The following is a 57,671-nucleotide window of genomic DNA, read 5'->3' on the forward strand; positions in this document are numbered from 1 at the left end:
TATTCCCGAAAGTCATAAAACAAAACCCTCGCTCTGATGCAAGGGTTTTTTAGTGTCGTCCCAGCAAGAATCGAACTTGCATCTAAAATTTAGGAAATTCTTGTTTTATCCATTAAACTATGGGACGCTAGTATTATTTCAAATATACAATCCTACTGCACACATTTACTTCACACTTTCTATTTTCTCAGTTCATCAATTTTGCCAAATTCAAACTAGTCCTACATTTCCTCAATTCCAACTTCTCCAAATTGAATAATCCTTTAGGAAACGCTCGTTCCCAACCTGTCGGGATTATTTTTTTTCAAATTTACCGAATTGCAACACACTTCTGCTACACACTTTGGTATTTTTCATTACCCCAATTTTCCAAAATCCAATCCAGTTGTGACTATTGACAATCTTTTCGTCTTAACAATACTGGAACCTTTAGGAAACGCCTATTCTATCCGTTGAACTACAGCGCTAATACTCACCTCTCACTTCTTACTTCTCACCTCTCACCTCTCACCTCTCAATTCTCCGGAACCACCCCATCATTATACCCCATCAAGTGATTGGTATCCAACCAGTTAGGGAATATCTGAAAATGTTTTTCCTTAATAATTTCCATCACCATACCGCGTAATTCACCCAAATTTGAGCGTTGTTCCGCCGATATAAATACGGTTTTGGGTGTATTCGTCTGCCAATGCGATTGCTTCAAGAAGCGCGTCACACGCTCCATTTTTGTTAACTCCGGATTGCCATCTTCATCCACTGCTGCTCCTTCAAAGAAAACATCTTCGACGTTATATAGGTCAATTTTGTTGAAAACCAGGATCGTTGGCTTATCACCCGCGCCCATCTCATTCAAAATCCCTTGTACAACTTCAATTTGTTCTTCAAAATTTGGGTGCGAAATGTCAACGACATGGAGTAAGATATCCGCCTCTCGAACCTCGTCCAACGTAGATTTAAAGGATTCAATCAATAGGGTAGGGAGCTTGCGAATGAATCCTACCGTATCTGTCAATAAAAATGGAATGTTATCCCAAACCACCTTGCGAACCGTAGAGTCCACCGTGGCAAATAATTTATTTTCAGCGAAAACATCCACTTTAGCTAATTTCTGCATGAGCGTCGATTTGCCCACGTTGGTATATCCCACGAGCGAAATACGAACCATGCGGTCCCGGTTCTTCCGCTGGGTCGAAGACTGTTTGTCGATGTTTTCTAATTTATCTTTTAAAAAGGAAATGCGGTCGTTGGCAATCCGACGATCCGTCTCCAATTCTTTTTCACCTGGTCCACGCATTCCCACGCCACCGCGTTGCTTTGAAAGGTGAGACCACATGCGCGTTAACCGCGGCAACATGTATTGATATTGGGCTAGTTCAACCTGGGTTTTGGCCTGAATTGTTTTAGCACGCTGGGCAAAAATATTGAGAATTAATAAACTACGATCTAATACTTTCATCTCTCTGCCCAAGAGTGAGATTTCATATTCGATGTTACGAACCTGTGATGGACTTAAATCATCATCAAAAATGAGCATATCTACATCTTTCGCGATTAGATAAGCAATAATCTCTTCTAATTTCCCCTTACCCACGTAGGTGCGGTTATCAGGTTTAGCTAAGTTTTGTGTGAAACTTGCTAAGGTCAATACACCTGATGTTGAGGCTAAAAAGGCCAACTCCGTTAAATACTCCGACGTTTGTACCGCATTTTGTTTCTGCGTAGTTACAGCCACAAGTACTGCCGTTTCTTTTTCCTCTCCCGTACTATATCCGTTTTCTTCCTTCATAATTTTAAGCTAAAAAAAGCCTTTCCGATTAAGAAAGGCTTTCTTGCTCTGTTTAGTTCCAATTATAAGCCATCAATTAATTTTTGATTTAAGCTCACGTAATCTTCATTTTTTCCAGCTTTCGCTAATTCGATGGATTTTAGGGCAGTAGCTTTAGCGCCAACTTTATCTCCTAATTTGGCTTGAATTTTCGCTTTTAAATGCATGACCCAATAGGCTGAAGGATTAGCTTCAGACGCTTTGGTCACCCAATCCAATGCTTTTTTCAAATCACGACCAGTCTCGTAATAATAAGACGCCGATTCAAAATAAGGTTTGGTATCAACGCTCATTGCCTTCTCAATAGAAGCAGCAATTTTAGCATCAATTTCCGTGGTTACCGGAATGGATACACTTGTTTTTTCCCACATGATTTGAATTTCACATGTATTGGCAATCACTTGGCCCAACTGAATCGTAAATGATTCCACGCTAGAAGCAAGCGAAATGGTAGGTACTGATACTTTTAGCACGTCTTCCTCTGGATGGTAATTGAAAACGCCATTTGTTCCTTTATTGAAAATGATTTCCCAGCTTTTAGCTGAAGGAATGATCATTAATTGGTATGAACCCGCTTTCAGTTCTTTACCCGCAATTTTGACATCTTCGCCAAAAGTCACTTTGGTTGGGTTATTCGCCCCTGCTCTCCATAATTTTCCAAATGGAACAATGTCGCCAAAGATCGTACGTCCTTTAATGATCGGACGCGAATAGACTACTTCGATGAAGGACTGCGAAAAATCTTGTTTGATCGTTTGACCTGGACTTGGTGCTGGCATTTTAATGCCCTGTGCCATTGTTTGCAACGAGATTAAAACGAAGATAAAAACGAATAATTGCTTCATAATTTAGGCTGAAAGTGCTTCGGCTCCACCTACGATCTCAAGAATTTCCTTGGTAATCGCAGCTTGACGTGAGCGGTTATATTCTAATTTTAACGCTTTGATTAATTCACCCGCGTTTTCTGTTGCCTTGTCCATGGCAGTCATTCGAGCGCCATGTTCAGATGAATTGGACTCTAATAATGCTCTGAAAATAGACAACTTAATTGACTTTGGAATTAACTCCGAAATGATTTGCTCCTCCGAAGGTTCAAAGATGTAATCAACGGCACTTGATTTTGCGCCCGTTTCAGCCGCAACCAAGGGTAGTAATTGCTCCGTTTGAATGATTTGCGTGGCTACGTTTTTCGAGTAATTGAACAGTATTTCAACCACATCGAATTGCTTTTCCATAAATGCATTCAACATGAATTCACCGATTTCCCGCACGTTTGAGAAATTCAAACGAGAAAAGATATCCGCATGGGCATCATTGACTTTATAACCACGTCTTGAAAGATATTCACCCCCTTTTTTACCCAGGGATAAAACTTCTACTTGGCCCGCTGCATGTAAACTCGCGTATTTCTCCTGCACCAAAGCCATGGCTGCTTTACCTACGTTGGCATTGAAAGCGCCACAAAGACCACGGTCAGAAGTTACCACGATGATCATAACTCGTTTTACCTCACGCACTTCCGTGAATGGATTTTCCGCAGCAGCATCTGTCCGAGCCGATACTGTGGAAATCATTTCAGCTAATTTGCTTGCGTAAGGGCGCATTTGTTGAATGGCATCCTGTGCACGACGCAACTTAGCTGCCGAAACCATTTTCATGGCTTTCGTGATTTGCTGCGTTGAATTGACAGATACAATTCTATTTCTTACTTCTTTTAAGGAAGCCATAGTAGTCTAAATTTTATGCTTTGTACTTAGCTGCAACTTCATTACCCACACGCTTCAATGTAGCAGTTAGGGTATCATCGTATTTTCCTTGACCTAAAGCCTCTAAAGTAGCTTTTTCCGTCGCGCGCAATACTTGAATGAAATCTTGTTCGAATTCGCGAACTTTTTCTACCGGAACATTATCCAAGTTACCTGTAGTTGCTAAATAAATCATAGCTACCTGCTCTTCTACACGCTGTGGTGCAAATTGAGGTTGCTTTAACATTTCTAGGTTACGACGACCACGGTCAATCGTTAACTTCGTAGATGCATCTAAATCGGAACCAAACTTCGAGAATGCTTCTAATTCACGGAATTGTGCTTGATCCAATTTCAATGTACCCGCCACTTTCTTCATCGATTTGATCTGTGCATTACCACCCACACGTGATACCGAAATACCTACGTTGATCGCTGGACGAATACCCGCATTAAACAAGTTAGTTTCTAAGAAGATTTGACCATCCGTAATCGAAATTACGTTAGTTGGAATATATGCCGAAACGTCACCCGCCTGTGTTTCAATAATTGGAAGAGCTGTTAAGCTACCGCCACCTTTTACAATTCCTTTGATGGAATCAGGTAAATCATTCATGCTACGCGCAATCTCGTCCGAGTTGTTGATTTTCGCCGCACGCTCCAATAAGCGGGAGTGTAAGTAGAAAACGTCTCCTGGATATGCCTCACGTCCTGGTGGACGACGTAATAATAAAGATACTTCACGGTATGCTACCGCTTGCTTCGATAAATCATCGTAAACAACTAAGGCAGGCCGACCGGTATCCCGGAAGAATTCTCCGATCGCAGCTCCTGTAAATGGTGCGTAAAATTGCATCGGTGCAGGATCACCCGCAGATGCAGAAACGATAACTGTATAATCCATCGCGCCAGCTTTACGAAGCGTTTGCTCGATTTGCTTAACAGTGGATGCTTTTTGACCAATGGCTACATAGATACAAAATACCGGCTCGCCTTTGTCGTAAAATTCTCTTTGATTGATGATCGTATCGATACAAACAGCTGTTTTACCAGTTTGACGGTCACCGATTACCAACTCACGCTGGCCACGACCTACTGGAATCATCGCATCGATTGCCTTGATACCTGATTGTAATGGTTCTGTTACCGGTTGACGGAAGATTACACCTGGTGCTTTACGCTCCAATGGCATCTCATATAACTTTCCAGTGATAGGACCATTTCCATCGATAGGCTCACCTAATGTATTCACAACGCGACCTAAAATTCCGTCTCCTACTTGTACAGACGCAATTAAGTTCGTACGCTTTACCGTATCACCCTCTTTAATCTGGCTAGAATCGCCCAAAAGTACAGCTCCTACATTGTCCTCCTCTAAGTTCAAGGCTAAGGCTTTTAAACCGTTTTCAAAAACGATCAATTCACCCGCTTGTACATTGGAAAGGCCATAAATACGAGCCACACCATCACCCACTTGGAGTACAGTGCCTATTTCTTCTAATTCTGTTTGAGTTTTCGCCTGAGATAACTGCTCTCTTAAAATTGCCGAAACCTCATCTGGTCTTACTGATGCCATACTAAAGTTTTATGTTTTTTATTATAAAATTTCGAGTGCAAAATTAGCTAGGAAATTTCAATATTCCCATAACTTTGGTAAAAAATCAGCCTATTTATAAGACTTTTTTTAGATTGTTTTTTTAGCGCAAAAATGACGCCTGTTAAATGCCGTTAATTTTATTGAGCGAGCCGCAATTTTCGTGTATCTTAGGAACTTTATTTTTGAATCAAATCAGATTTTCATGAACTTTTTAAAACCATTGGCATACCTAACAGCCGCCTCTTTACTTACTTTTTCTTCGTTTGCACAAACCAAGCCTAAGGCTCCACTTAAAACCAAACCTAAATTGACCGTTTCCGTAACAAAAGTTCCGGTTAAGCCATTTAACTCCGCTATTGATTCGGTTTCCTATGCCGTAGGTGTTTTGGTTGCTCAAAATTTTAAATCTCAAAAAGTAACCTTGAATCCAGAAATGGTTGCCAAAGGCTTTGCTTCTGTGACATCAGGTGGGAAACTATTAATCAGCGAGCAAGAATGTCAGAGTGTCATGAATAATTTCATGATGAAGAACCAACAAGCCCAAGCGGCTGAGCAAGCAAAACAATATGAGCCAAATCGCGTTGAAGGAGAGAAGTTCTTGGCAGCGAATAAATTGAAAGATTCTGTGATCACGACGGCTTCTGGTTTACAATATAAAGTACTTAAAATGGGGGATGGCCCCAAGCCCTCTGCAGCCGATAAGGTGAAAGTACATTATCATGGAACATTAATCAATGGAGAAATTTTTGATTCTTCAGTGAATCGCGGCGAACCGATTTCTTTCCCTGTGTCAGGCGTGATTCCTGGCTGGGTTGAAGCGCTGCAATTAATGCCCGTTGGGTCTAAATTTAAATTATACATTCCTCAAGAATTAGCTTACGGCATTCGAGGAGGTGGTCAAACGATCAAGCCTTACGCAGCCCTTATTTTTGATGTGGAACTATTAGCGATCGAAAAAGAATAACATGAAAAGGATACTTCCGATTTTAATTCCTTTGTCTTTATTGGTAGTTGTTTTCCTGCACGGGAAAACGCAGGATACCCAGGTAAAGGCAACATATGAGCAAGGTGATTTACAGCCAACGGAAACGCAAAAGAAGGTAGAGCGTTTGGTGTTTGGTATTTTAAGCAATTACCATTATCGGAAGATTCCTGTGAATGATTCCTTATCATCCAAGATTTTTGATGCCTATATCAAAAACCTAGATCCCAATAAAGTCTTCTTTTTAGCAGCTGATGTCGCGGAAATGGAGAAATATAGGCTCACAATCGATGAGCAATTGAATATGGGGGATTTGACATCTGCTTTTCAGATGTATAACCGGTATCAAAAGCGCATGTTAGAGCGCTATGCTTACATCGACCAACTAATGAAGCAACCGGTTGAATTTACCTCGGATGAGACTTATCAGCCTGATCGTGAAAAAGCGCAATGGGCCGAAACGGCTGAGGAGCTAAATAATTATTGGCGCAAAGACTTAAAGCGTCAATTGCTAGATTGGAAAATTGGGGGCAAAGCAGACACAACTGCCATCCGGGAATTGAAAGAGCGGTATGCGCGTTCTGCCAAATACATGGCTCGTACCCGGTCGGAAGATGTTTTTCAAGTATTTATGAACGCCTACACGGAAAGTATCGACCCACACACGTCGTATATGATTCCGAAAGCGGCGCAAGAATTTAACAAGGACATGTCCCAAAGTTTTGAGGGAATCGGAGCCACACTTCGTCTAGAAGGTGATTATGTAACCATTCAGGATTTAATACCTGGTGGTCCAGCGTTCCGTAGTAAATTGATCAATCCCAAAGACCGCATTGTAGGTGTAGCTCAAGGTGACGAAGGCGCGTTTGTTGATGTGATCGGTTGGTTTACCGACGATGCCGTCAAGTTAATTCGGGGTACCAAGGGTACCGTTGTCCGGTTGAAAATTTTAGCAGCGAATGGAGTAACGGGTTCCCCTACTTCGGAGGTACGCATTGTACGTGAGAAAATTAAAATTGAAGAGCAAAAAGCGAAACAAGAGGTATTGAATTTCAAACAGGGAGATAAAAATGTGAAGATTGGTTTGATTACCATTCCCATGTTCTACCGGGATTTCGAGGGAGCGCGTAAGCGTGAGGCTGATTTTAATTCAACAACCTCGGATGTCCGTAAGTTTTTAACGGCTTTTAAGCAATCGGGCGTCGACGGCGTAGTGATTGATTTGCGAAATAATGGGGGAGGCTCCTTAATTGAAGCCGTCGATTTGACGGGTTTATTTATTACGAAAGGACCGGTTGTACAGCGCAAGCAGGCCGACGGTAAGATTTCGCAAGAAGTAGATCGCGATATCGAACAAGTTTATGCCGGTCCATTAGTTATTATGATTAATCGCTTTTCAGCTTCTGCCTCCGAGATTTTTGCCGCTGCCATACAAGATTACAAACGTGGAATCATTGTCGGGGAGCAGTCTTATGGAAAAGGTACGGTTCAATCCGTGGTGGACTTAGATAATTATTTAGGGGATGGGAAGGAGCCGGCGGGCCAACTGAAAATTACGTTGGAGAAGTTTTACCGTGTAAATGGTAGTTCGACGCAGCATAAAGGAGTTAGTCCGGATTTTGCGTTACCATCAGCTTTCTCTGCGGAGGAGTTTGGCGAAAGTTCGCAGCCTAGTGCGTTGCCTTGGGATATGATTGCATCAACGAGCTATCAGCCTACGAACAATGTTGTGCCTGCGGTACTAAGTAAAATGCAAGCGGCGTATGCGACACGTTTAAAAACGAAGCCGGACTTGATCAAGTTGCGGGCCGATTTTGAGCGTTGGAAAAAAATCAAAGAGACCAATTCCATTTCATTGAACATGGAAAAGCGGAAGAAGGAATTGGATGAGCAAAAGAAAAAACCGGATGAGTCTCAGGCGGTGATGGATGCGCTGGGTGGAGCGGATGAGTCGACTGCCGACAAAGACAAGAAGGAGAACGCGGCAGATAAACATGCCAAAGACGCATATTTAAAAGAAACCCAACAAATCCTTGCGGATTGGTTGGCCTTACAACCTAAGTAGATATGTTGGATCTGGCCAACTTGCTAAACTTATCGAAGCCGGTAGTCTTGGAAACGGGGCGCTGGATTCAGTCGGTGGTGAATGACATCGGGCAGGAGGATATTCAATATAAGGGAACGAATGATTTGGTTTCCTATGTGGACCAGACGGCTGAAAAACGGCTAAAAGAGGGCTTGGGAATGGTTTTTCCGGAAGCAGGATTTGTGGCAGAGGAGTCGGCCTCAGATTACAGTGAGGTGGGTGATGGCTACTATTGGGTGATTGATCCGTTAGATGGTACGACAAATTTCTTGCATCGACTGCCTATTTATGCGGTATCTGTGGGCTTAATTTATCAGAAACAGCCGATATTGGGGTTGATTTATGAGCCTAATCGAGATGAATTATTTTACGCTGCGAAGGGAACTGGGGCTTTTTTGAATGATCAATCGATTCATGTTTCAGATCAAAATCAGGTAAGTCGGAGCTTGTTAGCAACAGGTTTTCCGTATTATGATTTTTCTTATCAGGATCAATATTTAGCTTTGCTAAAGGAACTTATGCAAAAAAGTCACGGTTTACGTCGGATGGGTGCTGCAGCGATCGACTTGGCGTATACGGCATGCGGTCGCTTTGAAGGCTTTTTTGAGGCAAATTTAAAACCTTGGGATGTGGCGGCAGGAAAAATTATTATCGAAGAGGCGGGTGGATATGTGACAAATTTTTCGGGTGGGGATGAGGTAATTTTTAGTGGGGAGATTATTGGGGCTGGGCCTATATTTGATGAATTTTTACGCATACTACAATCGAAATGGAAACCGTAATTATTGCGCTGATTTTTGTGGGAGCTTTGGTGTATTTAGGCCGACTGGTTTATCAACAGTTTTGGGGTAAGTCGGCTGGTCAATGTGCCAAAGGCTGTGGGACGTGTGCGGCGATGCCAACTGAAATTAAATGAACGAAAAGGAGATTGGCAAGATTGTTGACTGGCATATTATTCGCCGCATTTACGGCTTTATTCAGCCGTACAAAATTCGTTTTTGGTTTTTAGTTTTATTGATTTTAGGGACAGCTAGTGTTTCGCCGGTGATCCCGTTGATGATTCGATTTACATTAGACAACTATGTGAGTTTGGGTCACATGGCGGAGTTGTTGCAGCAATTTATGCTGATGATTCTTGTCTTATTGGTACAAACTTCCCTTCAATTTTCAACGAGTTATTTAGCGGGCTTTTTAGGCCAAACAGTCATTCGTGATATCCGTGTTCAGTTATATGCTAAAATTGTCCATTTGCGTTTAGCTTTTTTTGACGCCACTCCGATTGGTCGTTTGGTAACTCGTACGGTATCGGACATAGAAACTTTGAACGATGTGTTTTCAGAGGGTTTAGCTTCGATTGCTGGAGATTTGCTTCAATTATTTTTGATTATTGGGGTGATGTTTTATACCGACTGGCGGTTGACTTGCGTGATTTTAGCCACCTTGCCCTTCATGTTTTTCTCGACGTATGTTTTTAAGGAGTATATCAAAAAATCATTTAATGAGGTTCGTTTAGCAGTCGCTAATTTGAATTCCTTTGTACAGGAGCATATTTCTGGGATGATGGTTGTGCAGTTGTTTCATGCGGAGAAGCGTGAGCTGGCCAAATTCAATGTGATTAATCAAGCGCATCGCGATGCGAATATTAAGGGGATTTTGGCTTATTCGGTTTATTTTCCCGTGGCGGATGTGATTTCGGCGGTGGGTTCAGGGTTTGTGGTTTGGATGGCGTCAACTTATATTTTACGTGAGGAGATAACATTAGGGACGCTGACGGCGTTTGTGATGTTCATAAATTTATTTTTCCGTCCGATTCGGATGCTTGCGGATCGGTTTAATACGCTTCAGATGGGGATTGTGTCAACGGAGCGGATTTTGACTTTGTTGGACTCGACGGATTACATCCAAAATAATGGGTCTGTATTGGCCGATGAAGTACGTGGTGAAATTAAATTTAACGAGGTAAGTTTTGCGTACCAAGAGCCTGAATGGGTTGTTAAGCACGTTGATTTTACTGTTCCGGCTGGAAAGACGATGGCGATTGTGGGCGCTACTGGCGCTGGGAAATCGTCCATAATTGGGTTGTTGGCTCGTATGTATGATTGCCAACAAGGCGTCATTGAGATTGATGGGGTTGCTTTGCCGGATTATGAGATTGAAAGTTTGCGGGAGAATATTGCGGTTGTGTTGCAGGATGTGTTTTTGTTTAGTTCATCGATTGCTTATAATATTCATTTGGGTGATGACCGGATAACGCAGGAAAAGATGGAAGAGGCGGCTAGGGCAGTTGGGGTACATGATTTTATCATGAGTTTACCTGGCGGCTACGCCTATGAGGTGATGGAGCGTGGGGCTACTTTGAGTGTGGGCCAGCGTCAGTTGATTTCGTTTGTACGAGCGATGGTGCGCAATCCGAAGATTATTGTGTTGGATGAGGCGACTTCATCGGTGGATTCGGATTCGGAGTTAATGATCCAACAAGCCATAGCAACCTTGATGAAGGGGCGCACAGCGGTGGTAATTGCACATCGATTGTCGACGATTCGGAATGCGAATCAAATTTTGGTGATGGATAAAGGGGAAATTAAAGAGCGGGGAAATCATGAAGAGTTATTGAATCAGGGAGGCTTATATTCGACGCTGTATCATTTACAATTTAGTCGTAATTAATCCTTATCTTTGCGCGCTTATGAAGTTGAAAAATTATTTATTGGTTCTATTAATCGCAGTGATCGGGTTGAGTTCATGCGGTAAGTTTGAGAAATTTAGAAAAAGCGCTAGTGTTCCTTTGAAGTACAAGGCTGCGATGGATTACTACAAGAAGAAGGAATTTGATAAGGCTGGAATTTTATTTGATGAAATTCTACCTGTATTGAAGGGGGATTCGACGCAGGAGTTGGCTACATTTTATCAAGCTTATTGTGACTTCAATTTGAGTAATTATGCGGTTGCGAATTCTCATTTTAAGAAATTTGCCGAAGTTTTTTCGCGTAGTGAATTTGCGGAGGAGGCGATATATATGTCGGCATTCTCCCTCTACAAAGACTCTCCGAATTACAATTTGGACCAAACAGGGACTTTGGCAGCCATTAATGAGTTGCAGGGTTATTTGAATAATTATCCGGAGACAAAGTACAAGGATGAGTGTACGCAGATGATTAAGGATTTGCGTAAGAAGTTGGAGCGGAAAGCGTATGAGAAGGCGAAGTTGTACTATAAGACATCGCCGTTTAATATTTTGTCGTTGAAGTCTTCGGTTATTGAGATAACGAATTTCCAACGTGATTTTCCGGATTCGGATTACAGTGAAGAAATCGCGTATTTAAAGGTCGTTTCGCAATTTGATTTGGCGGAGAGTACGATTGAGTCGAGGCAGCGGGAGCGTTATGGAGATGCAGTAAAATTCTATTTAGAATTAATTGATAAATATCCTAGTAGTGCTTATTTGAAGTTATCTGAAAAGATGTACACGACTAGTTTGAAGGAAGTGGCTCGTTTGACGGCTGTGGAGGCGGAGCAGAAAGCTTTGCAGGAGAAAAAGCAGTCGAACACGTCGAAGGTGACGACGAGTCCACAATAGTTTTATTCGAAAAAATACTTTATTTTTGCAACCTTAATTTAAAATTAACGAGATGTCTAAGATCCAAACAAATCCATCCATCATTACGCGTGATGTAGATAAAATTGCTATTAAGACGGGGAATACGTATGAGTCAATTTCGATTATTGGCCAGCGTGCGCGTCAAATTTCAAGCAAAATGAAAGAGGAATTGTCTGGCAAATTGTCGGAGTTTGCTTCTTCGGTTGATAACTTGGAAGAGATTTTCGAGAACCGTGAGCAGATCGAAATTTCAAAATATTATGAGCGTATGCCTAAACCAAGCGCTTTGGCGATTGATGAGTTTTTGGCAGACAAGATTGATTATAGAGCACGCGAGGAATCTACAGACGGAAACTAATTTTTCTTCGTTTGATTTCAATATGAAATCTTTTCGCGCCCTTCTAGTAAGTATTATATGCTTGAGTTCTTGGGTGCTTAGCGCCCAAGAACTACAAGTTTCTGTTACCATCAATACCGAGCAAATTCAGCTCGACCAACAACGCGGCACATCTCAAATTTACACGGAGCTGCAGCGTACCATCCAAGAATTTTTATCGAGTAGACGCTGGTCAAATGACATTTTTTCTCCCGAGGAAAAGGTTAAGGTTAATCTTAATTTATTGTTGACCAAGGCGAGTTCACAAGGAGATTTCGAGGCAAATGCTCGTTTACAAGTGTTGCGACCTGTTTTTGGCACTTCGTATGAGACGGTGATTTTGAATGTCATCGATAAGAATTTTAATTTCAAATACCTGACAGGTACGCCAATAACCTATAACGATAATAGTTATATGGATAATTTCAGTTCGATGTTGGCCTATTACGCGAATCTATCCCTGGCCTATCATTACGATTCGATGGGTTTACGTGGCGGTGATTTTTTTGTTCAGAAGTTGACAAATTTAACCAACCTCGCCCAAAACTCAGGTTCTGGCTGGGGAACCATGAATGATATACGATCGCGGGTTGCGATTGCGGAAGGTTTGCTGAACCAACAAATGCAAGGCTTGCGTGAGGTTTATTATACGTACCATCGCATTCATTTAGATGCGTTTAAGGATAAGCCCGATGATGCGCGGAAAGGGATTTTAGAATTGTTAATGCAGATTCGTCAGATTAATCAAGTTCGGCCGGGTGCCGCTTCCATTCGCGTGTTTTTCGATTCCAAATCGGATGAGATTTTTTCTATTATGGATGAAGCGTCGCCTTCTGAGCGGCAGCAGGCCTTTGCTTATTTGAGTTTATTGGATCCGATTCGTACGGAAATGTATCGGAAACTGATTCGATAGAATATCAGTTTTTTACTCCCAAAAAATCTTTTTCCCCCTTACCTTTGGCAATCCTCCAAGGTTTGCCAAAGGTAGGTGGTAATCAGTTATTTGATCTCGAAAATCATGACCGTTTCGGTCTTATCACTTACCTTAAATCGGTTGTCAATTCGCTGCCCAACTATCCAGGCAACGGAACCTTTACTAAGTAATAAGTTTGTCGTCTTTTTCAAATTCACCGGCACCTTTTTGTCCGTTAAAAAATCCGAAATCAATTTTTTGCTATTCATACCGAGTGGGCAGAACCAATCGCCTTCCTGCGCCTTGCGGATCTCCAACGGAAAAGTCAGGCTATCTGCGTCTAAACACGCAATATTCGGATCGGTGGGCACTTTGAAATCAGGTGTTTTTTCTTCCACATAAATGTGCAGCATTTTATTCCCTACTTGAATATCTTCGTCCTCTTCTTGAATGAGAATCGGCTTAAATTCGGATTGATCTTTTGGACTGATCACCCATTGCGCCCGATCTATGTTCAAGGTAAACAAAGGTGATTCGAAAATCTTGCCTACTTTGTCGGCAGGGTGCTGAATAATTTGCTCGATTTGATCTGGATGAAAATGTAAGCCTTGCAACCAGCGTTGCTGCATAACTTTTTCTTTGGAGCTTAATTCGGCTAATTTGACGAACTGATTATTGGAGGTATCTGTGGTACAATTAGTAGATTTCCAGGCGTCAAATTCATCTGAAATCCAATCTTCGACAGCTCGAATGCGCGCACTCGTTTGGGCCAAGGTCTGATCGAATGATGGATTCATTTCCTGAAACTTGGGAACGATTTCGTGACGAATGAAATTGCGTTGGTACTTCGTGGATTCGTTGGACGAATCCTCCCGCCAAGCCATCCGATTCGCAACTACCAAATCAAAAATTTGCTCTTGTGTGGCAAAGGCCAAAGGACGAATCACGTGCCCATTTTTAAGGGGTATGCCGTGAAAACCAGCTAATCCACTGCCGCGTGTCAGGTTTATGAGTACCGTTTCTGCGCTATCCATCAGGTGGTGCGCCGTAGCGATGTATGAATATCCTTCTTGTTGTCTAATTTCTTCGAACCAATTGTAACGCAATAAGCGCGCGGCCATTTGGGTCGAAATCTTTTCTTTTTCTGCGAAGGCTTTTGTATCAAAAACGATGGAATGATAGGGGACTTTCAGGGTTTTGGCAAACTTTTTGACGAACACCTCATCCGCAATTGACTCCTCGCCGCGCAAGCTGAAATTCACGTGAGCTATGCCAAAATTAAATTTGGCTTGGGCAAATAATTTAGCCAAAACCATGGAATCAATCCCGCCACTTACGGTCACAAGGATTTTATCTTCCGGTTTAAATAAATTCTCTTTTTGGATAAATTGGATGAAATCTTCCAGCATAAAATTGGTAAATTGCGCGTTCAAACTTTACTATGCGGCAAAGATACCGAATATTCCTGCTTTTCTTGTTGGTGTTCCCTGCAATCCTGCAGGCGCAAAGTCAATTGGAAGTCATTCGGGCGGATAGTTTGAATGGGGTCCAACAAGAATTAATTATGCGCAAAACCTTAATTGGTCGTGTGCAATTGCGTCAAGGAACGACCTTGTTAAGTTGCGATCAAGCGGTTTTAAATAGCACAACCAATAATGTTGAGGCGTATGGTCACGTTAAAATTGTGCAAGCGGATACCGTGACGATACTTGGCGATACGGCGATTTATAATGGCGATAGCCGACAAGCCTTTATCACTGGGCGCGTGAAGTTGGATGATCATACCATTATTTTAACGACCAACAAACTGGATTATGATATGAATTCGCGTATGGCGATTTATCATACGGGGGCGAAGATTATTGACAAGAAATCTACGTTGACAAGTCGCGAAGGCTTCTATAATACGGTGACGAAAAACTTCTTATTTAAGGAAAAGGTCCGTGTCGTTGACAAAGAAGGCGGGCTCGTACGAGCTGATTCTTTGCGCTATAACACCACTTCCAAAGAGGCCTATTTCATTTGTCCTACGGAGATAATTACCCAAAAAGATACGGTTTTGACGACAGCTGGTTTTTATAATACGCAAACTAAAGTCTCCAATTTTACCGGTCGGTCTACCGCGCGTACTGCCGAATATATTTTATCGGCTGATACACTTTTCTATGATAGTCCCACGCAGATTGGGGTGGCACGCGGAAATGTGGAGTTTTTGAGTCAAAAAGAAAAGGTGATTTTGACGGGGGATCATGGGCGTTATGCGGGGAAGTCGGGTGTGACCCGTGTGTTTGGCCATGCGCTAATGAAGAATATTTTGGAGAAAGACACCTTGTTTTTGACGGCGGACACCTTGGTGTCCATCAACATACAGAAAGATTCGATCCGGAAATTATTTGCCTATAAAAACGTCTTGATTTATAAATCGGATCTCTCCGGGAAGTGCGATTCTCTGGGTTACGATGTGAAGGATTCAACCATTCATTTTTACCAAAAGCCGATTCTTTGGGCCAATGGCTCGCAGATGCAAGCGGATTCCATGTCATTATTTATGACGAACCAAAAGCTGCGCGAGATGCGCTTGCGCGGACATTCCTTTATCATTACCAAAGACTCTGTGGCTCATTATAATCAAATTAAAGGCCGAAAAGTCTGGGTGCATTTTGCTGATGATTCTAAATTGAAGCGCGTGCAAGTGGATGGAAATGGAGAAAGTGTTTATTATGTGATGGACGACAAACAAGTCACCACTGGACTAAATCGCGTTGAATGCAGCCGAATGAACATTTTTTTCGATGATAATAAAGTGAAACGGATTGCCTTTATTACGAAGCCTGAAGCCAAATTTGCGCCTCCTAAAGAGTGGAAAGAGGAACTCGAATATTTAGATGGGTTCAACTGGCGTGCGAAAGAAATTATTACCTTGCCGATGGTCTTGGATCGGGTTCGTACTGTTAAAAAACCTTAAAATTTGGCCTTTTATCCTGTAAATGGCCTGTTTGGCCTTTTCCTTGTTTGCATTGCAATAAAGTATCCCTATTTTCGTTTTAGAAATTCTACGATGAACAAACGCTTTTTACTTTTAGGGTTATTGGTGCTAGGTCTTTTGACCGCAGCTAAGCCTGCACAGGCGCAAGTAGCTAAGTCAGGTGAGAATTATTTATTTGTCAATGATCGTGTTCAAGTTTCTCATTTATATCCCAACCCGGCCGTTGATTATGCGGAAATTGATTTTCAGATCAATGCGGGTGTGCAAGATGTTAAGCTTACCTTCTACAATATTTTAGGTCAAGAAATAAAAGAAATTACCTTAGAACGTGATCAGCGTTCCGCACGAATTCCGATGCGTGATTTTAATAACGGTATGTATATGTACCAATTGACGATCGATGGTCGATCCGTCGCCACCAAGAAATTAATTGTTCGTAAGGGTATGTAAATAAAAAATCCCTGGTCTTTCGGCCAGGGATTTTTTATTGTAGAGACGCAATACTTTGCGTCTTTTTATTGTAGACGCGAGGTATCGCGTCTCTACTTTTTTAGACGCGAGGTATCGCGTCTCTACATTTTATTGCTTGGCGATTGTGCGCTTAATAAACGCTGTCAAATCAGCACCTGTCAATAAATTCTGCGACAAGAGCGCCAAATCCGAGATTTGCTTCGCTAACGCTTTTTGCTCATCCTCCGAAGTAAGCTCAGCTAATTTGCTGATCAACGGGTGATTCGCATTCACCGTGATGTTGTAAGTCGTAGGCATCGCACCAAACATGCTCATACCGCCACCGCCATTCTTCGACATTTCACTCATGCGGCGCATGAATTCATTTTGCGTTACAATTGCAGGCAATTCGTCTGGTGACATCGCTTCCACCGCCACGACTTTTTGTTTGTCATTTAAGGTTTCTTCGAAAACCTTTTTTACGGATTCTTTTTGCGCATCACTCAGAATTGCTTCCAGATTGATACCGGTGTCGATCAACTTTTCAATGCGGTCAGCGTCCACACGTTTCCACTGTGTTTTTTCCAATTTGGCCTCCATCCCTTGAATAAAATGGCTGTCAATCAAGGAATCTAAACGGATTATAGAATAGCCTTTTTGAGTGGCGGATTGAATAAAGGCATCTTGTTGCTGAACATCTGTCGTATATAAATACACTTTATTGCCGTCTTTGTCGGTCTGCGCCGCTTGAACCTCCTCCGCATATTCATCCAGCGTGAAATATTTTCCAGCCATATCTTGCACCAAACAGAAATCTTTGGCTTTCTCCATGAATTTCTCGTCGGAAATCATACCGTATTTGATAAATAGGCCAATATTGGCAAATTTCTCCTCAAACGCCGTACGATCCGACTTGAATAATTCGGCCAATTTATCTGCTACTTTCTTCGTGATGTACGAGTTGATTTTCTTCACATTCGAATCCGCCTGTAAGAATGAACGCGATACGTTCAACGGAATATCGGGTGAGTCGATGACCCCATGCAACAACATTAAGAATTCAGGAACGATGTCTTTGACTTCGTCGGTGATGAATACTTGCCGACTGTACAACTGGATCTTCTCCCGCTGCAATTGCATCTCGTTCTTCACTTTCGGGAAGTACAAAATACCCGTTAAATTAAAGGGATAATCAACGTTCAAATGGATCCAGAATAACGGTTTTTCTTGCATTGGGTACAATTCATCATAGAATTGTAAGTAATCTTCATCCGTTAAATCAGCGGGTGATTTGGTCCAAATCGGACTTGGGTTGTTGATGATTTTCTCTTGAAACTCAATCGGCATAGGCAAAAACTTGCCGTACTTATCTAAAATTGATTTCAATCGGTACTCCTCTAAAAACTCTTCTGAATCTTCCGCAATGTGCAAGATGATGTCCGTTCCGCGCGTCTTCTTTTTCGCAGATGCGATGGAATATTCGGTGGAACCGTCGCAAATCCAACGCGCCGCCTCGGCACCATCTTGATACGATTTTGATATAATTTCAACTTCTTTTGAAACCATAAATGCGGAATAGAAGCCTAAGCCAAAATGACCGATGATTCCTTTGTCATCACCCTGGTCCTTGTATTTTTCCACAAATTCTGTGGCGCCAGAGAACGCAATTTGATTGATGTATTTTTTAATTTCTTCGGCCGTCATTCCGATTCCATTATCTGAAATCGTGATTGTCTTCTTGTCTTTATCGAAGCTTACCTTAACTTTTAACTCACCCAATTCACCATTGAATTCACCAATAGAACTCAAGCGTTTGATTTTTTGGGTGGCGTCTACTGCGTTGGAAACCAACTCACGAAGGAAAATCTCGTGGTCCGAATAGAGAAATTTTTTGATGATGGGAAAAATATTCTCGGTGTGAATGGAGATGTTACCTGTTTCTTTCATGTTTAATTGAGATTAAAAATCATAAATTTGAATATCGTTGGTATCAAATGCCACTCCATATCTAATTGAAGTGTCATATTGTCAGATTTTATGAAAAAATTACTTCTGTTGCTTTTGATTGGGCAGGTGGCATTAGGCCAACAAGAGTCCCTTCGGATGGTCTACCCTTTCATTCCACTTGGGATTAATCCGGCGGAAGCTGGGCATAAAGGAGTAGCGTCAATCACTGGAATTTATCGTAAGAAGCCCTTGTTCCAGCAAAATTTTGGTGGTTCCTCTCAGCAATTTTTTAGTTTTGATATGCCCATCGCCGATGGAAAAGGAGGTTTTGGATTTTTAGCATATAACATCGATCAATCCTATCGATTACCCCAGGGTGGGCTGGCGGCTAATTTAGGTTTGTCCGCCGTAGGATCTTACGCCAAGGAATGGGGAAGGGGCCATAGCTTGCGTTTTGGAGCGCAGGTAGGTGTTGATCAATATCCGATTTTGGATAGAACGGGTACCGCGGTTTTACGTGGCAGTTTCGGTTTGGGGGTCATTTATGCACACGATCAATTGATGGTAGGATTAAGTAAACCTACACTTGAGGCGCCAACTTATCTTCGAGCTACTTATCTTTTGCATTTGGATGATTCATTTGTCACCAAATTCGGTTCATTAGTGCGAGTTTCCGGAAACGATACTAAAATCGATGGACATGCCACAGTATGGTGGCATGAAAAAGTAGGTTTGGGCCTTTGGTATCAAGGAACTGGGTCAGAATTTGGAGATGCTGCCCTATTAGTAAGTTCGGAAGTTGCTTTGGGAAGAAATTTTCGCGTAGGATATGCATATGATTTATTAGGTAAAAATATAGCCATAAGTGCACAAACCAGTTCTGGTGTTGCGTCTGGATTTCATCAAATTTTTCTGCGTTATGAAGTTGATTTAGGTAATGGTAGGATTGCTGAATTTCGACCTTAAGGGAATAGGTGTTTTTTTTGACTTTGGAAGGATATTGTTGGAATAAATAAAGATTTATTTAACTCACACATAAATAGGATTTTTTCCAAAGAAATTTGTGCACTTGTGTAACATAAAAACCTATGGATTGTTGGGTTTTATTGCCGAGAGTGTATTAAATTGCGTGGATTTTTTTCGCGAGAATTAAATTTACCTAAACCAAAACAATAACGTTTGAAACTTTTTCTAGTCAACGGCTAGAATTTTACATTATGGATCCATTTTCCTACGTAGCAAATGCAGATACGCAAGTCATTGCCGACTTGTATGAAGCCTATAAACAAGACCCTAATTCCGTAGATAGCTCCTGGAGAGATTTCTTCAAGGGTTTCGATTTTTCACAAACCTGGTTAGGGGAAGGTTCGCCAGTAGGTGCCGTTTCAGCTGATTCAGGTCACGTGCAAAAAGAGATGGCCGTGATTTCATTAATCAAGGCTTTTCGTTCGCGCGGACACTTGCTGTCAAAAACCAATCCCGTGCGTGAGCGAAAGGATCGTCAGCCGCGTTTGGGATTAACCGATTATGCGCTATCTGATGCGGATTTAGATACTGTTTTCCAAGCGGGAACCTTTTTAGGCATTGGTCCAGCCACGTTGCGTCAAATCCAAGATGCCTTGTACAAAATTTATGCGGGAACCATCGGTTTTGAATATTCATACATCCGTGAGGTAGCAACGAAAGAATGGTTACGCAACAAGATTGAAAAGGAAGCGTTGGCATTCAATCCTTCTATTGAAAAGAAAAAACATATCCTGGAGAAATTAAACGAAGCAGTCGTTTTCGAAAATTTCTTGGGTACCAAATATTTAGGCCAAAAGCGCTTCGGACTTGAAGGTGGTGAATCTACTATCCCAGGTTTGGATGCGATTATTAATACTTCTGCCGATCTAGGTGTGAAAGAAGCCATGATCGGTATGGCGCACCGCGGTCGTTTGAATGTACTGGCCAACATCATGCACAAATCGTACGAATCAATCTTTGATGGTTTCGAAGGAAATGTGCCTGACGAGATTCATGGTGATGGTGACGTAAAATACCATTTAGGGTATTCATCTAAGCATATTTCACCAAACGGTAGCGAAATTTCATTGAAATTAGCGCCCAATCCATCCCATTTAGAGGCTGTAAATCCTCTAGTAGAAGGCTTCTGCCGCGCAACGGCCGATGCACATTACGCCGGGGATACCTCAAAAGTGTTGCCGATTTTGATTCACGGAGATGCCGCGGTAGCCGGACAAGGTATCGTGTATGAAGTGACCCAAATGGCGAAATTGAAAGGTTATTCAACGGGTGGAACAATCCACTTTGTGATTAACAACCAAGTAGGATTTACGACCGATTTTGAAGATGCACGTTCTGCTATCTACTGCACAGATGTGGCGAAGATTATTGACGCACCGGTATTCCACGTAAATGGAGATGATCCAGAAGCGGTGGTTTTTGTATCGCGTATCGCTGCTGAATTCCGTCAGGAATTTGGTCGTGACGTATTCGTCGATATGGTTTGTTACCGTCGGAATGGACACAACGAGTCAGATGAGCCGCGTTTCACGCAGCCTACGTTGTATGCCAACATAACCAATCACCCAAATCCGCGTGAGATTTATACACAGAAATTAATCAAGCAAGGTGAAATTGCTGCGAAATTAGCTGAGCAAATGGATGCTGAATTCAAGGCAGAGTTACAAGCGCGTTTGGATTTGGTGAAACAAAAAGTTCGCCCTCCATACATTCCGTTGAAATTAGATAATGCCTGGTCGGCATTGCGCTACTCAACCGAAAAAGACTTCGATAAATCTCCTAAAACGGCCATTTCTCAAGCGGTAGTGGATCAGGTAGCCAAAGCAATTACGACGTTGCCCAAAGGTTTTGTCGCCTTGAAGCAAATTGAAAAAGTAATTGCCGACCGCAAAGTATACTTCGAAAAAGGTGAATTAAACTGGGCTACGGCTGAGTTATTAGCATACGGTTCATTGTTAGTAGAAGGGAAAGCGGTTCGTTTATCAGGTCAAGATGTTCAAAGAGGGACGTTTTCTCACCGCCATGCGGTATTGCACGATGCCAACACCAATGAAAATTATAGTTCGTTAAATCATATTTCCGACAAGCAGGAAGAAGCACAAATCCATAATTCATTACTGTCAGAATATGGCGTCTTAGGATATGAATTCGGCTATGCTTTAGCGAATCCCAATGCCCTCGTTATTTGGGAGGCGCAGTTTGGTGATTTTGCCAATGGTGCGCAGACGATGATAGATCAGTTTGTTTCTTCACACGAATCGAAGTGGGGGACACAAAATGGCTTAGTGATGTTGTTGCCACACGGTTACGAGGGTCAAGGACCGGAGCACTCGAATGCCCGTCCAGAGCGTTTCTTGCAATTAGCTGCGGAGAATAATATGGTGATTGCGAATTTGACAACGCCGGCGAATATATTCCATGCGTTGCGCCGTCAATTAACGTGGGAGTTCCGCAAGCCGCTTGTGGTGATGTCACCTAAGTCAATTTTCCGTCATCCGAAGGTCGTTTCGAAATTGGATGCCTTTACCAAAGGTTCCTTCCAAGAAGTGATTGGCGATGATTACGCAGATAAAGCGAAGGTAAAACGTGTGTTGATCTGTTCAGGAAAAGTATATTTTGACTTATTAGATCGTCAAGAAAAAGATAAGCGTAAGGATGTGGCGATTATCCGTTTGGAGCAATTACACCCATTCCCAACGAAGCAAGTGGAAGCGGAATTGGCAAAATACAAATCGGCAGAAATTTTCTACGTGCAAGAAGAACCGGAAAACATGGGCTATTGGTCGTATGTGATTCGTGAGTTTGGTTGGTCACGTTTTGCCAAATTAGTTGCACGTAAGAAATCGGCCTCACCGGCGACTGGATTCTTGAAGGTGCATGGAGAGGAGCAGGCAGCATTGATAAATAGAGCATTTGAATAATCGAATATTATGGCTATAGAAATGAAAGTGCCCGCGGTGGGCGAGTCAATCACGGAAGTAACGGTTGCCACTTGGAACAAAAAAGAAGGCGATCACGTGAAATTGGATGAGGTGTTGTGCGAACTAGAGTCGGACAAAGCCACATTTGAATTGCCAGCTGAGGCTGAAGGTATTTTGCACATTGTGGCAAAAGAAGGCGATGTTTTGCCGATCGGAGCAGTTATTTGCACGATTGAGGCAGGCGGTGCGACCGCATCGGTTACGGTAGCAGACGCCGCTCCAGCAGCAGTTGCAGCTCCTGCACCCGCAGCAGCGCCGGCTCCTGCAGCAGGTCCATCGACCGTGTTGGAAGTTAAAGTTCCCGCAGTAGGAGAGTCAATTTCAGAAGTAACCGTTTCGGTTTGGAATAAGAAAACAGGTGATGTTGTTTCCTTGGACGAAGTTCTTTGCGAACTAGAGTCGGATAAAGCGACTTTCGAATTACCAGCTGAATCAGCAGGTGTATTAGAAATTATTGCCCAACCAGGTTCTGTGGTACCTATCGGAGGCTTGTTGGCCAAAATCACCGTAGGTGGTTCCGTGGCAGCAGCACCAGCGGCGGCCCCAGCACCAGCAGCAGCGGCCCCAGCAGCGGCAGCTTCTTCCGATGCAACGTATGCAGCTGGTCATCCATCTCCAGCGGCAGCCAAAATATTAGATGAAAAAGGAATTGCGGCAGCTTCGGTTGCGGGTTCAGGTGTAGGCGGACGTATCACGAAAGAAGATGCGATGGCAGCTTCGAAGCCAGCGGCGGCTGCACCAACAGCGGCTTCGGCTTCTGCACCAGCAGTAGCACAAGGCGGAACGCGTCGTGAGAAAATGAGTTCATTGCGTAAAACAGTTGCCCGTCGTTTGGTAGCTGTGAAAAATGAGACGGCGATGTTGACAACCTTCAACGAGGTAGACATGAAGCCGGTCATGGATTTACGTGGCAAATACAAAGATAAATTCAAGGAGAAACATGGCGTGGGCTTAGGCTTTATGTCCTTCTTCACGAAAGCGGTTTGCGTTGCTTTGAAGGAATATCCTTCGGTGAATGCGAAGATCGATGGAGATGAAATCGTGTTCCATGATTATTGCGATATTTCGATTGCGGTTTCTGCACCAAAAGGTTTAGTGGTACCTGTGATTCGTTCGGCAGAGAACTTGTCATTAGCGGGCATTGAATCTGAAGTGGTTCGTTTGGCAGGAAAAGCACGTGAGAATAAATTGAGTTTGGAAGAAATGAGTGGCGGAACCTTTACGATCACGAATGGTGGGGTATTTGGTTCGATGCTTTCTACGCCAATCATCAATGCACCACAAGTAGCGATCTTAGGTATGCACAATATTGTGGAGCGCCCAGTGGTTGTTGACGGTCAAATCGTTATTCGTCCGATCATGTATTTGGCATTATCGTATGATCACCGCATCATCGATGGCCGGGAGTCGGTGAGTTTCTTAGTTCGCCTAAAGCAACTATTAGAGGATCCAGCTCGTTTATTATTAGATATTTAATGACTAGAATAGGCCTTGCGGGGCCTATTCGCTTTCAATCGCCTTATGCAAGAATTTGACGTTGTCGTAATTGGTTCGGGTCCTGGTGGATATGTTTCGGCTATCCGTTCGGCCCAATTGGGTTTCAAAGTGGCTATCGTGGAGAAATATGCCGTGATGGGTGGAACGTGTTTGAACGTAGGATGTATTCCTTCGAAAGCATTGTTGGACTCTTCGGAGCATTACCACAATGCGGTCCATACCTTCCAAGATCATGGAATCGATATTTCAAAGCCAAAGGTCAATATGGACCAAATGATCAAGCGCAAAGCGGGTGTGGTTTCGAATTTGAACGCTGGTATTGCGTATTTGATGAAGAAAAACAAGATCACTACCTTCCACGGTTTGGGATCATTTGATTCAGCGAAAACAGTTAAAGTGACCAAAGAAGATGGTTCTTCGGAGGTGATTTCGGGAAAGAATATTGTGATTGCGACGGGATCTAAGCCAACGGTCCTTCCATTCATTCCAGTAGATAAGGATCGTATTATTACGTCGACGGAAGCCTTGAAAATGAAGGAAGTTCCTAAGCACTTAATCGTGATCGGAGCGGGGGTAATCGGCGCTGAATTAGGTTCTGTTTATGCACGTTTAGGTTCGAAAGTGTCGTTTGTTGAGTTTGCAGATAGCATGATCGCAACAATGGATAAGACAATGGGCAAGGAATTGCAAAAGTCGATTGCCAAATTAGGCGCTGATTTTTACTTGTCACATAAAGTAACGGGTGCATCGGTGAAGGGGAAAGAGGTTACCGTGAAAGCACAAGATGCATCGGGTAAGGAAGTAGAGATTAAAGGAGATTATTGTTTGGTGTGTATCGGTCGCCGACCGTATACGGATGGATTGAACTTGGCAGCGGCGGGATTAACTGCCGATGAGCGTGGCCGGATCGCGGTAGATGAACATACGCTTCAAACATCAGTTCCAGGAATTTATGCAATTGGTGACGTGGTTCGTGGAGCGATGCTTGCACATAAAGCTGAGGAAGAAGGAACTTTAGTAGCAGAAGTTATTGCGGGCCAAAAGCCGCATATCAATTATAATTTAATTCCAGGCGTTGTTTACACCTGGCCAGAAGTGGCTTCGGTAGGGAAGACGGAACAAGAATTAAAAGCGGCTGGTATCGCTTACAAAGAAGGTTCATTCCCGTTCAAGGCTTTGGGTCGTTCGATTGCATCGGGAGATGTGGATGGTTTGGCGAAGGTGTTGGCAGATGCAACGACCGATGAGATTTTAGGTGTTCACATCATCGGTGCTCGTGCGGCGGATATTATCGCGGAAGCGGTTGTTGCGATGGAATACCGTGCATCAGCGGAAGATGTGGCGCGTATGTCACACGCTCACCCGACGTACACGGAAGCGTTGAAAGAGGCTTGCTTGGCCGCTACGGCTAAAAGGTCAATACATTCTTAGACGTCAGCCACTGGACGTTAGACTTTAGATATAACAAAAAAGACGCGAATGATGCGTCTTTTTTGTTATTGTAGAGACGAGATACTTCGCGTCTTTTTCGTTTGTGATTTAAGACGCGAGGTATCGCGTCTCTACAGATTTCGTCCAACGTCTAGCGTCCAACGTCTAACGTCTAATTTTTATTCCACCGTAAGTGTTTCTAAATCAATCGTTTTCGCCCGGGCATAAAAACGCCAGGAAAGCAAGACCGAGGAGCATAGCAAACTAGCCGTTAATCCCATCCAGATGCCCACGGCACCTACGCCCTGATAAATACCGACGTAGTAGGAGAGTGGAATGCCGATTCCCCAGTAAGAGAAAATTGTGATACCCGTGGGGATATTCACATCCTGAAGACCACGAAGTAAACCTAGAGAAACGGCTTGAATGCCGTCAAATAGCTGAAAAATTGCGCCCCAAACGACCAGTGTCACTGCGATTGCGATCACCGATGGTTCTTGGGTATAGCCTCGCACTAAAATATCCTTTCCGAAGAAAAAGACCAACGCACAAACACCCATGAATACAATGGATAATACCAGCGCCGCATTACCTGAGGTAAATATACCAGGTCGATTTCGCTCGCCTATGTCTGCGCCAACTAATATTCCTCCCGCCGCTGCGATGCCGGTAGCCATCATGTAAGTTAAAGAGGCCATATTGATGGCCACAATATGTGCCGCCTGCGCTGTCACTGAAATCCAGCCCATCATGACCACGGCCATACCGAAGGTTGCAATCTCAAAAAATCCCTGCATTCCGGATGGAATACCGATTTTCAAAATAGTTTTTTCGAGGACATTGGCCTCAGCATGTACATGCTTTTTAGCCAGATACTTGCTGAAATCAGCGATTTTAAAAATATAAATAGCCAAAGAGCTAGTCATTAAAATACGCGCAAGTAAGGTGGCAATCCCAGCCCCAAACAATCCCATGGCAGGAATTGGGCCAAGGCCATTGATGAAAATATGATTGAAGATAACATTGAAAATCAATGCACCCAATGTGATGTACATCGCCACCGAGGTTTTTTGTAAACCATCCGTAAAACTTTTTAAGGCTGAAAATAAAAAGATGGGTAAAACCGAAATGGCAATTAATGCTAAATAGGGAAGAGTCAAGGCTTTATTGGCCGCCGTCTGTTGGAACAAGTCGTAATTCATGCCAGCCACGCCAATCAACAAGATGGTAATCACCGCTAATAAAATAGCCACACGGATATTGGCACGCAATAAATTCCCACATTCCGTGAAATCACCTTCCGCCTCAGCTTTGGAAATCATCGGCGCTACAATCTGCATGCAGATTAGACCCACAATCGCTATGGTAAAGAAGATACTTCCCGCCATGCCGGAAGCACCTAAACTTTCGGCAGCTCCTGTCGACATTTGGCCTACCTGAATCGTGTCGGCTAAACCCATGAGCATGACGCCGAGTTGGCCTACCACAATCGGCATGGCCAATTTAACCGTCTGCTTAATCTTCGCCTGAAACGCCATCTTAAATACGGACTATTTCTGCGCCAATTGCATTTAAGCGTGTGTCGATGTTTTGGTATCCTCGGTCTATCTGTTCGATATTGTCGATGATGGATGTGCCGTTTGCCGACATCGCTGCGATCAACAAGGAAACACCTGCACGAATATCTGGAGATGACATGCGAATGCCTTTCAACGTTTGCTTGCGATCAAAGCCAACAACCGTTGCACGGTGTGGATCACATAAAATGATTTGGGCGCCCATCTCGATCAAACGATCCACAAAGAATAAACGGGATTCAAACATTTTTTGGTGAATCAATACCGTTCCTTTCGCTTGGATCGCTGTCACTAAGATGATGGATAACAAGTCAGGCGTGAAACCTGGCCAAGGGTGATCGGAAATGGTCAACATCGATCCATCGATGAAGTTTTCCAATTCGTAATGTTCCTGTGATGGGATGAAAATATCATCACCACGGAATTCCATTTGAATACCTAATTTCTTAAATACCTCAGGAATGATGCCTAGTTCAGGAATTTGGCAGTTTTTTATCGTGATTTCAGATTGCGTCATCACGGCCATGCCGATGAACGAACCGATCTCAATCATATCGGGTAGCATGGTGTGCTCTGTGCCATGAAGTACATCAACACCTTCGATTACTAATAAATTTGAACCAATGCCTGAGATTTTAGCTCCCATTCGGTTCAACATTTTCGATAATTGTTGCAAATAAGGTTCACATGCAGCGTTATAGATTGTTGTTTTCCCTTTTGCCAAAACAGCAGCCATCAAAATATTCGCTGTTCCCGTAACAGAAGCCTCATCCAACAACATATAAGCACCTTGCAATTGAGAGGCATCTACTTCGTAAATCCCGCCATCTTCAGGGCTATAATTGAATTTAGCGCCTAATTTCATGAAGCCGAAAAAGTGGGTGTCTAAGCGGCGACGGCCAATTTTATCTCCACCTGGGGAAGGAATACGTCCCTTTTTAAAGCGAGCCAAAGTCGGCCCCAATAACATCACCGAACCACGTAAAGCAGCCGCTTTTTTCTTGTAGGTTTCAGATTCCAAGTAGTCGATGTTCACTTGAGACGCATCGAATTCGATACTTGATTCAGACAAACGACGCATACTCACGCCCATATCGCCAAGTAAATCAATTAATTGATTGACGTCACGAATGTTTGGAATGTTGTGGATGGTTACAGGCTCCGCTGTTAAAACCACAGCACACAAAATTTGTAATGCTTCGTTTTTCGCTCCTTGTGGAGTAATTTCACCTTTCATCCGGCGGCCACCGGTTACTTTAAATGATGCCATAAATCTTACTTATTTTTGCGGTAGTTGTTATTTCGATTGTTGTTATTTCTGAAATTATTTTTTCGGAAATTATTATTTCGGTTATTATTACTGTTCGGGTATTCAGGTGCATTATAGGCGTTTCTTGCATTATTAGCCACCTTTGCATGCCCTAATGTCTCTTGGGACAATTCATCTACGATACTTCCCAGTAGGTTTTCTGACATCTCTTTTATATTCTGCCAAATGACAGAATCATCTACTGAATCTTTATTCCAGGTAACATAGAAGCCTTTCATTAAGCGAGCGATGTAGGCAACGAGTATTTTTTTGTCTTCTAATTTCTCTTCAGCAATGGCACGCAGAATTAATAACTCGACATTTCTGCCATAATGTTTGAATTTCAGATGGTGCTGATTGTATGCTACTTTACGAGGCGCTTTTCCTACTGATTCAGGTGAAGGAGGCGGAAAAGGGCCTTGTACATCCAGTTCGAAATTGGACATAATGAATAAATCATCCCAAAGTTTTTTGGAATAATCTTGGCTATTATCCTTCATATTGGGATGAATTTGTTTCATCAAATCCACCATGATAAAGGCATATTTAGTACGCTGCTCGCGGTCGGAGATGGTCATAATGTAATTGACCAATTTTTGTACACTCGATCCGTATTCTTTCATATTAATTCGATAATGTTAACCACATCCATAGATGCGGCAATGCAATTAGGCAAAAAACTAGGATTGCCCATAAAGACATCACTAAAACAGCACCCGCTGCATAGTCTTTTACTTGTTTGGCCAATGGATGATGTTCAGGCGAAACCAAGTTCGTCAAACGCTCAATGGATGAATTAAATAACTCCGCTACCCAAACACAGGCTACAGCTAAACTAATCCAAATCCATTCTTGCGAACTAAAATCAAATTTATAGCCCACATAAATCACCAGCATTGTTGATGCCAAATGGATTTTGGCATTTCGTTCCTGTTTAATGAGATTTATGATCCCATCAATTGCATGGCCAATACTTTGGTTTACCTTTTTTAAGCTCATTAAAATTCAGCTGATTTAGGTGTTCTTGGGAATGGAATAACATCACGGATGTTGCTCATGCCAGTTACAAATAACACTAAACGCTCAAAACCTAGTCCAAAGCCCGCATGTGGAGCTGAACCGAATTTTCGAGTTTCTAAATACCACCATATCGATTCTTCTTCAATACCTACATCTTTGGTACGCTGTAATAATTTTTCAAAATCATCTTCCCGTTGGGAACCACCAATAATCTCACCAATGCCAGGAAATAGGACATCCATCGCCCGCACTGTTTTGCCGTCCTCGTCCAATTTCATGTAGAATGCCTTAATGTCTTTCGGGTAATTCGTCAAGATTACAGGCTTTTTGAAATGTTTTTCCACTAACCAGCGCTCATGCTCGGATTGCAAATCGATACCCCATTCTACTGGGTACTGGAATTTGCCTTGCTTATGTGTTTTAGATTGTAAAAGTATGTTGATAGCTTCCGTATAGGTGATTCGTTCAAAATCATTCTCTGTTACAAAGCGTAATTTTTCAGTCAGGGTTAATTCCGATTGTTCTTCTTTTTTCTTCGTTTTTTCTTCCTCCAATAAACGTTTTTCAAGGAAGGCGATGTCGTCTGGGCAGTGGTCTAGCGCGTATTTGATGCAATATTTGGTGAAGTCCTCCGCCAAATTCATGTTGTCTTCTAATTCATTAAAGGCCACTTCTGGCTCGATCATCCAGAACTCCGCCAAGTGACGAGTCGTGTTTGAATTTTCCGCACGGAACGTAGGTCCAAACGTATATACCTTAGATAATGCCATAGCACCCAGCTCGCCTTCTAGTTGGCCCGAAACAGTCAAATTCGTCTCTTTACCAAAGAAATCTTCTTTGAAATCTACTTTTCCATCATCCGTGATAGGGGGATTGGTCGCAGACAAGGTCGTTACGCGGAACATTTCACCAGCACCTTCAGCATCAGAACCTGTAATGATGGGCGTATGCAAGTAAAAGAACTGGTTAGCATTAAAATAGCTATGCACAGCAAATGCTAATGCATGGCGTACACGAAGAATGGCAGAGAATGTATTTGTACGGGGGCGCAAATGCGCAATTTCACGTAAAAATTCCAAAGAGTGTTTTTTGGGTTGTAAAGGGTATTTTTCTGGATCGGCAACACCATAAACGTCAATTGATTGAACTTGCAATTCTACGGATTGGCCTTGTCCTTGTGATGGAATTAATGTGCCTGTCATGGCAATACAAGCCCCGGTAGTAACAACTTTTAGCGTTTCTTCCGAAACGGCTCCATCCGAAACGACCCCTTGAATGTTGTGAATCGTTGAACCATCGTTTAAAGCAATGAATACTACATTGGCTGAAACACGTTTGGTCCGAACCCAACCTTTAATGACAAGGGTTTGATTGGATGGGGATAAGGAAAGGATTTGTTTAATTTGCATAAATGATTCTCAAATGCCCTTAATTGGACGCAATAAGCCTCAAAAATACCACAAAAAAACCGAATTTTTTCAATTATTTTTGTATTTAAATTTACATTCGTATGCAGGGTTTATCCATTAAGTTAGCGCAACAGCAACGACTTTCTCCGCAGCAAATTCAGCTGATAAAATTGTTGCAAATCCCAACGGCCGAATTGGCTGCGCGGATTGAGGCAGAATTGGAGGAAAATCCTGCTTTGGAGGAAGGGATTTCAGAAGAGCGTTTGGAAGATTTGGGTGACAATGAAAATGTGGACGACTTGGCAAACGATGAGTTGGCTATCGATGATTATCTTCAAGATGATTATGCGGGATACAAAATGGCGGGTGATTCTTATGATCCCAATGAGGAAATGCGCGAACGACCTATGCCTACCGTTCCCAGCGCTGAGGAGTTTTTATTGATGCAAATAGGGTTTGTTATTACGAATGAACGGTCTCGCATCATTGCCGAGCAAATAATAGGTTCTTTAGAAGATGATGGCTATTTGCGTCGAAATATTGAAAGTGTCGTCAATGATTTAGCTTTTACGCTTGGCTTTGAAACCGATTTCAATGAAGTCGAGGAGGTACTCAAAAAGGTACAGCAATTAGACCCTGCCGGCATAGGTGCAAGGGATTTACAAGAATGCTTATCTATCCAATTGCATCGTAAACACATAGCGGATGACGAGGCCTTGCAAGTCGCTATCCGCCTGATCGATCAATTTTTCGATGATTTTTCGAAGAAACATTACAGTCAGCTTCAACAAAAGTTGGCCGTAGACGAAGCTTTATTAAAGAAAGCGATTAAAATAATAACCCATTTAAACCCTAAGCCAGGAGGCAGCGATGCAGGGGAGGTGGCTCCTTTTTTGCAACCTGATTTCATTGTTAGTCAATTGGATGGAAAATTAGAAATCAAGTTAAACGGAAAAAATGCCCCTGAATTGCGTGTAAGTAAGTCCTTTCAGGAAATGTTACAAACCTATTCCAAAGGCGATAAGCAACACAAAGAAGTCAAAGAGGCGGTGACCTTTATTAAACACAAATTGGATTCAGCTTCCTGGTTTATCCAGGCGATTCAGCAGCGACAAGGTACATTACTTAAGACCATGGAAAGCATTGTGGGTAAACAGTATGATTTTTTTCAAACGGGGGACGAGTCAAAATTAAAGCCGCTTCGCATGAAAGAAATTGCAGAGGTGATTGAAATGGATATATCAACCGTTTCGCGCGTGGTTTCCGCGAAATCAGTTCAAACGGATTTCGGGATATATCCTTTGAAATATTTCTTCACAGAAGGTATAACCCATGAGTCAGGAGAGGATTTTTCAACAAGAGAGGTGAAGAATATTCTACGGGAAATTATTGCAGCAGAACCACATGAAACGCCATATTCTGATGAAGAATTGGAAGGCTTGTTGGCAGAAAAAGGATTTATCGTTAAACGCCGTACCGTGGCAAAGTACCGCGAGCAATTAGGAATAGCAGTAGCCAGATTACGAAGAGAATTATAACTAAGCCGTTTATAAAAAATCAAAGAAGTTTGAAAGCTTATTTGGTGCCTTAATAAATAAAATTTAGGAATTAAAAATAGGTCTACTATTTCTGATTCCTAAATTTTTGTTCAAGCTTACCCGATTAATGGTAGATTATATCGACACAGTTATCATCAGTTCTGGTAATGGTGGCAGAAATGGAATTTTTATTTTTTGATTCCATGTATTTTTCTACTTCACTAATGCAATTGTAAGCAGACTTTAATCCACAAATGTGACATTTACCATCTGGTACTGGTTCAGTTTCTGAATCTACCTTGATGTCCGTGTTTTTACTTTCCGCGATTCCTATGAGAATGGAATTGTGAAATTTATTGTTAGGGTCTTTATCAATGGTTAGAATAGCAACATAATTTTGTTGTGGATTATTTTTTTTCAGGATATCCAATGCATTAACGGCCCCGTCAATTTGATCAATAAACCGTCTTTCTAATGCGGTAGCTTTCAGGTATTCTTCTTTGGTAACGGATTTATACATTGCCCCGTTTTCAATGTATGTGGTACGTGTCACCATGGCTTTTTCCTTTGAGCACGAAAAAATCAGAAATGGTATGGCTAATGTGAAAAAAATGTTTTTCAATAAATTCGATTGGTAATTTTTCATATGAATTTGGGTTAGGTGATAAATGCTTAAGGTATCAACAAATAGGGAAGATTATGTCCAATAAACTTATAATTTGATAGGTAAAAGGTCGATAAATGATAAAATGAGGCCTGGGCCTCACAAAAAATCAGGTTATTCGATTTATTCATTAAGCCATACGCTTGGCTTCTTGGTAATCGTTCAAGTTTGAGCACATGTCTTTCTGTAGTTGCTAGCTCGCGATTCAAGCGTAATTCTGTATAGCTCTTTTCATAAAATTTCATACCTTGTAACAAACTTATTATTCAAAATATGAAAAAATGGCTAACGTTTGGTCTTCTTTTGCCCAACATACTTTTTGCTCAAGAAATTAAAGTACCTACGGGATTTATTGTCAATGAAATCGGTAAAAATTTAGGCCCAACCCGCCACATTACGGTATCCAATCAAGGACATGTTTATGCCAAATTATCTAAGTTGAAAGATGGTAATGGGATTGTTCAGCTCAAGGACTCTAATCAAGATGGGGTTTTTGATGAACAAATGTTTTTTGGTAATTATCCGGGAACTGGAATACTGATAGACAGTGAGTATTTTTATGCGTCTTCTAATAAAGGTGTTTTTCGTTATGCATTGAACTCGAAAGGGGAGATTGCTGATATGAACAAGCCCGAAACCATTGTGGATGGTTTGCCAGATCATGGGCGTGACAATGCGAAACCTTTCGTTTTTGATCAAAGTAAAAAACACATATATGTTACGATAGGATCTTGGAATGATCCATGTCGGGTCCCTGGAACTGGTCAAGGAATGAATCCGTGCGCGATTTTAGATTCGGCAGGTGGTGTATGGCAATTTGATGCCAATAAATTAAATCAAGGCTTCAAGGATGGTCTTCGTTATGCGACGGGTTTAAAAAATGCCGTTGGAATTACTTGGAATACACAAACTCAATCGTTATTTGCTATGGCGCATGGACGAGGGCAGTTTCATGATTTTTATCCACAATATTATACCCCACAGCAGTCACAGGAATTGCCGGCTGAAGCCATGTATGAGTTTAAAAAAGCTGGTGATGATGCTGGTTGGCCTTACATTTACTATGACCACAAGCAAAATAAAAAAATCGTTACTCCGGAATACGGTGGTGATGGGAAGAAGACAGGTGGTGAAAATGCCTTGAATCCTGTGGTAGCTTTTCCGGCCCACATGGGTCCCAACGATCTTTTGTTTTATACAGGAAATCAATTTCCTACCAAGTATAAAAATGGAGCCTTTATTGCCTTTCATGGCCAGTCGGCCGAATTAAAAAAAGGGTATTTCGTTGCCTTCGTTCCCTTTAAAAACGGAAAGCCGAGTGGGAAATGGGAGATATTTGCCGATAACTTTGCAGGGACCGACTTAGCTAAGCCTACAGGGCCTATTCAGCATCGACCGTGTGGGCTAGCGCAAGGACCTGACGGCTCACTCTATGTTAGCGATGATTTAGGAGGTAGTATTTATCGGATTCAATACAAAAAATAGCTTCAAGTGCTTGTAAACGATGGGATTAGCTGTTAAATGCTCAAAATAGCGTTATTTTTTTTCGAATGAATGTTTCTAATTTTAAAAACTATTTCTACCTTTGCAATCCCTTGAGGGTAATGGTTGCGTAGCTCAACTGGATAGAGCATCTCACTACGGATGAGAAGGTTTGGGGTTCGAATCCCTACGCGACCACACAAAAAAGCATTTACCAAATATTTGGTAAATGCTTTTTTGTTATCTTGAATTTTGATACTTCTTGCTTACAGTTTTGTAATGGAAATTTTTTGGTATAAGCTATTGATATCTTTGGTGTTGACGATTGCCATTGCTTTGGTTTTGAAATTTCGTTTATACTTGGCCAGGCATGTTGATTTCAATGATTTTAAGCAATTTTCTGTTGCGTTCAGTTTGTTTCGATTACTACCATTTTGGGGTGTTTATATTCTTTTGAATTATGACACAACCTCAGATGTTAATATCTTTTACTTGTCTTCTCTTAGTGCGATTAAGGGAGGTTTAGTTTACCGGGATTTTCAATCCGTTTACTCACCTTTTTTCCCATATATTTCGGGATTATTTTTGCTTATTTGGAACAGCCCTAAGGCTATCGTGTTACTGATGATTTTTGTCGAGGCTGCAGCTTTGAGGGCTACCATAAAATGGTTCAATAAGGTCAATATGACGGTATGCTCCTTGATTTATTTATTGTTGCCAACCACCTTTATATTTACAATTTTTGGTGGCCAAGAGGATGTTTGGATGTGGGGAGCGTTTGTAGCCACTTTGCATGTATACAGATGGAAGAAGAGTGAATTTTTATTAGGTGCTGGACTTGCTTTGGGTTTTCTCGTATCTAAATTGATTTTCATCCTGATTTTACCAGGGATTTTCTTTTTACTTCAAAATAAGGTGCGATTTATTTTGGGCTTTTTGTCAATTTTTGCCCCTATTATCCTAATCCTATATTGTCAAGTAGGCCTACAATTGTTATCCCCGATACAGGAAGCCAATATTCCTAGAACTCCCAATTTGCTGTCCTTGCTTCGTCCATTTATCTCGGACGTCGTGCCGGTGGGGCTTCCCATACTTAATTGGTTGGGATTGCTTATCAATGTATTCATCGGTTTAGTTTGGATTTCAAAAAAGCGACTTAAATTTTCTACAGAAGATGTTTTTATACAATTATTCATTATCACCTACATCTTGTTAATGCTACTTCAGCAAAGTTCCTATGCAAATTATGCATTGCTATTTTTGATGCCCGTACTTTTTTTAATAACAGAGTCATTTGTATATTCAAAATGGATTTTATTTATACTTTTGAATGTTTTGTTGGCAATTCATCCGGCACTTTGGTGGCATAATAATCTATTTTACATTACACGTTTTGCTGATTTAATAAACCCACTTTTCGCAGTAGAATATTTATTTGAAATTGTCATTGTATTTGGACTTTTAGGTATTTTGTATGAAACGTATCATACATCCGTACCAGGCGATATGCCAAATTAGCTAGTTCTTGCCAGGAGAAGCTAACAATCGCCATCTTATTCTAAATACTAGATCTTAAGGTTTTTTTACTATTTCAATGAGCCAGCTGCACGGCGATGTATTTACATAAGGTTCTTTTTTATTTTTTCTGCGTAGATTTGTAGTGCATAAGCGATGTTTTTTAAAAACATTCCATTGAACTCAATAATCAATATTTTACGAGCTCCTATTTCAAAAGCATGGCTTTATTGGCTGTATGCATTTTCCTTAGTTTATTTGACTTTCCCATTTCTTCGCTTATTTGAAGAACCAGGTATGGGACTTGATCCTTCTTGGCAGCTTGCTTTAAACTTATTGCGTAATCAGGATGGCGTTTGGGGGAAAGATTTTGTATTCACATATGGTCCATTAGGTTCCTATATTTACCGACTACCCATACATGTTCCAGCATGGAAGCAATTACTTTATGATGGATTTTTCTTTGGGAATCTATTGTATTTTCATGCGTCCTGTTTTCCCAAACAAGCGAAACATTATCACTTCCTTCTATTTTTTGTTTTCAATCTTTTCTCCTTCGAAATGATTGGTGAATCCACGGCATTTTTATGGATGTTCTTAGGTATGTATCATGGTTTTGTAGCGCTTAATTCCGAAAACAAACTTAAGCAAGCGATTTCCTTATCTATGTCATTTATTTTGTTGGGGATTATTTTCTTTACCAAAGCCAATTATGGCATCATCGTTTGGGCATTTTTGTTTGTCTTGCTACTTGTTATGGTCATTCAAAAGCGTTTGGCCTGGTGGGTAGGCATTATCTATTTGATCTTTTTTTGTGGAGTTTTATGGATTTGGGCTGCATACCTAAAAACGGATTTACTTGAATATTTTAAAACGAGTTTACATATCATAGCAAATTATAATGCAGGGATGTCTATTTTCCCAGCAAGCTTTAAAAAACTGACTGCTGCGACGTACTTTGTTTTTTTGGTGCAAGTTATTTTTACATTTTATCAGATATTTGATAAAGAAAGGCAGGAATTTAGTACCTATTTGATATTAGCATTCAGTCTCGGTATTTCATTTGTTTTAATTAAATACAGCTTTGTAAGAGCTGATTCAGGTCATTTAACAGCTTATGCCAAATTACTGACTTACCCGGGAATTTTGCTTATTTCATATTGTAGCATGCAAGCGATTCGTCGATTTTATATGTTGCTACTTCCGTTCATTTTTGTGTTATATGTTTGGGCTTATGTTCCGCTTGTCGGTTTTACTCAATTAGGTATTTGGCATGGCATTAAATATAGACACTTCATTTTAGCTCATTATTTTTCAGGTGATACATCAGTGAATAAAAAGGAGTTTAGCCAAAAACTACCGCAGACTTTTCTAGCTAAAATCAAGAATCGAACAGTGGATGTTATTCCATTCGAGATATCACAGGTTTATGTGAATAAATTAAATTATGCTCCACGTCCCACCCTACAGAGTTATTTAGCAGGTGATCGATATCTTGACTCGCTGAATGAGCATTATTTAGCATCAAGTAAAGCCCCAGAATTCATTGTGTATGGTCTTGAAAAATCAGCCTACAAATACCCATGGTATGAAGAATCATTGACCCAAAAGGCTTTATTTGAACACTACAAGATCATTGACTCCAATGATTCTTTACTGTTATTTAGTCGCAAAAATCGGCATAGAAAGTTAAGCCTGGTTTTCACCAGGCGCGAAATGCATAAGCTAGGGGAGGAGATTCAGTTCGGTAAGTTGCAAGCTGGGTATTTACGCGAAAGCACCTTTGAAATGGCGTACAGCTCGCGTGGCGTTTTAGCTAATGTAATTTTCCAACCTCCTCAGATTCATGCCGATTTCAAATCAGCAGATTCCCATGAGCTCGTTCGGGTTACTCCTAATTTATTGAAAAAAGGATTTTGGTCGAATCAACTAATCTTGAATTTGGATCAAGCGAAACGCTTTTATGAGCAAAAAGCCGATGCTACGAATGAACTGGAGTCCATAAAATTGATTGAAAAAGACTATTTTCCTGGTGGATTTAAGCCTGATATTCGAGTGACACACCGCTTCTATCGAATAGAATAAGCACTAAATACCTTGTGAATCCACGCGCTAATGGTAAATTTGTTGAAATTCTAGGCGCATGACCCACATAACGGCAATCATTTTGACGTTTAATGAAGAAAAGCATATTGCTCGCTGTATCCAAAGCTTGCAAGCTGTTTGTACACGCATTTGCATCATTGATTCTTTTTCTACTGATCGCACCATTGAAATTGCCAAGGATTTAGGTGCTGAGGTATTTTCGCATGTTTGGGAGAATAATTATGCCAAACAATTGAATTGGGGCGTTCAAGAGGCTACTATTCAAACAGGTTGGACGCTTCGCATTGATGCCGATGAATATTTGACGGAAGAGCTCCAACAAGAAATCAAGCAAAGGTTACCGTCTATTTCTGAAGGTATTTCAGGGATAGAATTTACCCGTAAAGTATTGTTTAAGGGACATTGGGTGCGATTCGGAGGTTTTTATCCGATACACCTCTTGCGTTTATGGCGTACAGGCTTAGGCTCTTGTGAGCAACGACTTATGGATGAACATATCGTCTTGTCAGCAGGCGAAACCATTCGTTTTAAGGAACATGTAGTCGATGAAAACCTGAATGATATGCACTGGTGGGTACTTAAGCATAATAATTATGCTAGGAGAGAAGCTGCTGATGCGTTAAATCAGAAATATCAATTGGCTTTTACCACAGATCTTACCGCTGCGGGGAATAGTCAGGCACATGTCAAACGCGCCGCCAAAAATAGTTTTTACAACCGTTTGCCATTGGGTTTACGTGCTTTTATTTACTTCATTTTTCGTTTTGTATTTCAATTAGGTTTTTTTGATCATCCTAAAGTTTGGATGTTTCATTTTATGCAAGGCCTATGGTATCGACTGCTCGTTGATATCAATATCTTTGAGGCCCAAAAGGCCGCATCGGATGACCCCGAGAGATTGAAAAAAATCATTACAAAGGAGTGGAAGATTGAATTTTAACATGAAGCAAGCAGACCATTTATTGCATTTGTGTTCCTATTCTTATGAATCAGGTGGTCCTGCGAGTGTAATTTTAAATCATTCACGTTTTCAGGTCGAGTCAGGAATAGATGTTTCAATTGCCAGTTCCATGGATGCTCAACATCATAGCTATCCGACTGCGCCAGGTGTGCAATTACATGTCTTTAAACAAAGTTTTTTTTCACGAATTCTGTCTGAATTTTCATGGTCCTTGCTCTTTTGGTTTATTGCAAACCGGAAAAAGTATCAATACATCCACATTCATGGTTTATGGTATTTCGGTTCAATTTTGCCATTTTTAATACCCAATGGTGCAAAAAAGATTATTACGATTCATGGATTCTTAGATCCCTATGCTTTTCAGCGTTCTGCTTGGAAGAAACGTTTACTCTGGAATTTACTTCAAAAACGTTTTCTTCGCTCTGCGGATCTGATTCACGTAATAAGTCGGGAAGAAGAAAAAATTGTCCGGCAATTGTTTCCTGATTTATTGAGCAAAATTGTGTTTATTCCAAACGGCATTGAAGATCCCCAAAAAATGACCGACTTATCCCCTCATCCGGATTTCAAAGCAACACTGCAAGTCATTCAATCGAAGGCCTCTTTCGTGTTTTTGTTTTTAGGTCGAATCAATCAAAAAAAAGGTATAGATCTCTTATTGAAAGCTTTTGAAGAAATCACGCAAACGCATGGGGAAAGGGTTCATTTGATTGTTGCAGGTCCTCGTGATGATTATTCAGATACGTTGAGCCACCAACTTACAACTTATTCACATCAAAATGTACATGTTTTTGATGTGGTTACCGGAGGTGATAAGGCTTATCTTTTGGAGCAAGTTAGCGGATTTGTTTTGCCTAGTTATTCTGAAGGATTTTCAATTGCAGCTTTAGAGGCTATGGCTTATTCCAAGCCTTGTGTGTTCAGTACACGAATTGGATTTGCTTCCGAACTTCAGGAAGCTCATGCTGCTGAAATTTGTGAACCTCAAGTGGCTGCTGTCACCCAAGCCATGAAAAAGCTTTTGGCCGACGAAGGGCATCGAAATAAACTTGGCCAGCGCGCTCGGGAATTATTTCTGAAGGAATATCAAATAAATAAAGTGGCAAGTGATTTTATCCTTGCGATGAAGCAGATTTAATTTATTATTATTGTGAAGTTGAATCGATAACATGCGCATAATCAAGTATTTAATTCCATTTTTACTCTTTGCTGGGGCATTGATTTCTTACCAGTCCACAGGTTTGTATTGTTGGCTTAGTGTTTTATTTAGCTTTTTCTTTATTCCTATCCTGGAACTCGTTTTGCCTGCAAACGTTCAAAATCTATCGGAAGATGATGAACTACTGGCGAAGAAAAACGTTGCTTATGACTTGGTTTTGTATGTAGCTTTTGGTCTGCAAATTTATTGTTTCTATCAATTTTTGAATCATGTTGCAGATCCTGAGATTTCAGGTATCGATCGTGCTGGACGAATTGCTACAGCAGGTCTATTGGCTGGAATTTTTGGGATAAACTTGGCGCACGAGTTAGGACACCGTGTAAAATCTTTTGAACAAGGTATGGCTAAGATTTTGTTGTCTACAAGCCTGTATATGCACTTTTTTATTGAACATAATCGGGGGCACCACACGCATGTAAGTACGCCAGAAGATCCAAGTACGGCAAAATATAAACAAACGGTTTATGCCTTTTTCTTTCAAACAATTCCTGGAACATACCGCAGTGCTTGGCGAATTATGCAAAATGAATTACAAAAAAAGGGGAGAGGTTTTTGGAGTTTTTCAAATGAAATGTTACTTTATACTTTTTTCCAAATAGGCTTGTTAGTTTGCATTTACCTTGTTTGGGGACTGGATACGTGTATTTATTTTGTCTTAACCGCTTTCATCGGGATACTTTTACTGGAATCCGTTAATTACATAGAGCATTATGGATTGATGCGAACTAAAAAAGATGATGGACGGTATGGTCGAGTTATGCCCGAGCATTCATGGAATAGTAATCACTCAATGGGGCGTATTTTATTGTTTGAATTAAGTCGGCACAGTGACCATCATTACTTAGCCTCACGCAAGTATCAAATCTTACGCCATCATGACGGTGCTCCGCAAATGCCTACAGGCTATCCGGGAATGTTGATTTTGGCGCTAATTCCTCCTCTCTATTTTTCAATAATGGACCGACAAATGAGGAAGTTTGGGGTTTTAGAATAATCGAACAGCTTTAACATAGCATTTGAAATCCTTGAAATAGGATGCTTGCAAGCCTGTTTGAAGATTATGCGTCCAGGCGTTTTGTTTGTCAATTTCAGTGGATGTCCAATACCACGAAGATTGAAATATACTTCCTCCACCTATTTTTTTAAGATTTAGCTTGGGGTGAATTAATTCAAATTCTTCCTTTGTAGGCAAACGCCAATCGGAAAATCCATTCACGTTCAATGAATCACAGGCCTTTAAGGCCTCTTTATAATCTAACTTACCTAAGTTTTCGACTGAAGCGACTAATCCATGCCCATTTTTTTCATAAATGACATATCCGCCATATTTGATGGGTGGTAGCTTCTTGTTGGGATTTTGAGCAAATGTGGGATTTAAACAAAAGGAAATTAGGCTGAATATGAATAAGTTATGAATCGTCATGTCGTAATGCTTCTAAAATATGATTGTCAAAATTAGATAAAATATATGTTAGAGGAAATTTATTTGCTTTTTTATCGTTAGAAATGAGCGATAAATTTGAAATAAAATTTGTATTATTGTAATAACCATAGATGTACATCTTGTGTAGATGAAAAAACGATTCGTATATTTTAGTCTTTTAGTAAGTGCCTTTTACCTCGTTAATCCCCTTTTTGTTCATGGGCAGCAGACGATTAAACCGAGTGACCCCTACGAACATTTTCGTCAAGCAAAGTTTTTCTTCGATTCAAATAATTTTACAGCCGCGCAAGAAGAGTTTCGCTATTATCTGAAATTACTACAAGCTGAACGTGAATTGTTGATTTCAGAGCGCACAACCGTGGAGTACTACATTGCGATGTGCTCAATTTATTCGATGCGTCCCGAAGCAGAAATTCAAGCCGTAAAATTTATTGCTGATCACCCTGAAAGTCCGTATACGGCAAAGTTGATTACGGAGATAGGTGTTTTTTATTATGAAACTGGTGATTGGGTGCGTGCTATCAAATACCTAAGTAATTCATCCCAGACTAATTTAGAGCATAAATATTATTTAGCCGTCTCATATTACAAAACAAGTCAATATGATCAAGCTTTGAGCTTGTTTAACTTGTTGAAACTAGAATCTGAAGAGGAGTTTTCCTTACCTGCCGCTTATTACGCTGGTGTTATGCATTTTCATTCAGCGAAATTTGAAGAGGCTATTGAAGATTTCAAAATTGCCAGTTCTGCTCCTAAATATACAGCAGAGGCACAGGTTTGGATTAGTTCTGCTTATGTTAAATTGAATCGTTACAATGATCTGATTAACTACGTTGAACCTATTTTGCGCGATAGCTCTAATCGATTACCAGCAGGAAATTTAGCTGCCATTATTGCCGATCTACAGTTTCAAAAACATGATTTTTCTAACGCAGCTAAGAGTTATTCAGTTCTTTCTGACAAGTCCCCAAATTTGATGAGCAAAGAGAGCATGTATAGGTATGCTTTTTCACTCTATAAATTGAAGCGTTTTGAAGACGCCCTTGTTTTGTTAGCTAAGCCATCAACTCAGTCGCTTGATTCATTGGATCAGGAAATTGCCAAAACGCGTGCATTGATATTAATTGATCAACAAAAATGGGATTTAGCTTACACTGCGTTAAAGGAAGTTGCCAACATGCCTTTCAATAAAGATTTAGCGGATGAAGCGTATGTGTTGTTCTTGAATTTATTGAAAAGTAACCAACAATGGCCTGCCTTGTTAAAAGAAATTAAGAGCTATCAAAAACGTGCACCGCAGAATAAACTTGGCGATATACTCGTTGCTTTAGCCATAGATGCGCTTCAAAAACAAGGTGCATTAAGCGACATAGAAGATTTTATGTTAAATTTCCCCATAGGTAAAGTGAAATTTCAAGAGCTTTATCAATCGACCTGTTATCACCTAGGGTCGAATGCTTATGACAAAAAAGACGATAAAAAAGCCATCACCTACTTTAAGAAATCCCTCGACTTTCCGATAAACCGTGAAATGGGATGGTATGCTCGTTTCGGTTTAGCGGAAATTTTTGCTAAATCAAATAAGAATTCAGATGCCATAAAGATTTATCTGTCTTTATTAGAAGAAACATCATTAACAGCAGGCTCAAAAGAACTCAGCCAACGTATTCGTCTTAGTTTAGCCTATTCTTTTGCATTTATCACGATGTATGACCGCTCTTTGCAATATTTTGAAGAATATGTCGCAAATAAATTGGATGGACAGCGAAATACGGATGATTTAACTAATCTTGCTGAGATTTCGATTGCCAATGGAAATTTACAAGCGGGATTAAAATATTTTGATGAAGCTATTCAACAAAATACCCTACAAACACCCTCATTGATTAGTCGAAAAGCTATTATCCTGTATAATTTCCGCATGTTTAAAGAAGCTGCAGATGTCTATCAGGAATTCATCAACAAATATCCCAATGACTCCAATGTCGATTTGATGTTCTATCGATTGAACGAGGCACTCGTTCGATTACAAAAAACGGAGGTTTATGCTCAAATTATTAAAAATACAACCCAGTTTATCCAAAAAAAATCAGTGACTAATCCTTTTTATGCTCCTGTATTATTGATTAGAGCTCAGGCATATGACAATACAAATCAATGGTACTTAGCGATGGACGATTATGTCTCGATTGTACGTAAATTTACAGCTGATTCATCTGCAAAAGAGGCAATCATTGGCGCCTCCGATTTATTGAAAAAGGCAGGTCGTCACTCTGAAGTTATAGAATTACGCCGTTTGTATGCAAACCAAAATGGTGAAGATCCTTCCTTACCAGATCAATGGTTTGAAATTTGTTCAGAAATGTTCCGACTTGGGAAATACAAATTAGTTGTCCCTGAGTTGGTTCGTTTCCTTCAAGAATATCCAACCTATGCGCAATTGGACGAACTAAACTTTATGTTAGGGGTATCAACTTATCATACAAAAGATTTTACGAATGCTTTAAATTACCTGAAGCAGAGCCAACAAAGCCCCAATTTTTCTAAAAAGGCTCAGTTTTTTACGGCATTGATTTTTGAAGAGCAAAAGCAAACAGATTTAGCTATTGGCCAATTGGTTGATTTGAAAGCAAATATTTCATATCAAGATACCTTGATGGTTAGCGTACAAGATAAGCTGAAGCTCTTGTATGGTAAAGAAAGAAAATTTGAAAACTTGACTCAATTGTTTGCGGATGTTGATGGATCAGATTCACTTCGTAAGAGTAAATGGGCCGTGGAAATAGGTCAGTTTGCTCAAGAGGCTCACAATTATGATATGGCTGATATGTGGTTTGGTAAGGCAATTTTACTTAATCAGGACGAAGTAGGTGCCTTAGCTGCTTTGGGATTAGCCAAATCGAAAGCCATGCAAAAAGATTATAAGAAGTCTAATGAATGGTTGGTAAGTGAATTTGTAAAGCAAGGAAGTTCTTATTACCACTTGCCGGATGCAATCGTTGGTTTAGCTTATCTACAAATGGCAGATAATTTTATTCATTTAAAAAATGTGCCACAAGCAAAAGCTATTCTTCAGAGTTTATTATCCAGTTCAACAGATAATGACGTGAAAGTTTTAGCAAAGAAAAAAATAGAAGAAATTCAATAAATGAAGCGACTGATTTTATTTTTTATTGGTTTAAGTTGGTTGCCGTTTAATCTTTTGGCGCAGGAGTCTCGTATAGATCGTTCAATAATTACCATACCAAATTCTACGCGTGCCGTTATGAATTTGAAAGTATCAGATCGTTCATATTTGCCTATGAAGATTTTTGGGCCGGCTGAATTAAACGTTCCCAAGGTACAATTGCGTGAATCTATTTGGCCCATTGATTCCCTCCCTAAAATTGACCCGCCAGCCACGCAAGAAATGCGAACTGATGATAATAATAAAACAGCTTATGGGGATAAATATTCGAATGCCATTCAATTGGGATTAGGAAACTATGGACACTCTTTATTTAAGTTTGATATTGGTTACAGTAAAAAGGAAAATAAATTTTTGGGCATTAAACTAAATCACGATGCGAATCAATTTGGTCCTGTAAAATCGGAATTTTCTGGAAGAAGTGAGAATCAGGTTCGCTTAGAGAGTCGTTCATTTGGCCGCGTAAATTATTGGGAAAGTACACTCGGTTACAAACAATTCACCAATTACTTTTACGGTCTTCCTGAAATTCCATCCTTTGTAAAGCTTGGTGATTTGAGAGCAAATTATTCACGCATTAGCGCGGAAGGCAAAATTAGTAGTGTTCGAAAAAATGTTTCGTCTGATTATTTATTAAGTGTCTCGGGTGACCAACTTCAAAATTCGGCTGATTTTTCCGAGTTGATTATCAAAGCAAATGGTTTATACGCTCACAAACTTTCGGAAAAATTAAGATTTAAACTGGGTGCTGATTACATTTTCTCGGCGTATGTCCCAGGTGGTAACCAACAACAATGGAATCGTTATTTATACCGAATTAATCCACATTTAGCTTATAAAAGCTCTCGCGTTAGTTTGAACGCTGGCTTTATGTTTGTTACAGAAACGGATGATCCTTTGGTTGAAAAAACGCGTGTATTTCCTATGCTCCAATTGGATTTTGGTGCATCTGATTATATTCATTTGTTTGGTGGTATCGGAGGTGACGTACAGTTTAATTCCTTTCAAACATTTTTGCAACAAAATCCATGGATGCGTATTCCTAATCAATTAAAGAATACTAGTCAAGTGGGTCACCTGTATGCCGGTATCAAAGGAATAGGGGGAAATAAGGTAATTGACTTTGAAGCCAAGTATGATTATGCTGAGTATGCCGATTTGCCATTCTTGGTAAATGCGGTAACGGCTAGTAATAAATTTGATGTTCAATATCGAGGTGGTTTAGAGAAAGTGCAAGTTTCTACTTTTACAGGAAATATAAATTTTAATTTTTCAACACAATTTACATCGAGTTTCAAATTTAATCATGTGATTCATCAGCAACTCGGTGTTAAATTCCAAGCTCCTCACATACCACAAACGACATTAACTTGGACGAATTCTTGGAAATTATCTCCTAAAATCATCGTAGCCCCCGAAGTTTACTGGCTCAACAAGCTTTATGCATTAAATCCTGTCAAAAATCAGTTAATTCAGTTGGACGATATTTTGGATGTCAACTTTAAAATCAACTATTTTATCAAACGAAACCTGAATTTAGGTCTTTCGGGCAATAACCTACTTGGGAAAAATTACCAAAGGTTTTATCAGTACCAAGTACAGGGTTTAAATGCAACTATTTCAGTAGCTTATTCTTTCTAATATGAAATACCTATTTTCTATTCTTACCGTATTGGGTTTGCTGGCTTGTGGTACAAGTAATGAGGAAGTGGAATCTATCAATCCTACAAGAAGTTTAAATGAGGTATTAGCCTGTGAAAATCTAGCTGGTTTGGAGCAAAAATATGGTAAAGAATCGTTAATTGCTGATACTTCTTGGGTAATCGGTGATGATCGGTTACGAGGAACAATTCTGTATCCTAATTCAACGAAACAAGTTTATATTTATTACCGCGCTGGACAAATAGTCGATGTGACCATAGTAGGTAATGCATCCGAATGGAAGACAAATTCAGGTTTATTGTTGGGAATGCCTTTAAAATCAGTTCAAGCAATTAATCAAAAGAACTTTACCCTTTCTGGGTTTAATTGGAAACACGGTGGCTCCGTTGTTTCATGGGAAGGTGGGAAATTAATGGGCGACAATAGCCTAGGCCACTTAGCCTCTTTCTCAAATGCATCAAATAAACATGAAGGTATTACAGATGAAGAGTATCGACAAATCTCTGGCGAAACGGAATTTGATGTACGTCATGAGATTATTCAAAAGCTAAATCCTAGTCTTGATTTGATATCATTAGTCCGTCCATTTATACCCAATCAAGAAGAAGGTAAAAAAATGGGGAAAAGAATCTCAGATAGTCAAATACCTCCTATAAACTAATTTAGTTATTCAGTTTGGGATTATTATGATGCCGATCCGCATCACGGATGCTTTTTTTTGCTAAGTTTTTTTCCAAAGCTTCCGTTAAGTTAACGCCTGTTTGATTCGCCAAGCAGATTAATACAAATAAAACGTCTGCCATTTCATCACCTAAATCCTTGTTTTTATCCGATTCTTTTTCTGATTGTTCTCCATAACGTCGGGCGATTATTCGAGCTACTTCTCCCACCTCTTCTGTCAACATCGCCATGTTGGTTAACTCGTTGAAGTAACGTACTCCGACGGTGTTAATCCAGTGGTCAACTTGCTTTTGTGCTTCTTCTAAGGTCATAACTAGGGATTTTTAGAATCTATGATAATCGTAACAGGTCCATCATTACATAAACTTACTTGCATATTGGCACCAAATTCACCCGTTTGGATAGTCGAACCTATTGCTTTAGAAAGTTTTTGAATCATTAGTTCATATAAGGGGATGGCTGTTTCAGGTCTTGCTGATGACATATAGCTGGGGCGATTGCCTTTACGGGTATCTGCATACAAGGTAAATTGGCTAACAAGTAAAATTTCTCCTGAAACTTGTTCCAAAGATAAATTCATTTTGCCCGCTTCATCAGAGAAAATTCGCAAACCGTGAATTTTTCCAACTAAATAGTCTACGTCTACTTCTGTATCATCAACATGAATTCCGACTAATATCACAAAACCTTTCCCTATCGATGCATGTAAGTTACCTTCGATGTGTAATTGGGCAGCGCTTACGCGTTGGATGACTGATATCATTCCTTACAACAAGAAATAGACGATGAGGAAATATACTCCATAGCCCAATATGTCATTGGTTGTGGTAATAAAGGGCCCCGAAGCCACGGCTGGGTTAATTTTCAACTGATTTAATACCAGTGGGGTTATGGTACCCATTAACGAGGCTAACATAACGACAGCAAATAAGGATAAGGAAACAGTAATGGACAACATGATGGCACCATTATCAATGAGCATAGAACAACCAAATGCAAAAATGGCGGCAATCAACGCATTGATCAAGGCAACGATGAATACTTTTTGAAGACGTTTCCAAAGTGACGTATCTAAACCACTTTTATCTGCCAAAGATTGCACGATTAAGGATGAGGATTGAATGCCCACATTTCCACCTGTAGAGCCAATCAATGGAATGAAGGCTGAAATTGCGGGTAATATGGCAATCGTTTCTTCGAAACGATCAATGATTTTAGCGGCAAAAAAACTACCTACCATGCCACCGATTAACCAAGGCAGCCGTGAACGTACAAGAAGCCAAACGGAGTCATCTTCTTCAACGTCTTCCGAGATACCGGCCATCACCTGAATATCTTCTTGAGCAGATTCTGTGATGAAATCGACCACGTCATCAATGGTGATACGACCTAATAAGCGCCCTTGAATATTTATAACAGGAATCGCTTCTAAATCATATTTTTGCATCAAATCTGCTACTTCTTCTCCTGATCTATATGTCTGTACGGATACGATTTCGTCAGCCTCATAAACATCTTGAATTTTTGATCCCCGCTTAGCTAAAATGATTTTTTTCAAGGATACTGTACCTAATAAAATGCCATCATCATCAACAACATAAACGGAGTAAACTTTCTCTACATCCTCAGCTTGTCGGCGAATCTCCTCTACACATTCGGTTACCGTCTGGGTCACGTTGATTTTTATCAACTCTTTTTGCATTAAACCACCCGCACAGTCCTCGTCGTAATGCATTAAATCAATGATGAATCGTGCTTGTTCGCGGTCCTTCAAAAGTGCGATGACTTCTTCACGTATACGAACAGGCTGTTCGTTTAAAATATCCACCGCATCATCTGAATCAACGATGTTAATGTATTCCGAAATTTCTTTCGAGGTAAAGTTTTTTAGAAACTTTATACGGTCATCACTGTCTAAGGTAGAGATGATTTCAGCCGCAATTTTGGTGTCCAGTAATTGAACGAGGTATTTAGCTTCTTCACCGGTAAGTTCATATAAAATATGCGTTATATCGGCTGGAAATAGATCTTCAATTTTGGCAATAATCTCTTCGTTCGCTTGGGCTGTAATCAGCTGGCGAATATCTTCTAAAAACTCTTTGGTGAGTTCGAACGGAAGGTGCTGAACGTTGATTTCTTCCATGAGATTCGATTTTGAAAAGATTGAAGGCGCAATTACGGAAATTTTGCCCAAATTTCGCCCAAGGCAGCGTTAAATTCTTAGGTTCCTAAGTATCCATTGGCTTCCCATAGCAATGTTAAGGTTGTAAACTCATCTACCCCTAATTGTTCTGCACGCTTGGTCAACAAAGGATGATCAGGTAATTGCATGGATCGTAGTGCATTGCGCAATGTCTTACGTCGTTGATTGAATGCCATTTTGACCAAAATCTTGAAATGCTTTGGATCACAGTCTAACGTTTTATTGAAATTTCGAACCAAACGAATGACACCCGAATTAACTTTTGGGGGAGGGGTAAATACCTCAGGACCTAAACTAAATAGATATTCAATATCGTAAAATGCCTGCAATAGGACACTTAAGATACCATAATCCCTGTTGCCAGGTTTTGCTGCCAATCGAACGGCTACTTCTTTTTGTAACATGCCAACGACTTCCACACATTGATCTTTGTATTCCAAAATCCGAAAAAAGATTTGCGTCGAAATGAAATAAGGAAAATTACCCACGATGGCAAATTTCTCTTCACCAAAAATGTTCTCCAAAGGGTAACGCAAAAAGTCCCCATCGATTAATCGTGGACCCGTAAATTCTAAGTAATTCTTGCGCAAATAATCAACAGACTCCTTATCAATTTCGATTAGATAGGTTTCATATGCTGTTTTCTTGACCAAATATTGCGTTAAGACCCCCATTCCAGGACCAATTTCAAGTACTTTTTTGTAATTGGTGTAATCCTGCAAGCCATTCACGATGCGTTGGGCTGCATCCAAATCATTTAAAAAGTGTTGGCCTAAATTCTTTTTTGCTCTTACTTGCACGTGTTCTTGGGGCTTATGGGTACGCAAAATTACGCCCTTTTTTGTACATTTAAGCAAAATTAGGGAATTAAGCCATGGCTGTTTGGGCAAATAAAACAAAGGACGATCTCATTCAAGAAATTCAAGAGCTGAAAAAGCAATTGGATGTGCTTGAAATTAATGATGGTATTGCCTCCGAGGCCACTTCTAAAGAAAGCCTAATTAAGACACTTTCCAACCTGAAGTTATTCGGTATACTGATGGCCCTCGATGGTACTATTGTATTTGCCAATGCTTATACGCATCAATTGCTTAACTATAAAGCAGATGAATTAAATGGCAAAGACTTTTTTACCACACTTTTACCCGAAGGAGAAACTGAAGATCGTCGCGCCTCTTTTCAAAAGGCAATCGCAGCTGGTGGATTATTTGAAGATAGAGAACGAAATTATATTACAAAAACAGGTTCCATGAAATGGGTTGAGGTGGCTTCTACCATCGTTCATGATGCAGATCAAGCTACCTACCTGAGTATCATTGGAGAAGATATAACCGAAAGGAAAAAAGTATCTGAAGCTTTGAGTCGTTCGAATGCCCAACTGCAGGATCTGATAAATAATACCACCGATTTAATTCAAATAACGGGCGTATCTGGTCGTTTTTTATTCGTGAATAGAGCATGGCTAGAAACCATGGGATATACTGAAGAGGAAGCCCGAGACTTGCGCATACAAGATGTGCTGCATCCTGAATTTGCACATATCACACAAGCTCAATTTGATTTATTAAGTAAAGGAGAGGAGTTGCCTGAGTTTACCGCTGTGTTTAGACGAAAAGATGGCCGCCGACTCTATGTTTCTGGTTCAGCAACTTGCCGTTTTGAACGAGGTACACCTACCGCGTACCGCTGTATATTGCATAACTCTACCGCTAAAGTTCGTGCAGAACGTGCAAATAAGCTCTTTTCATCTATTTCACAGGTTGCTATTAATTCGTCCAATTTGGATGATTTATATGTGAATATACATAAGCAATTAGGCGAGGTTATCGACGTTAAGAACTTTTTCATTGCACAATATGATCCTGGCAAAAGTTACTTGTATTTCCCTTATTACATCGATGAATATTTTGATTCACGTGTACATTTTACCAAACGTAAATTGGGAAATGGCTTAACAGAATATGCCATCATGGCTAACCGACCTTTGATATTACATGATGATGATATATATAAGTTAGCCGATGAAAAGAAAATTTACCTATATGGTGTTGTGCCTAAAGTTATGCTCTGTGTGCCACTTCGAATAGGTGATCGGGTGACTGGAATTATTGGAGTTAAGTCTTATGAGCGTGCCAATAAATATGAAAATCGAGATTTAGAATTACTGGATTTTATCTCGAGCCAAGTAGCTGTCGCTATTGCGCGCAAGCAAGCAGAAGAAGCCCTAGCGCATGAAACGGCCCGACTAAATGCTATATTTGAAGGAAGTTCCCACTTGATGTGGTCGGTGAACAAACGCCTCATGTTGACGAGTTTTAATCATGAATACACTGAATTACTCGAGCAAGAGCTACAAATTAAACCCCAACTAAATTTTAGTACCGAAAGGATGGGATTCCAATTAGTGGCACCTAATGAAAGGCGACCCCTAGAGGACAAATATAAATTAGCGTTTCGGGGACAAAAACAACACTTTGAGCTTGAATTAGCTACTAGAAATGGAGAACAAAAATGGTTGGAAATTTACCTCAATCCAATTCAATCGGGTGGGACAATCGGGGAAGTTTCTGGAATTGCCCGTGACATCACGGATTTAAAGAAGTACCAAGCTGAATTAGTGGAGGCACGTGAGCAGGCAGAGCATTCTTTGAAGGTGAAGGAGCAGTTTTTGGCCAACATGTCTCATGAGATTCGTACCCCTATGAATGGGGTGATCGGCATGGTGGATTTATTAAGTGATTCACCTCTGAATGAGGATCAGCATGATTATTTACAAACGATTCGAAAATCTTCCGAAACGCTTTTACATATTCTGAATGACATTTTGGATTTAGCCAAAATTGAAGCAGGAAAAATGGTACTCCATCCAGCCGATTTGGTTATTGAGGATTTGCTTGATCGATTAATGGCCTTGTTTACCCCTATTGCCCATCAGAAAGGGAATAAAGTAAGCTACACGCTTGATAAATCCGTCCCGAAAGTTGTTATTGCTGATGAAACACGCTTGTTACAAATCTTATCCAATTTAACTTCAAACGCCTTGAAGTTTACCGAGAACGGGACCGTGAAGATTTCTGTTTCGACGGTTCAGTTAACTGATTCTCATGTTGACTTGATGGTTCGGGTAACAGACTCTGGAATTGGAATAAGTCACAAAGATTTAAAGAAACTTTTCTCTGCATTCCAGCAATTGGATAATTCAACATCCAAGAATTATGGTGGTACGGGCTTAGGATTAGCTATTTCACGGGAATTCTGTAAAATGATGGATGGAGAAATAGGTGTTGAATCCGAAGAAGGTAAGGGTAGTACCTTTTGGTTCTCAGTTCAATTGCCCATTGGTGACCCGATGAAGATATCAGCCAAGTTAAAGGCTGACCGTTTTGATATATCGGGTACGTTAAAGGAAGTGCATGCGCGAATTTTACTCGTAGATGACAATGCGACTAACCGTAAAGTTGCCTCTCAAATATTGATTAAGGCTGGTTGCGTCGTTGAAACAGCAAAAAGTGGAAAAGAGGCTATCGAATGTTTGTCACATGACCAGGCTTTCGATTTGGTTTTAATGGATATTCAAATGCCTGAAATGGACGGGATGCAAACTACACGACAGTTGAAAGATTCGATTTCGAATTTACCACCTATTGTAGCTATGACAGCATATGCCATGAAAGAAGATCGTGAACGCTTTTTAGCTGCAGGAATGGATGATTATTTGGCCAAACCTATTCGAGCCCAACAACTCATTCAAATTGTGGGGAAATGGGTACATGATGGACACGCTCCTGAGCATGTTTTGGATGATCTTTCAAATGAGGTTGTAGATGAAGAAGTACTGAAGTCGCTTTCGGACGCCGTAGGTGGAGATCCTCTCTTCGTAGGAGGCATGTTAAAAGAATTCATTGAAGAGGCTGAACAGCAAATCGCAAATGCCGAAAAAGCCTATGCTGTAAATGATTGTAAAGGTGTTCAATCTGAATTACATACGTTGAAAGGCAATTCAGGGACTTTAGGAGCCGCTCAGGTGCACCTAATCTGTGAGAAAATAGAATTGAAAGCAAAGGTTTGCGAATTCAGTGAATTTCCCGTTGAGATTGTTTCGTTGAAGATGGCACTTGCTACTTTTAAACAAGTTGTTTCAGACAGATTCGCCTAATACGTGCCATATTGGCTGATTTTTAGTTTTCGAGCACCTTTGTTCACCGACAAATTTTCCGGGTTTTATGCATGGCTATGCAATTGCAGTAGGCGAGTGCAACTATTTTAACCACATGAACCCAAACAACTATACTTCCCAATCGAGTGTCATCATTCAGCAAGCGATGGAAATCGCGCAGGAACGGGGCCAACAGGCCATTGAAACTGGGCATTTGTTGCAAGCAATTTTACAAGATGACACCCAAACTGCCTTATTTCTGCTCAAGAAATTAGGTACTGCGCCTAGCCAAATTCAAAATAGTTTAGGCCCAATTCTCAACAGCTACCCCAAAGTATCTGGTGAACAGCCTTATGTAAGTAATTCCTTACAACAAGCCTTGCAGCGGGCAGATAAATGGAAAGCCGATTTTGGCGATTCGTATGTTAGCGTGGAGCTCTTGTTTTTATCCTTATTGGATGGAAACGATTCTGTGGCCGATGCCCTCAAAAAGCTCGGCCTAACGACCAAAAATTTTAAACAAGCAATCATCGAACTTAGAGGAAATAGAAAAGTGAACGATCCACATGCAGAAAGTACTTACCAGTCTTTGGAAAAATACGGTAAGAATTTAAATGAATTAGCGAAGGCCGGTAAAATTGACCCGGTCATCGGACGAGATGAAGAGATTCGGCGGGTCTTGCAAATACTTTCTCGTCGGACTAAAAATAACCCAATGTTGGTAGGTGAACCTGGTGTGGGTAAAACAGCCATTGTAGAGGGTTTGGCCCAGCGAATCGTTTCCGGTGATGTGCCTGAGAATTTGAAATCCAAAATAATCATGTCACTCGACATGGGTTTATTGGTCGCAGGTGCTAAATACAAAGGAGAATTTGAGGAGCGGCTAAAGGCGGTCATCAAAGAGGTGACGGATTCAGATGGGGAGATTGTCTTATTTATTGACGAGATACATACCTTGATTGGTGCTGGAGGCAGCGGAGAAGGTGCTATGGATGCTGCCAATTTACTAAAGCCCGCTTTAGCTCGAGGAGAATTGCATGCGATAGGTGCTACAACTTTGAAGGAATATCAAAAATACATTGAAAAAGATAAGGCCTGAGAGCGTCGTTTTCAATCCGTGATTGTAGATGAGCCTGATGTGGCTGATGCGATTTCCATCCTTCGTGGGATTAAAGATAAATATGAACTGCACCATGGTGTTCGTATACAGGACGATGCAGTCATTGCAGCCGTTGAATTATCGAGTCGCTACATTTCTGATCGTTTCTTGCCAGATAAAGCCATCGACTTAATGGATGAGGCCGCTGCCAAAATGCGCTTGGAAATTGATTCTGTCCCAGAAGCAATAGACGATATTCAGCGTAAAATCATGTCGTTGGAAATTGAGCGCGAAGCAATTCGCAGGGAAAATAACAAGGAAAAGGAATCAATTCTTAATCGTGAATTGGCTGATTTGTCGGAGAAGCGCGATGCATTAAAGGCTCAATGGCAGTCGGAGAAAAGCGTATTAGACACGATCAGAGCAGAAAAGGAGCAGATAGATAAGTTGAAATTGGAAGCCGATCAAGCCGAGCGTCAAGGTGATTACGGAAAAGTGGCTGAGATTCGCTATGGTCGTTTGGTTGAGTCTGAGCAAAAATTAAAGGATTTACAAGCGAATTCACATGGGGAGAACGGCATGTTGCAAGAAGAGGTGACAGCGGAGAATATCGCTGAGGTGGTAGCGAAGTGGACGGGGATCCCAGTTAGTAAAATGTTGCAGACAGAGATCGAAAAGTTATTACACCTTGAGGATGAATTGCATAAACGTGTTGCGGGACAAGATCAGGCAATTGAATTAGTATCTGATGCGGTACGTCGCTCGCGAGCGGGTTTACAAGATCCACGTAAACCCATCGGTTCTTTCATTTTTTTAGGAACAACCGGAGTAGGAAAGACTGAACTAGCTAAGTCGCTCGCATCTTATCTATTTAATGATGAGAATGCCATTGTGCGGATTGATATGTCGGAATACCAAGAACGCCATGCCGTTTCACGATTAGTGGGTGCGCCTCCGGGATACGTCGGTTATGATGAAGGGGGCCAATTGACCGAGGCTGTCCGTCGTAAACCTTATTCTGTGATACTATTAGATGAGATTGAAAAGGCGCATCCTGATGTTTGGAACATCCTATTGCAGGTATTAGATGAGGGTCGTTTGACCGATAATAAAGGAAGGACGGCGAATTTTAAGAATACGATTATTATCATGACTTCGAATATTGGAAGTCATTTGATTCAAGAGAAATTAGGCCAAATGGAGGGCTGGAACAATGCCATCTTGATGGAGGAGGCGAAGGAAGAAGTGATGGCTTTGTTGAAACAACAAGTACGACCTGAGTTCTTGAACCGCGTGGATGAGATTGTATTGTTTGAGCCGTTAACCGAAGAGCATGCGCGCAAGATATTAACGATTCAATTTAAGGAAGTTCAAAACCGTTTGGCTGAGCAACACATTACCATCGAAGCGACGGAAGAGGCTTTAGCTAAGTTGGCCAAAGAAGGTTTTGATCCTTTGTATGGCGGTCGACCAATGAAACGTGTACTCCAGCGTGTCGTTTTAAATGAATTGTCGAAGTCCATTTTATCGGGTAAGATTCAGCGGGATTCGGCGGTGTTAATGGATGTGGATAAGGAGGGGAATTTGACCTTTGAGAATGTGGAGGTGGAGATATAATAAAAACCCCCAGGCATTCGCCTGGGGGTTTGTTTTTTGTAGAGACGCGATAATTCGCGTCTTTTTTCTTTGGCAAAGCTCAAAGCTTTGCCAAAATTTGAGGCGCTTGCGCCGATTTTTCAGGCTAATTCTTGGGGTTGTAGTGAGGTAGAGACGCGATACTTCGCGTCTTTTTTAATTTAAGACGCGAAGTGTCGCGTCTCTACGTTAAAAATTCTGCCAACAAACCGGTCTCGTGAACCGGTATATAGCTTCGGTTCCTACAGAAGTACTTCGTGCATCTGAAGTCGCTGGAAATGGTCCACTATGGACCATGGCCGGGGAGACTTCAACGCCCGTTGGGAATCCATTCAACAAGATTCTGCCTACTTTTTGGCTTACCTCATCGATGAGTTCATCTAATTGCGCTAAATCACTCTTTTCTGCTTGAATCGTAGCGGTCAGTTGGCCTGGAAGCTTTTCCGTAAACGCAATCATTTCTGCCAAATCTTGGCAAACCACCGCCACAGTACTTGGGCCAAATACCTCTTCCAAAACTTCCGGGTGTGCTAAAGCTTCGCGAACGGTTGTACTAAATAAACTAGGTGCCGGATTCTCAGAAGCGGTTAATCGTTGGGTAGCCGAATGATGATTCAAGGTATTAAAGCCATGTTCAAATGCTTTTTTTATGCCAGATGTCAGGAATGTGCCTAAGGGCATTTGATCTAATTTGGTAGCTAAAGATGTTAAAAATCCACGGTCTTTTTCTAGGATAACAATTAAACCGGGATTGGTGCAAAATTGGCCTACCCCCATGCAAATGGATTGGCTAAATGCATCAGCTAGTGCCTCACCTTGTGTCGCTAGGCGATCGCTGAATAAGTAAACGGGGTTGATGGAGCCCATTTCTGCATAAACGGGAATGGGTATTTCGCGTCGAACGGCTAAATCGAAAAGTGCTTTTCCTCCTCGGTATGAACCTGTAAATGCGACTGCTTTTGCTAGGGGGTGTGTCACCAAATACCCACCAATTTCATGTCCTTGTGCTTGAAGAAGTGAGAAGGTGCCATCGGGCATACCGGTTTTTTGGGCAGCTTGCTGAATCGCTTGGCCTACCATTTCACTCGTATTGGGATGTGCTGGATGACCTTTAAATACGACGGGACATCCTGCGGCTAATGCTGATAGGGTATCGCCACCCGCAACTGAAAATGCTAGGGGAAAATTACTTGCCCCAAAAACAACAGTTGGCCCAAGTGGAATTTGTTTTTGAACTAACCGAGGTTTAGGAAGCGGTTGGCGTTCTGGCATCGCTTCATCCACGATTTCTCTTTTCCACGAGGGGTTTGAGATAAAGTTGGCAAAGGCTTGAATTTGCCCAATGGTCCGACCGCGTTCAC

At 41.0% G+C, this 57,671-nt stretch carries 46 protein-coding genes and 2 tRNA genes (1 of these 48 running past the window's edge); 28 read left to right on the plus strand and 20 right to left on the minus strand.

The genetic code is table 11. The annotated features are described in order from the left end of the window. Nucleotides 1–55: 55 nt before the first annotated feature. The 5 genes from ACIQZ2_RS02565 to atpA all read right to left on the minus strand — a co-directional run bounded on the left by ACIQZ2_RS02565 (nucleotide 56) and on the right by atpA (nucleotide 5,149). Nucleotides 56–127: transfer RNA gene (locus tag ACIQZ2_RS02565), tRNA-Arg, on the minus strand. A 387-nt stretch (nucleotides 128–514) separates the two neighbouring features. Beyond that, complete coding sequence (gene hflX, locus ACIQZ2_RS02570; protein WP_395767273.1) at nucleotides 515–1,789, minus strand: GTPase HflX; 1,275 nt, start codon at nucleotides 1,787–1,789, stop codon at nucleotides 515–517. A gap of 62 nt (nucleotides 1,790–1,851) precedes the next feature. Next, on the minus strand, nucleotides 1,852–2,673 hold the full coding sequence (locus tag ACIQZ2_RS02575; RefSeq protein ID WP_395767274.1) for a DUF2911 domain-containing protein: 822 nt from the start codon (nucleotides 2,671–2,673) through the stop codon (nucleotides 1,852–1,854). Nucleotides 2,674–2,676: 3 nt separating this feature from the next. Next, nucleotides 2,677–3,555 (minus strand): ATP synthase F1 subunit gamma, encoded by an 879-nt coding sequence (atpG, locus tag ACIQZ2_RS02580; RefSeq protein ID WP_395767275.1) that lies wholly within the window; start codon nucleotides 3,553–3,555, stop codon nucleotides 2,677–2,679. A 13-nt stretch (nucleotides 3,556–3,568) separates the two neighbouring features. Then, the gene (gene atpA, locus ACIQZ2_RS02585) at nucleotides 3,569–5,149 is read right to left on the minus strand and encodes a F0F1 ATP synthase subunit alpha (RefSeq protein ID WP_395767276.1); all 1,581 of its coding nucleotides are present in this window, start codon (nucleotides 5,147–5,149) and stop codon (nucleotides 3,569–3,571) included. 223 nt (nucleotides 5,150–5,372) lie between these two features. Between atpA and ACIQZ2_RS02590 the strand changes: the two genes are divergently transcribed. The 8 genes from ACIQZ2_RS02590 to ACIQZ2_RS02625 all read left to right on the plus strand — a co-directional run bounded on the left by ACIQZ2_RS02590 (nucleotide 5,373) and on the right by ACIQZ2_RS02625 (nucleotide 13,125). Then, the gene (locus ACIQZ2_RS02590; RefSeq protein ID WP_395767277.1) at nucleotides 5,373–6,134 is read left to right on the plus strand and encodes an FKBP-type peptidyl-prolyl cis-trans isomerase; all 762 of its coding nucleotides are present in this window, start codon (nucleotides 5,373–5,375) and stop codon (nucleotides 6,132–6,134) included. 1 nt (nucleotide 6,135) lies between these two features. After that, a complete protein-coding gene (locus tag ACIQZ2_RS02595) occupies nucleotides 6,136–8,217 on the plus strand; it encodes a carboxy terminal-processing peptidase (RefSeq protein WP_395767278.1) in 2,082 nt (693 codons plus the stop codon). 2 nt (nucleotides 8,218–8,219) lie between these two features. Continuing rightward, a complete protein-coding gene (locus ACIQZ2_RS02600; protein WP_395767279.1) occupies nucleotides 8,220–9,020 on the plus strand; it encodes an inositol monophosphatase family protein in 801 nt (266 codons plus the stop codon). After that, a complete protein-coding gene (locus tag ACIQZ2_RS02605; protein WP_395767280.1) occupies nucleotides 9,008–9,154 on the plus strand; it encodes a FeoB-associated Cys-rich membrane protein in 147 nt (48 codons plus the stop codon). Before ACIQZ2_RS02600 ends, ACIQZ2_RS02605 begins: the two co-directional genes overlap by 13 nt. Further along, a complete protein-coding gene (locus tag ACIQZ2_RS02610; RefSeq protein ID WP_395767281.1) occupies nucleotides 9,151–10,905 on the plus strand; it encodes an ABC transporter ATP-binding protein in 1,755 nt (584 codons plus the stop codon). Before ACIQZ2_RS02605 ends, ACIQZ2_RS02610 begins: the two co-directional genes overlap by 4 nt. A 19-nt stretch (nucleotides 10,906–10,924) precedes the next feature. Continuing rightward, nucleotides 10,925–11,815: an outer membrane protein assembly factor BamD gene (locus ACIQZ2_RS02615; protein ID WP_395767282.1), complete on the plus strand. Its 891-nt coding sequence runs from the start codon at nucleotides 10,925–10,927 to the stop codon at nucleotides 11,813–11,815. Between the two features lie 61 nt (nucleotides 11,816–11,876). After that, nucleotides 11,877–12,194, plus strand: a complete 318-nt coding sequence (locus ACIQZ2_RS02620) for a DNA-directed RNA polymerase subunit omega (RefSeq protein WP_395767391.1) — start codon at nucleotides 11,877–11,879, stop codon at nucleotides 12,192–12,194. Nucleotides 12,195–12,216: 22 nt separating this feature from the next. Further along, nucleotides 12,217–13,125, plus strand: coding sequence for a DUF4835 family protein (locus tag ACIQZ2_RS02625; RefSeq protein WP_395767283.1), 909 nt, complete (start codon nucleotides 12,217–12,219; stop codon nucleotides 13,123–13,125). Nucleotides 13,126–13,211: 86 nt separating this feature from the next. On the opposite strand, the gene tilS is transcribed toward ACIQZ2_RS02625, so the two are convergent. After that, nucleotides 13,212–14,534: a tRNA lysidine(34) synthetase TilS gene (gene tilS / locus ACIQZ2_RS02630; RefSeq protein WP_395767284.1), complete on the minus strand. Its 1,323-nt coding sequence runs from the start codon at nucleotides 14,532–14,534 to the stop codon at nucleotides 13,212–13,214. Between the two features lie 32 nt (nucleotides 14,535–14,566). On the opposite strand from tilS, the gene ACIQZ2_RS02635 reads away from it, so the two are divergent. Next, a complete protein-coding gene (locus tag ACIQZ2_RS02635; protein ID WP_395767285.1) occupies nucleotides 14,567–16,090 on the plus strand; it encodes an OstA-like protein in 1,524 nt (507 codons plus the stop codon). A 93-nt stretch (nucleotides 16,091–16,183) separates the two neighbouring features. Continuing rightward, nucleotides 16,184–16,561: a T9SS type A sorting domain-containing protein gene (locus ACIQZ2_RS02640; RefSeq protein WP_395767286.1), complete on the plus strand. Its 378-nt coding sequence runs from the start codon at nucleotides 16,184–16,186 to the stop codon at nucleotides 16,559–16,561. Nucleotides 16,562–16,690: 129 nt separating this feature from the next. Here the strand turns inward: ACIQZ2_RS02640 and htpG are convergent, their stop codons facing one another. Continuing rightward, nucleotides 16,691–18,508 carry a molecular chaperone HtpG gene (gene htpG, locus ACIQZ2_RS02645; RefSeq protein WP_395767287.1) on the minus strand — a complete coding sequence of 606 codons (1,818 nt, stop codon included), beginning with the start codon at nucleotides 18,506–18,508 and terminating at the stop codon, nucleotides 16,691–16,693. A gap of 90 nt (nucleotides 18,509–18,598) precedes the next feature. Between htpG and ACIQZ2_RS02650 the strand changes: the two genes are divergently transcribed. From ACIQZ2_RS02650 to lpdA, 4 genes are all read left to right on the plus strand, one after another. Next, nucleotides 18,599–19,474 carry a type IX secretion system membrane protein PorP/SprF gene (locus tag ACIQZ2_RS02650; RefSeq protein ID WP_395767288.1) on the plus strand — a complete coding sequence of 292 codons (876 nt, stop codon included), beginning with the start codon at nucleotides 18,599–18,601 and terminating at the stop codon, nucleotides 19,472–19,474. A 251-nt stretch (nucleotides 19,475–19,725) separates the two neighbouring features. Beyond that, entirely contained in the window at nucleotides 19,726–22,455 is a 2,730-nt protein-coding gene (locus ACIQZ2_RS02655) for a 2-oxoglutarate dehydrogenase E1 component (protein ID WP_395767289.1), read from the plus strand. A 9-nt stretch (nucleotides 22,456–22,464) separates the two neighbouring features. Continuing rightward, on the plus strand, nucleotides 22,465–23,991 hold the full coding sequence (odhB, locus tag ACIQZ2_RS02660; protein ID WP_395767290.1) for a 2-oxoglutarate dehydrogenase complex dihydrolipoyllysine-residue succinyltransferase: 1,527 nt from the start codon (nucleotides 22,465–22,467) through the stop codon (nucleotides 23,989–23,991). A gap of 45 nt (nucleotides 23,992–24,036) precedes the next feature. Continuing rightward, complete coding sequence (lpdA, locus tag ACIQZ2_RS02665) at nucleotides 24,037–25,443, plus strand: dihydrolipoyl dehydrogenase (protein ID WP_395767291.1); 1,407 nt, start codon at nucleotides 24,037–24,039, stop codon at nucleotides 25,441–25,443. Nucleotides 25,444–25,622: 179 nt separating this feature from the next. Here lpdA and ACIQZ2_RS02670 read toward each other — a convergent pair whose 3' ends face one another. The 5 genes from ACIQZ2_RS02670 to asnS are packed head-to-tail and all read right to left on the minus strand — an operon-like array spanning nucleotide 25,623 to nucleotide 30,758. Then, on the minus strand, nucleotides 25,623–26,981 hold the full coding sequence (locus tag ACIQZ2_RS02670; RefSeq protein WP_395767292.1) for an MATE family efflux transporter: 1,359 nt from the start codon (nucleotides 26,979–26,981) through the stop codon (nucleotides 25,623–25,625). Nucleotide 26,982: 1 nt separating this feature from the next. Beyond that, nucleotides 26,983–28,290 (minus strand): UDP-N-acetylglucosamine 1-carboxyvinyltransferase, encoded by a 1,308-nt coding sequence (gene murA, locus ACIQZ2_RS02675; protein ID WP_395767293.1) that lies wholly within the window; start codon nucleotides 28,288–28,290, stop codon nucleotides 26,983–26,985. A 5-nt stretch (nucleotides 28,291–28,295) separates the two neighbouring features. Continuing rightward, nucleotides 28,296–28,952 (minus strand): DUF4290 domain-containing protein, encoded by a 657-nt coding sequence (locus ACIQZ2_RS02680; protein WP_395767294.1) that lies wholly within the window; start codon nucleotides 28,950–28,952, stop codon nucleotides 28,296–28,298. 1 nt (nucleotide 28,953) lies between these two features. Then, the gene (locus tag ACIQZ2_RS02685; protein WP_395767295.1) at nucleotides 28,954–29,328 is read right to left on the minus strand and encodes a diacylglycerol kinase family protein; all 375 of its coding nucleotides are present in this window, start codon (nucleotides 29,326–29,328) and stop codon (nucleotides 28,954–28,956) included. Continuing rightward, a complete protein-coding gene (asnS, locus tag ACIQZ2_RS02690; RefSeq protein WP_395767296.1) occupies nucleotides 29,328–30,758 on the minus strand; it encodes an asparagine--tRNA ligase in 1,431 nt (476 codons plus the stop codon). Before asnS ends, ACIQZ2_RS02685 begins: the two co-directional genes overlap by 1 nt. A 101-nt stretch (nucleotides 30,759–30,859) precedes the next feature. Here asnS and rpoN point away from each other — a divergent pair, with 101 nt between their 5' ends. Beyond that, nucleotides 30,860–32,296 (plus strand): RNA polymerase factor sigma-54, encoded by a 1,437-nt coding sequence (rpoN, locus tag ACIQZ2_RS02695; RefSeq protein ID WP_395767297.1) that lies wholly within the window; start codon nucleotides 30,860–30,862, stop codon nucleotides 32,294–32,296. A 124-nt stretch (nucleotides 32,297–32,420) separates the two neighbouring features. Here the strand turns inward: rpoN and ACIQZ2_RS02700 are convergent, their stop codons facing one another. Together ACIQZ2_RS02700 and ACIQZ2_RS02705 are read right to left on the minus strand one after the other, a co-directional pair. Continuing rightward, complete coding sequence (locus ACIQZ2_RS02700; protein ID WP_395767298.1) at nucleotides 32,421–32,942, minus strand: hypothetical protein; 522 nt, start codon at nucleotides 32,940–32,942, stop codon at nucleotides 32,421–32,423. Between the two features lie 26 nt (nucleotides 32,943–32,968). Then, on the minus strand, nucleotides 32,969–33,205 hold the full coding sequence (locus ACIQZ2_RS02705) for a hypothetical protein (protein WP_395767299.1): 237 nt from the start codon (nucleotides 33,203–33,205) through the stop codon (nucleotides 32,969–32,971). 28 nt (nucleotides 33,206–33,233) lie between these two features. Here ACIQZ2_RS02705 and ACIQZ2_RS02710 point away from each other — a divergent pair, with 28 nt between their 5' ends. The 7 genes from ACIQZ2_RS02710 to ACIQZ2_RS02740 all read left to right on the plus strand — a co-directional run bounded on the left by ACIQZ2_RS02710 (nucleotide 33,234) and on the right by ACIQZ2_RS02740 (nucleotide 41,237). Continuing rightward, nucleotides 33,234–34,445, plus strand: coding sequence for a PQQ-dependent sugar dehydrogenase (locus tag ACIQZ2_RS02710; protein ID WP_395767300.1), 1,212 nt, complete (start codon nucleotides 33,234–33,236; stop codon nucleotides 34,443–34,445). A 121-nt stretch (nucleotides 34,446–34,566) separates the two neighbouring features. Then, a tRNA-Arg gene (locus tag ACIQZ2_RS02715) sits at nucleotides 34,567–34,640 on the plus strand. A gap of 81 nt (nucleotides 34,641–34,721) precedes the next feature. After that, nucleotides 34,722–35,960, plus strand: a complete 1,239-nt coding sequence (locus tag ACIQZ2_RS02720) for a hypothetical protein (protein ID WP_395767301.1) — start codon at nucleotides 34,722–34,724, stop codon at nucleotides 35,958–35,960. A gap of 153 nt (nucleotides 35,961–36,113) precedes the next feature. Beyond that, nucleotides 36,114–38,042 (plus strand): hypothetical protein, encoded by a 1,929-nt coding sequence (locus ACIQZ2_RS02725; RefSeq protein WP_395767302.1) that lies wholly within the window; start codon nucleotides 36,114–36,116, stop codon nucleotides 38,040–38,042. A gap of 58 nt (nucleotides 38,043–38,100) precedes the next feature. Next, on the plus strand, nucleotides 38,101–39,003 hold the full coding sequence (locus ACIQZ2_RS02730) for a glycosyltransferase family 2 protein (RefSeq protein WP_395767303.1): 903 nt from the start codon (nucleotides 38,101–38,103) through the stop codon (nucleotides 39,001–39,003). Between the two features lies 1 nt (nucleotide 39,004). Further along, entirely contained in the window at nucleotides 39,005–40,162 is a 1,158-nt protein-coding gene (locus ACIQZ2_RS02735) for a glycosyltransferase (RefSeq protein ID WP_395767304.1), read from the plus strand. Nucleotides 40,163–40,193: 31 nt separating this feature from the next. Then, the gene (locus ACIQZ2_RS02740; protein WP_395767305.1) at nucleotides 40,194–41,237 is read left to right on the plus strand and encodes an alkane 1-monooxygenase; all 1,044 of its coding nucleotides are present in this window, start codon (nucleotides 40,194–40,196) and stop codon (nucleotides 41,235–41,237) included. Here the strand turns inward: ACIQZ2_RS02740 and ACIQZ2_RS02745 are convergent. Further along, nucleotides 41,229–41,666 carry a DUF1566 domain-containing protein gene (locus ACIQZ2_RS02745; protein WP_395767306.1) on the minus strand — a complete coding sequence of 146 codons (438 nt, stop codon included), beginning with the start codon at nucleotides 41,664–41,666 and terminating at the stop codon, nucleotides 41,229–41,231. The genes ACIQZ2_RS02740 and ACIQZ2_RS02745 overlap by 9 nt on opposite strands. Before the next feature lie 148 nt (nucleotides 41,667–41,814). Between ACIQZ2_RS02745 and ACIQZ2_RS02750 the strand changes: the two genes are divergently transcribed. From ACIQZ2_RS02750 to ACIQZ2_RS02760, 3 genes are read left to right on the plus strand one after another with little or no spacing between them, the layout of a single operon-like run. After that, nucleotides 41,815–44,835: a tetratricopeptide repeat protein gene (locus ACIQZ2_RS02750; RefSeq protein WP_395767307.1), complete on the plus strand. Its 3,021-nt coding sequence runs from the start codon at nucleotides 41,815–41,817 to the stop codon at nucleotides 44,833–44,835. Next, nucleotides 44,836–46,515, plus strand: a complete 1,680-nt coding sequence (locus tag ACIQZ2_RS02755; RefSeq protein WP_395767308.1) for a hypothetical protein — start codon at nucleotides 44,836–44,838, stop codon at nucleotides 46,513–46,515. A gap of 1 nt (nucleotide 46,516) precedes the next feature. After that, a complete protein-coding gene (locus tag ACIQZ2_RS02760) occupies nucleotides 46,517–47,197 on the plus strand; it encodes a hypothetical protein (protein ID WP_395767309.1) in 681 nt (226 codons plus the stop codon). A 1-nt stretch (nucleotide 47,198) separates the two neighbouring features. Here ACIQZ2_RS02760 and ACIQZ2_RS02765 read toward each other — a convergent pair whose 3' ends face one another. The 4 genes from ACIQZ2_RS02765 to rsmA form a co-directional block, all read right to left on the minus strand. After that, nucleotides 47,199–47,528 carry a nucleotide pyrophosphohydrolase gene (locus ACIQZ2_RS02765; protein WP_395767310.1) on the minus strand — a complete coding sequence of 110 codons (330 nt, stop codon included), beginning with the start codon at nucleotides 47,526–47,528 and terminating at the stop codon, nucleotides 47,199–47,201. Between the two features lie 2 nt (nucleotides 47,529–47,530). Next, nucleotides 47,531–47,980, minus strand: a complete 450-nt coding sequence (gene dtd, locus ACIQZ2_RS02770) for a D-aminoacyl-tRNA deacylase (RefSeq protein ID WP_395767311.1) — start codon at nucleotides 47,978–47,980, stop codon at nucleotides 47,531–47,533. A gap of 3 nt (nucleotides 47,981–47,983) precedes the next feature. Next, the gene (gene mgtE / locus ACIQZ2_RS02775; RefSeq protein ID WP_395767312.1) at nucleotides 47,984–49,360 is read right to left on the minus strand and encodes a magnesium transporter; all 1,377 of its coding nucleotides are present in this window, start codon (nucleotides 49,358–49,360) and stop codon (nucleotides 47,984–47,986) included. 77 nt (nucleotides 49,361–49,437) lie between these two features. Further along, the gene (gene rsmA, locus ACIQZ2_RS02780; RefSeq protein ID WP_395767313.1) at nucleotides 49,438–50,220 is read right to left on the minus strand and encodes a 16S rRNA (adenine(1518)-N(6)/adenine(1519)-N(6))-dimethyltransferase RsmA; all 783 of its coding nucleotides are present in this window, start codon (nucleotides 50,218–50,220) and stop codon (nucleotides 49,438–49,440) included. A gap of 74 nt (nucleotides 50,221–50,294) precedes the next feature. Between rsmA and ACIQZ2_RS02785 the strand changes: the two genes are divergently transcribed. From ACIQZ2_RS02785 to ACIQZ2_RS02795, 3 genes are all read left to right on the plus strand, one after another. Beyond that, nucleotides 50,295–53,576: a PAS domain S-box protein gene (locus ACIQZ2_RS02785; protein WP_395767314.1), complete on the plus strand. Its 3,282-nt coding sequence runs from the start codon at nucleotides 50,295–50,297 to the stop codon at nucleotides 53,574–53,576. Nucleotides 53,577–53,643: 67 nt separating this feature from the next. Continuing rightward, a complete protein-coding gene (locus tag ACIQZ2_RS02790) occupies nucleotides 53,644–54,675 on the plus strand; it encodes a Clp protease N-terminal domain-containing protein (protein ID WP_395767315.1) in 1,032 nt (343 codons plus the stop codon). Between the two features lie 39 nt (nucleotides 54,676–54,714). Next, a complete protein-coding gene (locus tag ACIQZ2_RS02795; protein WP_395767392.1) occupies nucleotides 54,715–56,292 on the plus strand; it encodes an ATP-dependent Clp protease ATP-binding subunit in 1,578 nt (525 codons plus the stop codon). Between the two features lie 207 nt (nucleotides 56,293–56,499). Here ACIQZ2_RS02795 and ACIQZ2_RS02800 read toward each other — a convergent pair whose 3' ends face one another. Further along, a protein-coding gene (locus ACIQZ2_RS02800; protein ID WP_395767316.1) for an aldehyde dehydrogenase (NADP(+)) crosses the window boundary here: on the minus strand, nucleotides 56,500–57,671 show its 3' portion. Its footprint extends 301 nt past the window's final position; the window shows 1,172 of its 1,473 coding nt (coding positions 302–1,473); its start codon lies beyond the right edge, outside the window — the gene reads right to left on this strand; the stop codon is at nucleotides 56,500–56,502.

The organism is Aquirufa sp., from assembly GCF_044342065.1.
Lineage (GTDB): Bacteria > Bacteroidota > Bacteroidia > Cytophagales > Spirosomataceae > Aquirufa.

Coding starts and splice junctions, on each gene's coding strand:
- ACIQZ2_RS02755 (WP_395767308.1), top strand. CDS start 44,836: ATGAAGCGACTGATTTTATTTTTTATTGGTTTAAGTTGGTTGCCGTTT.
- ACIQZ2_RS02595 (WP_395767278.1), top strand. CDS start 6,136: ATGAAAAGGATACTTCCGATTTTAATTCCTTTGTCTTTATTGGTAGTT.
- ACIQZ2_RS02605 (WP_395767280.1), top strand. CDS start 9,008: ATGGAAACCGTAATTATTGCGCTGATTTTTGTGGGAGCTTTGGTGTAT.
- ACIQZ2_RS02710 (WP_395767300.1), top strand. CDS start 33,234: ATGAAAAAATGGCTAACGTTTGGTCTTCTTTTGCCCAACATACTTTTT.
- ACIQZ2_RS02685 (WP_395767295.1), bottom strand. CDS start 29,328: ATGAGCTTAAAAAAGGTAAACCAAAGTATTGGCCATGCAATTGATGGG.
- ACIQZ2_RS02720 (WP_395767301.1), top strand. CDS start 34,722: ATGGAAATTTTTTGGTATAAGCTATTGATATCTTTGGTGTTGACGATT.
- ACIQZ2_RS02635 (WP_395767285.1), top strand. CDS start 14,567: ATGCGGCAAAGATACCGAATATTCCTGCTTTTCTTGTTGGTGTTCCCT.
- mgtE (WP_395767312.1), bottom strand. CDS start 49,360: ATGGAAGAAATCAACGTTCAGCACCTTCCGTTCGAACTCACCAAAGAG.
- ACIQZ2_RS02705 (WP_395767299.1), bottom strand. CDS start 33,205: ATGAAATTTTATGAAAAGAGCTATACAGAATTACGCTTGAATCGCGAG.
- ACIQZ2_RS02655 (WP_395767289.1), top strand. CDS start 19,726: ATGGATCCATTTTCCTACGTAGCAAATGCAGATACGCAAGTCATTGCC.
- ACIQZ2_RS02700 (WP_395767298.1), bottom strand. CDS start 32,942: ATGAAAAATTACCAATCGAATTTATTGAAAAACATTTTTTTCACATTA.
- murA (WP_395767293.1), bottom strand. CDS start 28,290: ATGGCATCATTTAAAGTAACCGGTGGCCGCCGGATGAAAGGTGAAATT.
- ACIQZ2_RS02650 (WP_395767288.1), top strand. CDS start 18,599: ATGAAAAAATTACTTCTGTTGCTTTTGATTGGGCAGGTGGCATTAGGC.
- ACIQZ2_RS02740 (WP_395767305.1), top strand. CDS start 40,194: ATGCGCATAATCAAGTATTTAATTCCATTTTTACTCTTTGCTGGGGCA.
- ACIQZ2_RS02790 (WP_395767315.1), top strand. CDS start 53,644: ATGCATGGCTATGCAATTGCAGTAGGCGAGTGCAACTATTTTAACCAC.
- ACIQZ2_RS02610 (WP_395767281.1), top strand. CDS start 9,151: ATGAACGAAAAGGAGATTGGCAAGATTGTTGACTGGCATATTATTCGC.
- htpG (WP_395767287.1), bottom strand. CDS start 18,508: ATGAAAGAAACAGGTAACATCTCCATTCACACCGAGAATATTTTTCCC.
- ACIQZ2_RS02750 (WP_395767307.1), top strand. CDS start 41,815: ATGAAAAAACGATTCGTATATTTTAGTCTTTTAGTAAGTGCCTTTTAC.
- asnS (WP_395767296.1), bottom strand. CDS start 30,758: ATGCAAATTAAACAAATCCTTTCCTTATCCCCATCCAATCAAACCCTT.
- ACIQZ2_RS02735 (WP_395767304.1), top strand. CDS start 39,005: ATGAAGCAAGCAGACCATTTATTGCATTTGTGTTCCTATTCTTATGAA.
- ACIQZ2_RS02725 (WP_395767302.1), top strand. CDS start 36,114: ATGTTTTTTAAAAACATTCCATTGAACTCAATAATCAATATTTTACGA.
- ACIQZ2_RS02590 (WP_395767277.1), top strand. CDS start 5,373: ATGAACTTTTTAAAACCATTGGCATACCTAACAGCCGCCTCTTTACTT.
- ACIQZ2_RS02785 (WP_395767314.1), top strand. CDS start 50,295: ATGGCTGTTTGGGCAAATAAAACAAAGGACGATCTCATTCAAGAAATT.
- ACIQZ2_RS02765 (WP_395767310.1), bottom strand. CDS start 47,528: ATGACCTTAGAAGAAGCACAAAAGCAAGTTGACCACTGGATTAACACC.
- ACIQZ2_RS02670 (WP_395767292.1), bottom strand. CDS start 26,981: ATGGCGTTTCAGGCGAAGATTAAGCAGACGGTTAAATTGGCCATGCCG.
- rpoN (WP_395767297.1), top strand. CDS start 30,860: ATGCAGGGTTTATCCATTAAGTTAGCGCAACAGCAACGACTTTCTCCG.
- ACIQZ2_RS02615 (WP_395767282.1), top strand. CDS start 10,925: ATGAAGTTGAAAAATTATTTATTGGTTCTATTAATCGCAGTGATCGGG.
- dtd (WP_395767311.1), bottom strand. CDS start 47,980: ATGATATCAGTCATCCAACGCGTAAGCGCTGCCCAATTACACATCGAA.
- ACIQZ2_RS02680 (WP_395767294.1), bottom strand. CDS start 28,952: ATGAAAGAATACGGATCGAGTGTACAAAAATTGGTCAATTACATTATG.
- atpA (WP_395767276.1), bottom strand. CDS start 5,149: ATGGCATCAGTAAGACCAGATGAGGTTTCGGCAATTTTAAGAGAGCAG.
- ACIQZ2_RS02640 (WP_395767286.1), top strand. CDS start 16,184: ATGAACAAACGCTTTTTACTTTTAGGGTTATTGGTGCTAGGTCTTTTG.
- hflX (WP_395767273.1), bottom strand. CDS start 1,789: ATGAAGGAAGAAAACGGATATAGTACGGGAGAGGAAAAAGAAACGGCA.
- ACIQZ2_RS02745 (WP_395767306.1), bottom strand. CDS start 41,666: ATGACGATTCATAACTTATTCATATTCAGCCTAATTTCCTTTTGTTTA.
- ACIQZ2_RS02600 (WP_395767279.1), top strand. CDS start 8,220: ATGTTGGATCTGGCCAACTTGCTAAACTTATCGAAGCCGGTAGTCTTG.
- tilS (WP_395767284.1), bottom strand. CDS start 14,534: ATGCTGGAAGATTTCATCCAATTTATCCAAAAAGAGAATTTATTTAAA.
- ACIQZ2_RS02625 (WP_395767283.1), top strand. CDS start 12,217: ATGAAATCTTTTCGCGCCCTTCTAGTAAGTATTATATGCTTGAGTTCT.
- ACIQZ2_RS02730 (WP_395767303.1), top strand. CDS start 38,101: ATGACCCACATAACGGCAATCATTTTGACGTTTAATGAAGAAAAGCAT.
- ACIQZ2_RS02575 (WP_395767274.1), bottom strand. CDS start 2,673: ATGAAGCAATTATTCGTTTTTATCTTCGTTTTAATCTCGTTGCAAACA.
- ACIQZ2_RS02760 (WP_395767309.1), top strand. CDS start 46,517: ATGAAATACCTATTTTCTATTCTTACCGTATTGGGTTTGCTGGCTTGT.
- odhB (WP_395767290.1), top strand. CDS start 22,465: ATGGCTATAGAAATGAAAGTGCCCGCGGTGGGCGAGTCAATCACGGAA.
- lpdA (WP_395767291.1), top strand. CDS start 24,037: ATGCAAGAATTTGACGTTGTCGTAATTGGTTCGGGTCCTGGTGGATAT.
- atpG (WP_395767275.1), bottom strand. CDS start 3,555: ATGGCTTCCTTAAAAGAAGTAAGAAATAGAATTGTATCTGTCAATTCA.